A 57,671-nucleotide genomic window follows, 5' to 3' on the forward strand; every position below is an offset into this window, starting at 1 on the left:
GCTGGTGACCGTGAACTGATCCTGCACCTGCTGGCCGGCGATGAGCTCGTTGTGGGCACCGTTGCCGGTGTAGCTCCAGGCGCCGTTGGCATCGATCGTGAAGTCGCCATAGGTCCCGTGAACGTTCGATTGCGCCACGAGATGGGCTTCGCCCGTATCCGGGTCGGTGATGGTGAGTTGGCCTGAGGTGTTGAGTTCGGCGGCAGCATCACCCTCGGTGACGGACTTCGAGTCGGACGAGACCGTGGCCGCGTCATTGGTCCCGCTGATGGTCACGGTCACGATGCCGGAGGCGGTGCCGTCCTGGCTGGTCACCGTGAACTGGTCCTGGACCTGCTGCCCGGCGGTGAGCTCATTGTGGGCGCCGTTGCCGGCGTAGCTCCAGGCGCCGTTGGCATCGATCGTGAAGTCGCCGTAGGTCCCGTGGACGTTTGATTGCGCCACGACATGGGCTTCGCCGCTGTCGGGATCCACAATCGTCAGCTGGCCGCTCGTGTTCAGCGCCGCCGCGGTGTCGCCCTCGGTGACGGACTTCGAGTCCGACGAGACGGTGGCCGCGTCGTTGCTGCCGGTGATGGTCACCGTCACGATGCCGCTCGCGGTGCCATCCTGGCTGGTGACCGTGAACTGGTCCTGCACCTGCTGGCCGGCGGTGAGCTCGTCATGCGCGCCGTTGCCGGTGTAGCTCCAGGCGCCGTTGGCATCGATGCTGAAGTCGCCGTAGGTCCCGTGCGCGTTCGTCTGCGCGACGACATGGGCTTCGCCAGTGTCGGGATCCACAATCGTCAGCTGGCCGCCGGTATTGAGCGCCGCCGCGGTGTCGCCCTCGCTGACGGACTTCGAGTCCGACGAGACCGTCGCCACGTCGTTGCTGCCGGTGATGGTCACCGTCACCGTGCCGCTCGCGGTGCCGTCCTGGCTGGTGACCGTGAACTGGTCCTGCACCTGCTGCCCGGCGATGAGCTCGTCATGCGCGCCGTTGCCGGTATAGCTCCAGGCTCCGCTGGCATCGATCGTGAAGTCGCCATAGGTCCCGTGAGCATTGGTTTGGGCGACGACATGGGCTTCGCCGCTGTCGGGATCCACAATCGTCAGCTGGCCGCTGGTATTGAGCGCCGCCGCGGTGTCGCCCTCGGTGACGGACTTCGAGTCCGACGAGACCGTCGCCGCGTCATTCGTGCCGGTGATGGTGACCGTCACGATGCCGCTCGCGGTGCCGTCCTGGCTGGTGACCGTGAACTGGTCCTGCACCTGCTGCCCGGCGGTGAGCTCATCGTGGGCGCCGTTGCCGGTGTAGCTCCAGGCGCCGTTGGCATCGATCGTGAAGTCGCCGTAGGTCCCGTGGACGTTTGATTGCGCCACGACATGGGCTTCGCCGCTGTCGGGATCGGTGATGGTGAGCTGGCCTGAGGTGTTGAGTGCGGCGGCCGTGTCGCCTTCGGTTACCGACTTCGAGTCCGACGAGACCGTGGCCGCATCGTTGCTGCCGGTGATGGTCACCGTGACGATGCCGGTGGCGGTGCCGTCCTGGCTGGTCACCGTGAACTGATCCTGCACCTGCTGGCCGGCGATGAGCTCATCGTGGGCGCCGTTACCGGTATAGCTCCAGGCGCCGTTGGCATCGATCGTGAAGTCGCCATAGGTCCCGTGCGCGTTCGTCTGCGCCACGACATGGGCTTCGCCAGTGTCGGGATCCACAATCGTCAATAGGCCGCTGGTGTTCAGCGCCGCCGCGGTGTCGCCCTCGCTGACGGACTTCGAGTCCGACGAGACCGTCGCCACGTCGTTGCTGCCGGTGATGGTGACCGTCACGATGCCGCTCGCGGTGCCGTCCTGGCTGGTGACCGTGAACTGGTCCTGCACCTGCTGGCCCGCCGTGAGCTCGTCATGCGCGCCGTTGCCGGTATAGCTCCAGGCTCCGCTGGCATCGATCGTGAAGTCGCCGTAGATCCCGTGGACGTTCGATTGCGCGACGACATGGGCTTCGCCCGTATCCGGGTCGGTGACGGTGAGCTGGCCGCTGGTGTTCAGCGCCGCCGCGGTATCACCCTCGGTGACGGACTTCGAGTCGGAAGAGGCCGTAGCCGCGTCGTTGCTGCCGGTGATGGTCACTGTCACCGTGCCGCTCGCGGTGCCGTCCTGGCTGGTGACCGTGAACTGGTCCTGCACCTGCTGGCCCGCCGTGAGCTCGTCATGCGCGCCGTTGCCGGCGTAGCTCCAGGCGCCGTTCGCGTCGATGCTGAAGTTGCCATAGATCCCGTGGACGTTTGATTGCGCGACAACATGGGCTTCACCGCTGTCGGGATCCACAATCGTGAGTTGGCCGCCGGTATCGAGCGCCGCCGCGGTGTCGCCCTCGCTGACGGACTTCGAGTCCGACGAGACCGTGGCCGCGTCATTCGTGCCGGTGATGGTGACCGTCACCGTGCCGCTCGCCGTCCCGTCCTGGCTGGTGACCGTGAACTGGTCCTGGACCTGCTGGCCCGCGGTGAGCTCATCGTGGGCGCCGTTGCCGGTGTAGCTCCAGGCGCCGTTGGCATCGATCGTGAAGTCGCCATAGGTCCCGTGAACGTTCGATTGCGCCACGAGATGGGCTTCGCCCGTATCCGGGTCAGTGATGCTGAGCTGGCCGCTGGCGTTCAGCGCCGCCGCCGTGTCACCCTCGGTGACGGACTTCGAATCCGATGAGACTGTCGCCGCATCATTGCTGCCGGTGATGGTCACCGTCACCGTGCCGCTCGCGGTGCCGTCCTGGCTGGTGACCGTGAACTGGTCCTGGACCTGCTGGCCCGCAGTGAGCTCGTCATGGGCGCCGTTGCCGGTGTAGCTCCAGGCGCCGCTGGCATCGATCGTGAAGTCGCCGTAGGTCCCGTGGACATTCGATTGCGCGACGACGTGGGCTTCGCCGCTGTCGGGATCGGTGATGGTGAGCTGGCCTGAGGTGTTAAGTGCGGCGGCCGTGTCGCCTTCGGTGACAGACTTCGAGTCCGATGAGACTGTGGCCGCATCGTTGCTGCCGGTGATGGTCACTGTCACCGTGCCGCTCGCGGTGCCGTCCTGGCTGGCGACCGTGAACTGGTCCTGGACCTGCTGGCCTGCGATGAGCTCGTCATGCGCGCCGTTGCCGGTGTAGCTCCAGGCGCCGTTGGCATCGATGCTGAAGTCGCCGTAGGTGCCGTGGACGTTCGATTGCGCCACGACATGGGCTTCGCCGCTGTCGGGATCCACAATCGTGAGCTGGCCCGAGGTGTTGAGCGCCGCCGGGGTGTCGCCCTCGGTGGCGGACTTCGAGTCCGAGCTGACGGTCGCCGCGTCATTCGTGCCGGTGATGGTGACCGTCACCGTTCCGGAGGCGGTCCCGTCCTGGCTGGTCACCGTGAAGTGATCCTGGACCTGTTGGCCCGCAGTGAGCTCGTCATGGGCGCCGTTGCCGGTGAAGCTCCAGGCGCCGCTGGCATCGATCGTGAAGTCGCCGTAGGTCCCGTGGACATTCGATTGCGCGACGACGTGGGCTTCGCCCGTATCCGGGTCGGTGATGCTGAGCTGGCCGCTGGTGCTCAGCGCCGCCGCCGTGCCACCCCCCCCCCCCCCCCCCCCCCCCCCCCCCCCCCCCCCCCCCCCCCCCCCCCCCCCCCCCCCCCCCCCCCCCCCCCCCCCCCCCCCCCCCCCCCCCCCCCCCCCCCCCCCCCCCCCCCCCCCCCCCCCCCCCCCCCCCCCCCCCCCCCCCCCCCCCCCCCCCCCCCCCCCCCCCCCCCCCCCCCCCCCCCCCCCCCCCCCCCCCCACCGTGGCCGCATCGTTGCTGCCGGTGATGGTCACCGTCACCGTGCCGGTGGCGGTGCCGTCCTGGCTGGTGACCATGAACTGGTCCTGGACCTGCTGGCCGGCGGTGAGCTCGTCATGCGCGCCGTTGCCGGTGTAGCTCCAGGCGCCGTTGGCATCGATCGTGAAGTCGCCATAGGTCCCGTGCGCGTTCGTCTGCGCCCCCCCCCCCCCCCCCCCCCCCCCCCCCCCCCCCCCCCCCCCCCCCCCCCCCCCCCCCCCCCCCCCCCCCCCCCCCCCCCCCCCCCCCCCCCCCCCCCCCCCCCCCCCCCCCCCCCCCCCCCGTCAGCTGGCCGCTGGCATTGAGCGCGGAGGCGGCATTGCCCTCGCTGACGGACTTCGAGTCCGACGAGACCGTCGCCGCATCATTGCTGCCGGTGATGGTGACCGTCACGATGCCGCTCGCGGTGCCGTCCTGGCTGGTCACCGTGAACTGATCCTGCACCTGCTGGCCGGCGGTGAGCTCGTCATGCGCGCCGTTGCCGGTGTAGCTCCAGGCGCCGTTGGCATCGATGCTGAAGTCGCCGTAGGTCCCGTGGACGTTCGATTGCGCCACGACATGGGCCTGGCCAGTATCCGGGTCGATGATGCTGAGTTGGCCGCTCGTGTTGAGGGCGGCGGCGGCATCACCCTCGGTGACGGACTTCGCCTCGGAAGAGACCGTAGCTGAATCGTTTGTGCCTGTGATCGTGACCGTCACCGTCTGGGTAGCTGTCGAGCCGTGGCCGTCATTGATCGTCACCACGAAGCTCTCGGTGATCGTCTGGCCCGCAGCGAGGTATTGCGCGGCGGCGTTGTTCAGATTGTAATGCCATTGCACCGAGCCGTTGGCGGCATTGGCCGTCTCGTTGACAGAATCAAGCGAGAAGGCGCCGAGCGACGTGGTGTTGGAAGAGGCTGCCGCGAACGAGGCCGAATGCGTGTCGCCGAGATCGGCATCGTTGAAACTGATGGTGCCCGCCGCGCTCTCCGAATCCGAGATATTCGGCGTGGTGTTCGCGTCTTCTACCACCGAGCCGCTCTGCGGACTCGATGTGATGATGACCGAGTCGTTTGCGCCGTTGAACTGGAGTGTCACGGTCGCCCAACTGAGCGTGCCATTGCCCAGCTGGATAGCGTAGGTGAATGTGTCAGTCAGCGTTTGCCCGGTCGCCAGCGCCTGAAGCTGAACGTTGATGTCGCCCTTGTCGTAATGAACGGTGCCGTCCGCTTCAATCCAGATGCGTGCACCGAGGGCGCTGCGGTCACCGGTTGCAGCCATTCCGGCGGCATCACTGCTGTACGCCACATCTTTGACCAGCAGATCTGCAGGTGCGTAGTTCTTGGTGGACGCGGAGGCGCTCGTTCCATTGTCCAGGGAGAACAGCGTCTTGGCCGCGCCCCCAAGGTCATTTGCCAGCACATTCAAGATGAGAATGTTGCTGGCGTCTTCCGTAAACGAGAAAATGTCCGTGTTGGCTTGCGGAGTATTGCCGAACGAAACCGTGCTGCCGCCGCCCGTTGTCTGCGTCGCCATAGCTTAAATCCTCTGGATGATGCGCCTTCCGCATTCACGGACCGGCACAAATTGCACAATGGCGCGGGGATGATCGGCCGTTGCCTTGCCTATGCTGCTGAAGAAAAATGCCGAGCTGCTCAGCATGCCTGCCGTCATGCTCAGCGCTTCGAAAAGGTGTAAACAGAACACGTGCCGCTCAAGCCTGTTTGGGGCTGGAGTCGATCCGGGCTCGCGATCGGATGTCGTGCGCACGGTCGCGCGCCTGACAGCCGCCATGTTCGCAAACCGCAAACTTGGCTGGATCGGAAGATCGCAAATTGACGAAGAATTCGAACTTGCCCGAGCCCAGCCGAACATTGCTACAAAATGCGTGCACGTCATTCGCAACCCTCGTCTGCCAATGCAGAGCAGAGAGCGTCGCCGCAAATCAATTCACGCAATTGGTAGCGCTCGCTCGGACGGCGATAGGTCCGCCAGCCAGCGACAGTCCATCAGACTGCTGCCAAGTTACTCGAAAAGATCTAGAGCGGTATCCCCCTGCCCAACGTGGCCGGTGCTTAGCCGCCCACGTTTTGGCAATTATTTGATCTTGCAATATTCGCGGCTCCAGAAGCGACGACCGTGATCGAGAAGCGCCACGGCCGCCCGCCCCTAATTAAATAAGCCTATTTTAAATTAAAGCATCAGTCCATTTATTTATTTACGCGATCGATTTAATAATTAATACATCGAAATCAATAACAAAGAGGCTCTTGCGTCCCTCCTTGCGAGGCGACACCGGAATTTTACGGCTTGCCTCCCGGATGCACTCGGTTCGCGAGATGATCTTTGCCTCGCGCAGATCGGCAACTCGCAGGGAGCAATTGGAGCCGAAACTCAGCCCCATTCACGAAGACGAGGCATGAAAGCAGCAGTCTCGCAATACTTTGCACCAACCTGTGCTTATTAATTTGCGCATCCGACGATCCAGGCCCACCGTGAAGCGGCGGACGAGGCCTTCAATGTGTTGCTGGTCATCCCATCGGGTCAATGTAGCCGTCCTTGTCGCCCGGGCGTACGTTCCAGAGCGTGAGACCATCGCGGGGGATCCGATGGTGGTGCGCTCTAAGAGCGAGACGCGTAGCCAGAGCGCTGATGCTATCCAATGGCTGGGTTATGGCTCGGTAGCCGGCGCATGTGTCCTGGGGTGCGGCGAGAAGAGTCCTCGATGCTCTCGCACGAAGCTTCGCATCTCCTGTTGCTGTCCCGCACGTCTCTCGTTCGCTTTAACGCGCAACAGGGCCTCGGCAAGCCGCGTTCGAAATCCATGTGAAGCTAAAACCGAAACCAGTTCCCGGTTGACGCGCGAACGCGGCCAAATCGACCGCCATTAAATGATATATTTGATTATTGTGTATAATCATGATGACTCCATCGCAAAATTGAAAAATATGTTGGGGAAAAGAAAACATGGGAGGTTGAAATGGAAGCTGCCCGCCGCTTTCGCGCAATGGCGTTACTTTGCCGACAGACTGCCGCACTCCAACCTGAGAGAAGCTGGAAACTGCTTGCAGAGGCAGAGTATTGGGAACATCTGGCGGCTGCGGCCTTAGCTCATTGAGCTTCGTCGAGCGTTCTTTGTCTTTCGCTTTTCGTCGACTTCTTACTTCAAGTCATTTTCTGAGGCATGTGATGTCGAGTACGCGTCAGATCTTTTCTAGTGCTGTTCTGAGCGAACGGCACCAGGCGCTTCTGGAGGAGCTTAGAGAGGTGGAGAAGCTTCGAAGTAAGCTCCGACATGTAGAGGCAAAAACAATCGGCAGAAGACGGCGTACCAAAGCGAGCGGCAGAGCAAGAGCCGTTTAAAGACCCGCCGGGTCCGAAGGTTGACCGGCGTTGGCTCACTCGCGCGGTTCGATGCACGGATGCCCGCGCTCCTCGCATCTGCCACTACTTTGAGAGGGGACTGGGCGCCTTCATCCCCACAGTAGCGAGCCTCCGCGATGACGTCGCTGCGACATGTCGCCAACCAGCCAGGCCGGGGTGTGAACTAAACTCGGCGGCGAGACCGGCCAGCTATTCAGGATCGCGCGTTAGCTCCGACTTTCATTCGACGTTGCACTTCGGAACACTGCAACGAGTCGATCGCCTTCCCAAAGCTCAACGTCGTGCTCGTCATGCATTTGCTCGGCTCGTCGTCTCGCCGCCTGCTCGTCAATGCAGTCGAGCTTTGCAGCGCAGATCACTTGCCGGCTGCCGTCCACCACGAACACCTTGTACCGCATGATGCAGTCCGATCCAAAAGGGTGACCACCATCGTACCCGATTGTCCGTCTGAGGCAGTGCCAAACCAGCGACGCACCGAACCTTTGTACGTGTAGCAGTTCGGCCGTGCCTGCTCGTTCAATCCCTCGGCCGCGCGGCGGCAGCACCTTATATGTCGCTACCTCAGTGGCGTAATCTCACTGCGTGCCGAAGCGTGCGGCTCGAGCTCAAGAGCGAGAGGCCACCAAGCGTCATCAGCAGCACACCGAACCAGGCCGTCCAGCTGCGCGCTTCGTCGTGCGCCTCTGCCATGCGCGCGCCCAGCGGCATATCTTGAGGTGGGTTGGCGGGCGCGGCGGCGAGAAGCTGCCCAGCGTCGACTTGGCCCGGCACGGAGTGTTCGGGCGTGAGCTGGTTGCTGGGAATATCTACGATGGCGGCCGCCGACATGAGGGTAGAGCCCGTGCCGAGATCGGGAGCGGCATCTGCTACCTGCATTTCGGGTACAGTCGTCCGAGATCGCTCGGGCGGCGCGGAGCGCAGCAACTCCGCGCGCGCATCAACGACCGCGCTCCGCCTGGCCTGCGTGGTCCCGTTTCCGTCCAAACTGGCGCTGCGGTCTTTGGCCACGCGAGCCCGAATGGGCTTCTTCACCGTCGCGATGCCCTCGACCAGGAACCAGCATTTGCGGCGACCGTCCGTTCGGTAGACCCAATGCTGTCCGCCACTGGTCGAGGTACCGGGACGCGGCACGCATTCGGCTTGCGGCGGAGAGGTTACCGCCGGTTGGGACGTAGCAGTATTGAAGAAGTCGGCAACAGGATTGGAGGACGCGGGCGCCGCCGAAAAACCTCCGACAAGGACCAAACTGGCGAAATACAATCGCAATTGACCGGACATCGAAAACTCCCGGGTGCGCCCTACCCCCGCTTGAGCCTTAGCGGCGACAACGGCTCCCATACGGCTTAAATCGGGCGGCGCGATGAATTAATTGTCCTCTTGACCACCTAATTAATGTGCCGGCCCAGCACTCCAGGGGTGCAACACGAGGCAGCGCGATCGATTCATCGATCCATCTGAGTTGCGCCGGCCCTCGCTCCCGCCCACGATCTGCGCCGCGGCCGCCGGTCGATCGCCATCATTGCGCTCGTCGAAACACGAAAGCGCAACTCGCCGAGGAATGAGTCTGTGGATGTCACGAGACGTGGCTACCCCTCGCAGCGAATTAAATACTTCGCCACGATATTACCACTGTCGCGCCTTTCTCCCTGCCACCTCTCGCATTTAAATGTGGATTGCAGGATCAATATTTAACTGACGGCTTGTCTGCTCCCGGATTCCCGACTTGTCTGCCTGGGCCTTCTGCCCAAGATTCGGATGGAGCCATGAACACCGCGCATTTTAATTCGCTCTCCATTGACGAGCTCTGGATACTTCACCAAGAGGTCGCCGCCCAACTCGCTCAGAAAATGTTGGTGCAAAAAGCACATTTGGAGGAAAGGCTCCACAGGATTGCACTGGCCAACGAGGCCACACGGCTCAATCGTAAGCGCCGCCGTCCATACCCGCCTGTCCGTCCCAAATATCGCAATCCGAAGAACCCGGCGGAGACATGGTCGGGTCGCGGCAGGCAGCCGCGATGGCTGCGTCCGCAGCTTCGAAGCGGCCGAGATTTGGACGATTTCCTGATCGATGGGGCTTCAGCTCAAAAGCGGCAGACAAATTGAGCGCTGATTGCGGCATTTGAAATGGCGCCAGTTGCTACCTCCTGGGGCTCTGAGCTCTTCACATCATAGTTTGAACGCGGGGTCATAACCATGCTTGGAAGCATGGCCATAGCGAGCGCTTGCGATCTGTCTGATGGTCTAGCTGAATCGCTCGGGGGGCCCTCGGCGCAGTGAAGACATCGACGAGAATCTCAAGCGCGCGATGGTCCGCGTCTAGTCTGGGCGCCCTCTGAAGTGCCGCCTAGCCGCATTCCACGCTCGAAGGACTGGAAGGAGGAGGGCGACGAAAAAAACTCTGATTGCAACCGGCGTCATTCCGCGCCGCAGGAGTGGTGGGTCGTGATCGACCGAGCGGCCGGCCGTCGTGTTGATCGTCACCGGAGATGGGGTTCCTTCTCGCCGAGTAGGTGCCCGTCTGCGCGAGGGCAGGACAACTACAACGAACAGAACGTTCACCAGTAGCCATATTCCCACAATGAGAAGGAAAGTACGCACGAGAACGACCATCGTTGATCTAAAATCGCCGAGCTTACTCCTGCCTCATAACCCGGCGCGCAGCCGGCAACACTGCGTTCGCGGACGGAGCCGCTTCAGCGCAGCCGGCACATTTGGCGTGCCCCAAGGCCGTTGGGTCCTGAGCGCTTCGCAAGCGTCCAGGATGGCTCACAGCCTAGTCGGGCGCAACACTCGCGTCTGTGCGCTTTCGAACATTCATGGCCCTTCAGGTATGCTAATTCTATGCATCATCCGGCGAGAGCCGGACAGGGATGGCTCATCAGCCAGGACGGCCGTCCTCAGCCCGCAATCCCTGAACAGGGGCCGGGTCATGGAGCATGACCAAATTTCGCAGCACGATGAGCGGCGAATTTGGCGGTCCGCATAGAACCAAATTCGAGTTTCGGCAGTTGACTCCCGGTGGATCCGAACAAGCAAACTGATTGTTCGGGCCGAGGATAAGTTTAAAAGCTAAGCCGGCACACATGAAGGACCTCCGACGACGTTTGGAAAAGGTCCGCGCTGACGCCAGAGAGTTTACGCTGATGAGTCAGCAGGCGACGGACATGGAAAAGCGCGAGCTGTTTAAGCGCTTGGCGGATGAGCTCGCCTTCGAGGCTCTCGAGCTTGAGCTAACCGTGAAGAAAAATGAGCCACCTAATCCGTGCGGCCAGCACGAGGTCGTGGAGTTCAAGCCACCCTCTCAGCGAAAGCGCGGCTGACGCGGAAGAGCTAGATCGTGCGTGCACGACGGATCTTTGCGGCTCCGCCAGCGATCGCTGCGCCGCCCCACGCCCCCTCTTCGGGCCAGCTGTCCCGCAACGCCCCGCCTGTGGCATCCACCTGACTTTCAGAAGGTTCGCCGCCCTTTTCGCGGCTGAGACAATCCGTACGAGCGCTACGACAAGCACGTAATCGACTTATCCCATCGGATCTGTGCGCTTTATCGAATGGGTGACGATATAGAGACCAGGAAAAAGCCGAACGGCAATCTGGCCGTGTCCACCCCATACAAAGAACGTCGCACGAGACGTGCATTGTTCTGTCGAAGAGCTTAAAAAGGCTCTTGCGGGCCAATCTTTTAAAGGTGGTGGGCGCACCAGGGCTCGAACCTGGGACCCGCTGATTAAGAGTTCAAGACCATTGAACGGTATCCCGAAGCTCGATCGAATCGACTTGAACATCCTCGTCCAGCTGCAGAAGGACGGCAGGATGACCAACGCCAATCTGGCCGAGGCAGTCGGCCTTTCGGCGAGCCCGTGCCTGCAACGTGTCAAGCGGCTGGAAGCGACCGGGTACATAAGGGGCTATGGTGCGCAGATCAACCTTGCGAAGCTGACCGAGAGCATAACGGTCTTCACCGAAATCACCTTAGTCGATCACCGCAAGGAAGATTTCGTCAAGTTCGAGTCCTGTATGCGCAACGTCGACGAGCTGATGGAATGCCATCTTATCAGCGGCGGTTACGACTATTTGCTGCGCTTCGTGTGCCGCAACATCAACCACTATCAAGAGCGAATGGAAAACCTACTTGAACGCAACGTCGGCATCGAGAAATATTTCAGCTATATCGTGCTGAAATCTCCCATCGTGAAGCATGCCCTTCCGCTCAAGACACTGCTCGATCCTCAGTGGTCAGGCGACCAACTCGCTGCTGACGCTTCCGCATCACACCCCAGGCTGACTTGCGCTGTTGTTTAGCGGACGGCTTGCTCCAATACCTGCCCATCTCAAGCCTCGCGCATAGAACGCAATCAGCGCCAAGCGCGATCCGTACAAACATCGCACAAGATCGTAGGCTAGCGTGAGATCATACGCAAAGCAGCCGCGGAGCGCCTCGAACTCCGATCCCATTGTTCGCCTGCTCTGACTTACTGGTCGCAGCACCGGGCTTATCCGACCGAGAATGGTTTCGTCGCACGATCGCAGCCTTACCGGCGCGGCGAAACTCCGGAAGGCAGAGGCCAATGTTGAGTTGCTTAAAGGGGACAAGTGACTCACGCGCCTCGCAGGATGAAGTCGCTTGAGCACAATCGCGATGCGCTAATTGCACACCATCACGCGCCGGTATCGCCCGTAGACGTAGTGGCAGTCACTGTCCGAGGAATAGTCATCGCGCGAACGGCCATAGGTGTAGCCGGCAGAGGCTCCGGCAGCATAGGCGCCTGCAACATAGGCGGCGCGATGGCCGTATTGGTATCCGCCGTAGCGGCCGTGGTCTCCGAAGCGGTTGTAAGTGACCGATGTGCCGCGAACCGCACTCTCCACCGTCGGTCCGCCCCGACCAGCGGCGCCGACACGCCCAGCCGCCGCGAGATCACCGCGCGGTGCAGGTCCAGTACCGAGACGAGGCGCCGGGCCGCCAAGGCCGGCACGGGGGGCACCGCCAGGCCCTATCGGAGGACGAGCTGCGAAAGCCGGAGGACCTCCGGCTGCCAGCGGAGGCGGCCCGCCGGCCGCAATCGGCGGAGGCCCGGCCATGGGGGGCGGCGGAGGAAACTGCGCGAAGGCTGCATGTGGCGACAGCGTCACGGCTGCGAGCGTCGCAGTGAGGGACAGTATCAGGAGTGTCTTGCGGGACATGGTCTTTCCTCTTGTCAAAACTGCGTTTCGAGAACGGGCTCGGGTTTGAGTACGGATATCCGCTCCGACGCAGGCGCATCATCGTGAGAAGGCACCGCGGGCTCATGCGTGGACGAGTGATCGCTGTGATCAGGGTGAATGCGGAACCAGGCCACATACAGCGCAGGCAGGAACAGCAGCGTCAGCAGCGTGCCGACAATGATGCCGCCCATCATCGCGTAAGCCATCGGGCCCCAGAAGATCTCGCGCGCGATCGGAATCAGCGCGAGACTTGCCGCGGCCGCGGTCAGCAGGATCGGTCGCATGCGATGCTCGGTCGCTTCCACAACGGCATCCCAGGCCGGGCGCCCCTCCTTCCTCAAATCCTCGATCTGGACGATCAGGATCACGGAGTTGCGCACCAGGATGCCGATCAGGGCGAGCACGCCGAGGATAGCCACGAAGCCAAGCGGGGCGCCGCTCGGCAGGAGCGCCATGACCACGCCGATGACGGCGAGCGGCGCAACGGCGAACACCAGAAACAAGCGATGGAAGCTCTGCAACTGGATCATCAGCACCGTGGCCATGACGAAGAGCATGAGCGGAACGACGGCCATGATCGGCGCCTGGCTCTTGGCGCTCTCCTCCACGGAGCCGCCGATCATCACCGAATAGCCGGCCGGTAGCGCTTTGCTGAACTCCGCCACCTTCGGCGCGAGCTGGTCCACGATCGTCTTGGGCTGCACGTTGCCGACGATGCCGGCCTTCAACGTGATGGTGGGGATCCGTGCGCGCCGCCAGATCGTCGGCTGCTCGAGCTCGTACCGCAGATTGGCGACGGCTCCGAGCGGCACGGATTGACCGCCGAGCCCCGTCAACTGCAAATCGCGCAGCGTGTTGATGGAAGCACGTTCCGGCGCGGTTGCACGTCCGGTGACATTGACGAGATAGATGCTGTCGCGCACCTGCGTGATCGGCGTGCCCTCGAGCACGGAATTCAAGGTCGTGGCAATGTCCTCCGAGGTCACGCCGAGCTGGCGCGCCTTGTCCTGGAGAACGTCGACCTTGACGACGCGGGCCGGCTCCATCCAGTCGAACACGACATTGCCGAGATCGGGATTGCTTCGCACGATGCCGGCAAGCTTTTGCGAGAGATCTCGCACCTTCGCGATGTCGGGCCCACTCAAGCGATACTGCACGGGACGACCCACCGGCGGCCCGACTTCGAGCAGCTTGACGTAGGTGTCGGTCCCGGGGAACGTCTTCTTCAGGTAATGCTCGAACTGTGCCTTGACCTGGTCGCGCGCCTTGATGCCGCCCTTGGTCACGACCACCATCTGGCCGAACCAGGTGTTGGCGGTCTGCACGTCGAAGGACAGGACGAAACGCGGCGAGCCGGTGCCGACATAGGTTGACCAGTGATCGACCGAATTGTTGCCCTGAAGCTGTTCGCGTTCGAAGCGCGCCATCTGCGCATTGGAGTCGGCGATCGACGCGTTCTGCGGCAGGTTCCAGTCGATCACCAGCTCGGCGCGATCGGACGACGGGAAGAACTGCTGCTGCACGAAGTTCATGCCGAACAGCGCCAGCAGAAAGGCCGCAACCGTGACGCCGATCGTCATCCAGCGATAATGCATGCAGAAGAGCAAGAGACGCGCGAACAGCTGCGCTACGCGCCCCTTCTCTTCATGATGGCCCTTTATTTTTGCGGGCAGGATGGTGACGCCGAGCAACGGCGTGAACAGCACTGCCACGATCCAGGAGACGATCAGGGAAACCGCGATGACAACGAACAGCGTGAAGGTAAACTCACCCGCATTGCTGTTATTGAGCCCGATCGGAATAAAGCCGGCGACGGTCACCAGCGTGCCCGTCAGCATGGGAAAGGCGGTCGAGGTATAGACGTGGGTTGCCGCCTTTTCCAGGGGATCGCCGACCTCGAGCCGCGCGACCATCATTTCGACCGCTATCATGGCGTCATCGACCAGGAGGCCGAGCGCGATGATCAAGGCACCAAGCGAGATTCGCTGCAGCGAAATGCCGGCATAGGCCATCACGACGAAGGTGATGGCGAGAACCAGCGGAATCGCAATCGCGACGACGAGTCCGGCGCGCATGCCCAGGCTGAGAAAGCTGATGCCGAGGACGATGATCACGGCCTCGAACAGCGCCTCGGTGAAGCCGGACACGGCATGCTCGACCACGATGGGTTGATCGGCGACGAGTTGAACGCCGACCCCGACCGGCAAGTCGGCCGTGATTTTCGACATCTCCTCCTTCAGCGCCTCGCCGAAGTGCAGCAGATTTGCGCCGGACTTCATGCCGATGGCAAGCGCGATCGCCGGCTCGCCATTGTACCTGAACAACGTCCTGGCCGGGTCGGCATATCCGCGCGTGATGGTTGCGACGTCGGTCAGGGGGAAGAAGCGATCGTTGATGCGCAGATTGACTGCCTTCAGGCTTGCCTCTGACGTGAACTGGCCGTTCACTCGCACACTGATCCGCTCGGGTCCTTCCTGGAACACGCCGGACGGCGTGACCGCGTTCTGCCCCTGCAGAGACGCCATGATGGAGTGGACGTCGAGACCGAGGGCTGCGATCTTGCGGGTGGAGAATTCGAGATAAATGACCTCGTCCTGCGCGCCCAGGATGTCGACCTTGCCGACATCGGGCACGGTCAGGACCTTGGCTCGGATGTCCTCGACCTCATCGCGCAGCTGTCGTTGGCTCAACCCGTCGCTGGTGAACGCATAGATGTTGCCGAACACATCGCCGAAGCGGTCGTTGAAGCCGGGCCCGATCACTCCTTGCGGGAAGTCGCCCTTGATATCCGCGATCATGTTGCGGACGCGAACCCATGTCGGCTTGACGTCGGCTGCCTTGTGGTGTCGCGCAGATAAACGAAGACGGTGGTCTGGCCCGCAACCGTCACGCTCTTGGTGTAGTCGAGCGATTCGAGCTCCTCCAGCTTCTTCTCGATCCGGTCGGTGACCTGGCGTGTCATCTCTTCAGGCGAGGCGCCCGGCCACTGCGCCTGGATCACCATGGTTTTGATGGTGAAGTCAGGATCTTCCTGCCGTCCCAGCTGAAGGTACGCAAAAAGGCCCGCGGCCATGAAGGCGATCATGAAATACCAGACGAGCGAACGATGGCCGAGCGCCCAGTCGGAAAGGTTGAACGGTTTCATGGCATTTCATCCTGTGCAATGCGGACTTGCTGTCCTTGCTTGAGGCTGTGGATCCCCGCGGTGACGACGCGTGTGCCGGGAGCGAGCCCGCCGGTGACGCGCGCGCCGGTTTGGTCTGCGGCCACATCGATCCTGTGCAGCGAGACCGTGTTGGCGGGCTGATCGACGATCCAGACAAAATTTGCGCCGTCCTTGGCGAGCAGCGCCGAGCTGGGCAGACGCAATATCCCGCCTTGGCTCTTGTCAAGTTTCGCGGTGACAGTCGCGCCGAGGCGGAATCCTTCGGGCGGATTACTGAGCGCAATGCGGACCCGCCTCAATCGCGTCACCGGATCGGCTTGCGGCGCGATCTCGCGAACGCTCCCTTGCACCTGAACGGAGGGCAAGAGCTGCAGGCTGACCGTGAATGGCAGGCCGACCTCCAGCGGCAACGGAAAGTCCTGTCCGATGTCGACGACAGCTTCGCGAATATCGGGTCTTGCGATCGTCACCACGCTTTGGCCGGGAGATACCACCTGGCCAACTTCAGCCCCCACTGCGGTGACCACACCGGCGAAATCGGCCTTGATCTGCGAATAGCCGAGCTGCTCGATCGCCTTGGTCAGATTTGCCTGTTCGCGAGCTACCGTTGCTTCGGCGCCGGCACGCGCCTGCTCGGCGTTATCCAACGTCTGCTTTGTGGTCGCGTCGGTCGTGATGAGCGTTCGCTGCCGTTCTTCCGTCGCTCTCATGGTCGCGAACTGCGCCTCGGCCTTGGCAAGCTGCCCTTTGGCCGCGCGAACGGCGAGCTCAAGGACCGTGGGGTCGACGACGCCCACCGTCTGTCCTTCATTCACGAGATCACCGACATAGACAGGTCGCGTGGTCAGGCGTCCCAGTACGCGGAAACCGAGATTTGTCTTGTAGCGTGGCTCGACGACGCCCACCGCCACCGCATCGTCTGCGCGGTCCGCTTCGAGAAGCACCGATTGGACTGGCCGCACGGGCTCGGGCGCCTTTGTCTCCTGCTGACATCCGGCAAGTGCCAACGCACATGCAAGTGGGCCCGCCACGATCATTGCGCGGCTCGTCATGACCGGTCTCCTTCATAAGTCACGGACTGGCCCACGCTCAAAAGCTTGCCGCCGTCGACGACGACGCGCTCGCCCGGCTCGAGGCCCGCTTTGATCAATACTTCTCCGGCCTCGTAGCCGCTCACTGTTACCGGCTTCAGCGAGGCTGTCCGCGTCGCCGGATCGACGGTCCAGACCGCGGGCCTGGTATCGGCCGCCATCAATGCACGCCAGGGCAATGCGATCTGCCGCTCGGCCTTTACTTTCACAGTTCCCGCGACGGGGCTTCCAAGCGTCATTGCGGCAGGCGGATCCTCGATGGCAACCTTGACCCGAATGGTCGAACTCTTGGCGTCGACGGCCGGCGAAACCTCCCGAACTTGGCCGCCTGCGGTCACGCCCGCATCGGAGACGAGCGCCAACGAAACGTCGCGGCTATCGGCATTGCTGAGGAAAATGGACTCATAAACGTCAAAGACGGCGTCTCGCTCCCCATCCTGCGCCAGCTAAAATACGGGTTGCGCAGCCTGTACGACTTGACCCGTTTCCAGATTGCGCGCGGTGACGACGCCGTCCGCTCCGGCTCGCAGCGCGGTATAGCCGAGGGCGTCCTTTGAGGTTCCAAGCTGCGCTGTTGCCGCTTCGAGCGCGCCTTCCGCGGTGCGCAATCCCTCCTGCGCCTGGTCGTAGGCCGTGCGCGTGGTGAAGCCGCTTGCGATCAGCGCCTTCTGCCGATCGAAAGTCGCCTTTGCCACACGCAGCTGCGATTCTGCGGCGAGAACAGCGGCGGTCGCGGCATCGACATCGGCCTCCTGTTCGGCCGGGTCGAGAAGCGCCAGCACTTCGCCGGCCTTCACGTGGGTCCCGACATCGGCATAACGCGCGAGGACACGCCCGCTGACGCGGAACGAGAGATCCGCCCGAAAGCGGGCCTGCACCTCGCCGGTCAAAGTGATCAAGGACTGCCGATCCCTGGGCTGCACGATTTCCGTGCGCACGAACGCGGCGCGCGCGGGGGGCATGGCGGCGTGATCATCGCAGCCGCCGAGCGCGCCGGCGACAAGCGCGAGCGCCAAGGCGCCGAGAGGCCTCAGACCGATCTTGGATTGGTTGAAATAGCGCGGTTTCATAGCGCGGCCATTCGGGGAGAGGGTGACAGCAGCCCGCCCAAGACGTCCGAGGCCCCGCTGAGCGAGACCGGTTCGCTCGGATGCGCTCGCAATAGATTTGGATCCGTTCGCATGGCGGCCGGACGCTCGATCTGATCCGATAGGCCGGAGCTAGGGCCAGGCGCCACGGACGACCTGGCCTTCAGCCGACGTGGCGACCTCATGCGGCGCGTCGCCATCGACCAGCTCGCCTGCTGCTCCCGCTCGCTCAGGTGAAATGAGAAAATGACGGACGTGAACTCGGCGGCTATGCCGTGCTCGATCCGTCCGCCGAGCCCCTTGGCAAGATCATTGCTGATCTGGAGCTCCCGGCCCGGGGCCGCCCGCCCCGGCCGCGAGCCGTTATCCAGCACGACGCAGTTCGCGACCGAGCCAATGCGCGTCAGCTTGACTTTGATCTCGCCGGCGCGCGCGCCGAAATACGCATGCTTCGCTGCGTTTACAATCAGATCGTGGACGATCAGGCCAAGCCGCCCGCACCGCTCTGATTGAAGCGGGAGAGCCTCAGTTGCGAATGCCAGCCGGATCCCCATTCGATCCAACAAGGATTGGCGCATGGCGCAGCCCAGTCTGCGAACGTATGTCGCGGCGTCATTGAGGGCATCGCCCTGTGGCACCGCAAGCGCCCGATGCAACTCCGCATGTCCGTGGAGCAGCTCGACCACATCGCTCAAAGCGGCCTTTGCTTCCGCCCCGTCGGCCCGGATGGCCGCAGCCGCGACCAGATTGATCGCCGAGGCGATCCCTTTATCGACCCTGTGATGCAATTCGCGCAGCAGGATGCCGTCTTGTGGGCGGTACGGGTCCGGGCTCAACATGGTCACTGTGATCTCCTGAGGTGGACCGGACGATCGCGAGGCCAACGCACCTTGCGGCTTCGACCATCCGGGAGCCGTCGCAGGTCTTTGCCGACCCAGCGACGATTAAATAAACTATACCGTATATTTTCTTTTTCTTGCCTTTTCCCGCCGGGCGTGTCAAGTGCGATCTGCGTGCGCACAGACTCGTGATTGGGAGACCGACGGATGACAAAAAAGAGCAGCCCGAAACGGGGCAGACCAACGAAAGACCTGGCCGGCGACGTCCAGGCTCGGATCCTCGATGCAGCTCAGCAACTCTTTCTCGAGAAGGGCTACCGCAGCGCCAGCATCGATGACATCTCCGAGCTGGCGCCGGCGAGCAAACCAACCATCTATGCTCATTTCCCCGGCAAGGACGCACTGTTCGCGGCGGTGGTGGCCCGCACCATCACTGGGCTGACGGATTTCGAAGGCTTCGAGCCTGAGGGCCGCACCCTTCAGGACAAGCTCTCAAGTCTCGGCACCGCGGTCGTGGAGAAGGTCATCGAAGAATCGTTGGGCATGGTTCGCGCCACGATTGCCGAGGCGCAGCGTTTCCCCGAATTGAGCCGCAACGTCCACGATGCCGCGCGCGATCGCTCCGTCAACGCCGTTTCCCAACTCTTGAATGAAGCGACGCAGAAGCTGGCGCGCTCTCCAAAAGGTCCCTTCACCGGGAAGCGAAGCCTTGCCACCGCTCAGATCTTTCTGGATCTGATCCTGTTGCCGATGCTGTTTCGCTCGTTGGTGGGAGAAACACCGAAGGAGCTGAGACGGGAGTTGCCCTCTTTCGTGCGCGAACGGGTCGGCTTTTTCCTTGCGGCCTGTGAAGCGGACTGGACGCCGTGAGCCGGCAACCCGTCGAGCGCTAGGTTCGACAGGCGGGCTTGTAAAGCAAATCGACCCGGATGCCGGTCACTTGAGAGGACGCCGCGTTAACGGACGCTGCGTTGCTGAGCGCTTCGGCGCAAAAGCTCATCATCTCGCCGAAGGCCGGCCGAAGAGCATGCGCTTTGATGCGCGACGGATTGAGGTATGCATCCATCGCATCGAGCAGGCAGCAAGCGAGCACCATCGGGCTCCCTGCTCGAAATTCGCCGCTCGCCTGCCCAGCCGCGATGATCGACTGCACGAGACCGCGGACCCCGTCGGCGTGGGACAGGGCGATCGGCCAATTCGCCTGTCCTGCGGCAACCACCAATTCGTGCAGCCTGAGATCGTGTGTCAGCCTGTGTTCATGTCGCTGGGAGATCGTGATGAGAGTCGCGCTCAGGCGGTCCAGGCCGGAGCCGCCACGGCGAGGTGCACTTGCGGCTGCCGCCGACACCTCATCAAGCAATTCTGCCACCACTGCCTCTTCGAGCGCCTGGCGGGAAGGATAGAACCGGTAGAGGTTTGCCGGGGACATGGACGCGCCGCGGGCGACGTCGGCAACCGTCGTCTTCCGATAGCCGATGGCCCGGTACAGCCGAATGGCAGCCTGCACAATTCTTTCGTGGGTGCACGACGATCCAACCTGACGGGTAGTCTGTGCCTGGAGCACGTTCGGCCTCAACGTGACGGGGACGCCTGCATTTCACGCCGGCAGGCCTCGCCGAACTCGCGCAACGGGTCCATCTCCTCCAAGAAGCCCGGCAGGTCGACGAACGATGTGTTCGGCGCAAGGTAGGTCTCGATGATCAGCCGCCCTGCCCGCTCCGCAGCATGGACAACCTCATCATTGGACAGGATCCGCATGCGCCCGATCAGCGCATACAAATTCACCAATGCCGGGATCTCGGATTTGTCGCTGGTCAGCGCGTCCGCATAAAGCCGGGACGCCTCCTCGATGAAGCATCGATACAGCTTTTCACGCTTGGAGACCGCGTGGGCATGATGGCGCTCACGGACCCTGCGGCGACGGGTCACCCATCCCGTCACGATCGTGGAAATCGCTCCGAAGGCAGAGCCCCCGAACGCGGCGAAAGCGGGAAAATAGATCGTGTTCATGCGATCATTCCTCATCTTTTGTGCCACGATACCGGTGCGACCCCACGGTCTTGACCGAAGCAGCGGCCGCTGCGTGCTCGAAGACAGCTCCGCAAGCTTCGCTCAGCTCTGACTTTTTTTGCCTGAGACAGGCTTCCACATTCGTGGCGTCGGGGATGTAGCCGGCGCACAGGCGAAACGCGTCAGGCGCGCATGCCGCCCTCTGCTCGGCTGTGCCGCGGTCCTCCTGCGCGAAAGCAGCCTCGGCGCCCAGCGCAACGAACACCAGGACTGCGAGCACCAGTCGGTTCTTGAACATATCGAATCCCTTCTCAAGTTGAGGCACTGCTGTCCGAAAGGGGAATCCGGGCCTCATTCCGAAGTCCCCATCGTCCAACCAGGACGAACACGGGCTTGTGAGTCTCAGCTCTTGACACATCCCGCGATCCGCGCTGTATATGAAATATACGGTGTAGTTTATTTAGGAGGTCGAGGATGTCAAGCCTGTTCTTGGCGCTGGTACGGGAAAATCCCTGGCCGGGGATTGCCGTCGCGTCGCTCAATCTGATCGTGGCCGTGTCGCTCGTGGGCGTGAGCCTGCTGCTGGGTCTCACCATCTCGGTGCTCGCCTGGGTGCACGCGCTCGCCGATCGCGAGCCCGCCCCGGTACGGCACGCGGCCAGCCCACGGAGCTTCGCATGACCGCGGCACTGCTGCTCGCTCGCGGTTGCATCATCTATTCGGTCAACGTCTGGCTCGCGCCAGTCGAATGCATGTTCGACATGATCGAATTGGAACTCGTCCGCAGAGGCATCGCGCTTGAAGGGGTCGAGCACCCTTCCCCCTCCGCCGCCTGAGCATCCTGGAATTTCGACATGCTCAACTTCATCGAAGTGTTCGACATCATGCACGTGGAGCCGGCCACCGGCGCTTCAGTGTGGACCGGACTCACCGGCACGCGAACGGCCCTCGAACGCGACGGGCACCTGATCGACCCGAAGGCGATGGCCTATTGCCCGGCCGACTGGATCGACGAGCGCGGCTATCTCGATGCCGAACTCGCGCGCCGGCATCCCCGCCCCTGGGGCATCTGACGGTGAGACGAAATCAGTCCATGTCCAGGAGCCGGCTGCCGTGAGCAGGAAATCTGCGCTGTCGAGACACGCGAACAGTCTTGTCGAACCCGAGCTTCCGTTGCGGGCCTATTTTCTGTCGGTTGGAGGAGCGCTGCTCCTGCTGCTGCTGGCCGCCGATTGGGTGCTGCCCGCACCTTTGCCGAGCCGGCTCACGGACTCGCATTCTGCGCTGCCGCCGATCCGCATCCACACAGAGCTGAAAGGACCGGAAGCGGTCATCATCGATACCATCGGGTTCGGACTGCTCCCGATGCCCCCTGAACACGATATCGCTGTGGCTCCATCGCAGCTGCTGGAACCTGAGGTCGCCAACGCCGCTGTGATTATCAGTGACAGTAGCCCAGCGCCGACGACTGATCTGCGCCTCCGCGAAAGCCTGGCACGGTTGCAGTCCCCCGTTCACGATCAAGCAAGCAAAGCCACGAGGCCACGTGATGTCGCGGCACGACAGCGCACCCTCGCTCAGGCACGCCCCGGAAAGCGGCGGCGATCCGCTCGACATCCGGGTTTCGAAACCAGCCGCGGCGGCTGCGTTTCATTGAGTCGCGAGCACGGTCCTTGCCGATACGCTCTCGTGCCGAACTAGGTCACTGTTCATGTTTTTGGATGAAAACCACAGGATTCACGCGATGTCCAAGAAGCACCTGTTTGCCCTGATCGTTTTTTCGGCTGCCCTTGCTGGCACGGGAGCTATGGCCGATGTCACGCAGGCTCCTGCCGATGCAGAACAGCACACCGCGGCCGCGCAGGGTAATGCCGACGAAGCAGCTATTCGCCGTGTGCTCGAACAATTCAGCACCACGAAGGTACCACTCGGCCAGGCAATGGCGATCGCGGAGCGGCTGCATGACGGCTCGAGGACCGCAGACGTCAGTTTCGAGATATCGGGCCCGCCGGTCTATCGCGTGCGCACGGTCAAGAATGAGCGGATCTTTGAAAATGTCATAGATGCGAACACCGGAAGCGTATCGCAAGCGGAAATTGCGTCATCGCTGAAGGAACTCGATCGAGAGGACCTGGCCAACATCATCGCCCTGAAGTGGATCAAGCAGGAACTGTCGGACGCGGTGCGGGTCGCCGAAAAGGCCGCGGCGGGAAACGCACTCGCCGGTGGGCTGGTGAAGCAGGACGGCAAACTCAACTTCGTGGTCGTCGTCGCCAGTGGTGATCGCTTGAAGGAAGTGATGCTCGAGCCGCCCAAGGTCGGACAGCGATCAACTCAGCACTAACCGACAACTGGCTGATCTGCCGCTGAAGCACGATCTCGTGAGTTGCTTGATCGATGCGCACGTATATACACTATACCGTATAGTTTCTTTTTATCGAGGCCTTCGCACGACGTCAGCCTCGATCGACACACACCCGAGAGCAAGCCAAGTCATGAACTTCCAGCCTCGCCCCCATCTGCCCGCCGCCCAACGGCGGCTACCATTCGATTGCATTGCCCTGCTGCTGCAGGGCGGCGGCGCTCTGGGGGCCTACCAGGCGGGCGTCTATGAGGCGCTCGCCGAAGCCGGCATCCATCCAGATTGGGTGGCCGGCATTTCGATCGGCGCAATCAACGCCGCGATCATCGCAGGCAACCCGCCGGAGTCCCGTGTTGACCGGCTCCGCGATTTCTGGACGCAAGTGACTTCCACTGCGCCCTGGGATTGGTCCGGAAATCCACTTCTCGATCGGCGCAACGACAATGCACGCAATGTCCTCAACCAGATGAGCGCCGGCCTTGCCGCGGCATGCGGCGCAAACGGATTTTTCTCGGCGCGCCCCCTCATGCCCTGGTTACATTCCGGCGGAACGACCGAGGCGACCAGCTTCTACGACACAAGTGTGTTGAAGAGCACGCTGGAGCGCCTGGTCGACTTCGATCGTCTCAACGAGGGAATGACGCGCTTCAGTGCAGGTGCGGTCAACGTAAGAACGGGCAATTTCGTCTATTTCGACAACAGCACCCATACGATCCTGCCGGAGCACATCATGGCGAGCGGCGCGCTGCCGCCGGGCTTTCCCGCGGTGGAGATCGAGGGCGAGCATTACTGGGACGGCGGCCTGGTGTCCAATACGCCGCTGCAATGGGTGATCGACTGGGGTGCGCCGCAGGACATGCTGGCCTTTCAGGTCGATCTCTGGAGCGCGAAAGGTCAGCTCCCGGGCAACATGGCCGAGGTCGTCACGCGTCAAAAGGAGGTTCAATATTCGAGCCGCACGCGCGCAAGCACCGATCAGTTCAAGCGTGTGCAGCGCCTGCGACGTGCGCTCACCGCCCTGTTGGGCCGGCTTCCGGAAGAGCTTCAGGAACATGACGACGTGAAGCTCCTCAGCACCGCGGTCTCTCACAACGTCTACAACATCGTCCACCTGATTTATCGCGCACGCAATCACGAAGGGCACTCGAAGGACTACGAGTTCTCCCGGCTTTCGATGCAGGATCACTGGCGCGCCGGTTACCACGATGCACTCCGCACGCTGCGACATCCCGAGGTGCTCACACGCCCCGCCAGCGCGGACGGCGTTTTTACATTCGACCTGGAGAACGATGGTCGCGAATAGGTCCGGCCGTCATGGCCGCTGCAGGGAGAACCAAATGCGTGAGAGTGAAGTACGAAAGCGTGCCTTTGCAATGCCGCTTACCAGCCCGGCCTATACGCCAGGACCGTATCGGTTTGTGGACCGCGAATACCTGATCATCACCTATCGCACCGACCCGGCAAAGCTGCGCGCCGTGGTGCCTGAACCACTGGAGCTCGATGCACGCGAAGCGCTCGTCAAATATGAATTCATCCGCATGCCGGATTCGAACGGCTTTGGCGACTACACCGAAAGTGGCCAGGTCATCCCGGTCTCCTTCCGAGGGCGCAAGGGCGGGTACACGCACTGCATGTTCCTCAACGACGAAGGCCCGATTGCAGGCGGGCGCGAACTCTGGGGCTTTCCGAAAAAGCTGGCCCAGCCGACATTACGAACCGAAATCGACACCCTGATCGGCACGCTGGACTACGGCCCCTTGCGGGTTGCAACGGGTACGATGGGCTACAAGCACCGGGAGGCCGACCTTTGCCAGGTCAAGGCCGCGCTGGGCGAGCCGAATTTCCTGCTCAAGATCATCCCGCATGTCGACGGCAGCCCGCGGATCTGCGAGCTCGTCGAATACCATCTTGAGCAGATTGCGCTGAAGGGGGCCTGGACCGGGCCCGCAGCCCTATCGCTGACGCCGCATGCCTTGGCACCGGTGGCCGATCTGCCGGTGCTCGAAATCGTCTCCGCAACTCACATCCGTGCGGATCTCACGCTCGGCCTCGGCAGAGTGGCCCATGACTATCTGCAGGAACCAAGCCGACGTGCGTTCCGGGCCTCGGAGCGAAGTCTGGTCACCTGACCAAGCTCCACGCAACCAAGCACCCCCGTGAGCTTTAACCCAACATACAGAACAAGCGAATTGAGATGAGTATTCTGAAAGGCAAAACGGCAGTCGTGACCGGCTCGACCAGCGGCATAGGCCTTGCGTGCGCGCGTGCGTTCGCAGGCGCCGGCGCCAACATCGTGCTCAACGGCATGGGCGCTCCGGCCGACGTCGAGACGGAGCGCTCCGCAATCGAGAGCGAATTTTCGGTCCAGGCGATCTATTCGCCCGCGGACATGGCGAAGCCGAAAGAAGTAGTCGACCTGATCGCGCTCGGCGAAAGCACCTTCGGCAGTGTTGACGTTCTCATCAACAACGCCGGCATCCAGCACGTCTCTCCCATTGAAGAATTTCCGGTCGAGAAGTGGGATGCGATCATCGCGATCAACCTGTCCGCCGCATTCCACGCCATCCGAGCAGCGGTGCCCGGCATGAAGAGGCGCGGCTGGGGCCGCATCATCACCACGGCCTCGGCTCATTCGCAGGTCGCCTCCCCCTTCAAGTCGGCCTATGTCGCTGCCAAGCATGGCATCGCGGGCCTCACAAAGACGGCAGCGCTGGAGCTTGCCCGGTCGAAGATCACCTGCAACTGCATCAGCCCGGGTTACGTCTGGACCCCGCTGGTGGAGAGGCAGATCCCGAACACGATGAAGGCGCGCAACTTGAGGAGAGATGAGGTCATCAGTGACATCCTGCTCGCAGCACAGCCCACGAAAGAGTTCGTCACGGCCGAGCAGGTCGCCTCGCTCGCACTGTTCCTGTGTAGCGACGACGCCGCGCAGATCACCGGCGCAAATCTCGCCATCGATGGCGGCTGGACGGCCGCATAGGGCTGCCTGTCCTGCATCGGAGGCCGCCAACCTGAAGCCAGCACCAGCGGCCGCTCGTCCCCGCACCCGTAGCTCCCGCGCCCTGGCGAGTCGTTTCTCGCGCACGTCGGCCAAGTTCACGTGCCCTGCTCCGCTTCTGAGCGTCTGCTAACACTGGCTCTCGCAAGCTTTTTCTTGATCTCCCGGTGCACACGTCGTGCACGCGCCGCGTCCTAACCAATTGAAACACTTGAACTCTCGCTCCAGTCCATCATTGGACACATCGCGGCGCCTTCCCGGTCGCCATCTCTTGAGGCCGGGGCTCGGGCCGCAAGACCGTTTTTTGCTGCGACGGTAGCAATTCAGGCGGGCGAACTGCCTAATCTATGGAGCGAGGCCGCGCCCCACAGCATCGAGTGCTGGTGGGTCACATTTTCCAAAAGGACCGTTTGAAAAATCAGTTGCTCAAACGGTCTTGCTGGCTAAGTCGTTGATTTGGTGGGCGCACCAGGGCTCGAACCTGGGACCCGCTGATTAAGAGACAGCCCCGGAGTGAGAACAGTCAAGGACTTACTCGTCGCACCACTGGAGTTTTCCGCCCGAAGATGGGCATTCGTCGTACGGTTTTGCCAGGCCATCATCCGAGCGCAAGCTCCAGCTTCCCATCAAACTTCTATCGCACCAGCAATGGCAATCGCATTTTCGACTGGCGTAAAGATGTCCACATTCGACCCCGGCGCCCTGATCGTCACGATCAGCGCATAGCGCGCAGTGCTGTCGAAGCGCTCCAAGTAGGGCTTTTCCTTCCACCAGCCCCCGACCGGAAAGACGCCAATGGCATCACGTTCCGCAAGGTCAGCTGCGCTTCCGGACCAAAAATCGGAATGCACCGATCCATTGTCGCGAAACGTGCCGAGGAGCCAATCCTCCCACCGCCGGGAGGCGACCCCTCCTCCTCGCCCCGTGCCGCCTGATTGATGCGGGCTCTGAACTCGTCGACAGTCTCCGTCGCGGACTTCACACGGAAGCGAAGACCGTGCGAAGCGTACCGATGTCGCCTCGACCAACCGCGCAACAAACCACAGAGTGCTGATGCAACGCCTTTCGCCGCGTAGGATACCTGAGAATCGATCATGACCAGTCACCCGAGCAAGAAAGAAAGCTAGCCCTGGACTGCGCAAGCCCGGGAGCAATTGACGATCTTCGAGCGCTTGCCGAGGCATCGGTTCGTGAGAACCTCGGGAAAGGTCCGCTACAATCGTTTCTCCAGCACACGGCGGCCCCTGCAACTTTCTACAACAGAAAGGATTTGTAATGGGCATTGCCGCAGGTCTCTTCTACAACTCCGATGACAAGGAGAATTGTCTCGATTGGCGGGTGCGCCCATCGAACGACCAGTATGACACTCAGAAGGAGCGTTGGAACGACCTCGCAGAGCATTTGAAGGAGGATCTCGCCAAACGCTCCGATTGCCGAATGTCCTCTTGGCTCCAGGGATCGTACAAGTTCGGCACTCAGGTTCGACCTGCGAGCCTAAATGAAGAGTTCGACATCGATCTCGGTGTCTATTTCATATGGTCCGGTCAGCCGGAAGACGGCGACCACAATCCGACCGACCTCAAAAGCTTCGTCCACGACAGCCTTGCTGATTATGTTGAGGACGACACCAACGATGCGAGCGGCATCGATGAACCACGAGCGAAATGTAGCCGCGTCCATTTTGATGAGAATTTTCATATCGACGTGCCGGCCTATCATCTTGATGACGGCCGGGACGCTCGATCGCTCGCAACATCTGAGAACAATTGGGAAAATAGCGATCCGAAGGCAATCTACGCTTGGTGGAAAGTGATCACGGGACAAGCCGACAGGGCTAGGTGCCGGCGGGTGGTTCGTTACCTTAAGATGTGGGCTGCCCTAAAAATCGATGCCGATGGGCGTCCATCATCGATCTTGATTACAGTGCTTACAGCAGACGCTTTTAATGATCTGGAACGTGATAAATTCAGTGGCGACGACGAGTTTCTGCGCGAGATAGTATCCAAGATCGCTTCTCGACTAAGCGAGGACGCGGAAGTTCAAAACCCAGCCAACACGAAAGAAAATCTAAATCGCTTGAAGGGCGAAAAAACGACCGCGCTCGTCGAAAAGCTCGATGAATTGCTGTCGATCGCTGATCGAGCTTTGGCTGCGTCAACGAAGGCTGCAAGCGCTGAGATCTGGTCTGAGGCGTTTGATCACTTTTTTCCGGTGCCGGAAGACGATGACGACGAGGAGGCTGTTCTGAAGGAGCACAGCCGAGCGCTTGCGACCATCCAGTTCAATCCTGTTGTCTCGGTTCAGGCCTCAACTGGCCGTCACACCTACCGAGCGATCGATCGCATTGGACCTATCCCCAAGGGTTGCGAAATTACATTCACGTTGGCAAATGCGCATCAACTCCCTCCGGGAGCGATGGTCAGCTGGATGGTCCGAAACTCAGGCAAGGAGGCCGAACTTCAAAACGACCTCGGTCATAGGTCGGAGGCTCACCGTATCGCGCGACTCAGAGTATCGCGGCACTCACCACATGGACGTCGCGGTTCATTTGAATGGCCTGCTCATCGGGAGAAAGCGCATCCCTGTCGAAATCACCGGGATGGGCGTCCCCAAGCGTAATCCTCCTCGGCCAACATGGACTAAGTTTCGGCGATCAGGGGTAAGACTCGCCCTAGTGCACCCGCCGCGTTTGGGCCTCGCCCACCCTATGCCGCGCGATCTCAGCACCGGAGGCATCGACCACGATTACGACCGTGCCCGCATCACGGTCGCAATCTGGATCGCTGGCGATATCCCGAGCGACACGGGCGCCGTATTGGACCGCCAACTCAGCGGAGCGAAATAGCTCCCCCACGTCGTCCGGCTGTGTCTCACTGTTGTGGAAAATCGGGAAGTAGTAACGTCGCATAGCCGCGGACCTCGTCCTTTAGCCGCGACCATGCGCACATCTCGCGACGGCCCGAACCTGTCGAAAACGACAGGGTCCGTGCGACAGCGACTTCGCGCAACGGATCGGCTACGTGCTTTGTTGCGCTGCGCCTTGCACTCTCGCTTTGGTTGCGGTTGAATTCGGGCGGACGGATGGGGGAATCACAATGAGGTCGATAATTGCAGCCAGCTTGATGGCGCTCTTGCTGTCGGCTACTTGGGCGCGGCCGGCTGAAGCTCAGTTCGAACCGTTGGCATTCGCGGTGTGCAAGAAGATCCCGAGCGACGCAGACAGATTAAAGTGCTTCGACACGATCGGGAAAAAAGGCGAAGATCAAGACTCAAGCAGCGAGCCCACTCCAGTAAAGGGCAAGTGGACCTTTCGAGAGAGCAAATCGCCGATCGATGACAGCGATCAACTCGTTGCAATGCTCCAGGGCGAAAATGGGGAAGCGTTCCTGATCCTCAGATGTTGGGAGAACAAGTCCGAGGCCGTGTTTATCCCGCCCGACTTCGTTATTTCTGGCACCGGAAACCGCTACGACCTTCTAATCCGGATCAATGGCGAGACACCAGCGAGTGTGGCTGGTATCGGCAGCACGAATGGAAGGGCGATCTTTATTCCTAACGCCCGAGACTTTATGAAATTGCTCCCGGACCAAGGCAAGCTGTTCATCAGAGCGACTGGTTTTCAAGGCAGATCAAGCGACGGCGCGTTTCTCCTGAATGACGTCACAGCCGCAAGGAATCGGATCGCAGAGACCTGCCGTTGGACCACATCTAAGTCGAGCTCAATGAAGGCGGGCAAATGAGCTCGCTGACGGTTTTTTGAGGGGGCCTCATGAAAGCATGGCTATCTGTTCTGGCCGCGATCGTTGCGCTGATCATCGGCGCACAATTCATATCCATCTTTGTCGTACAACCGATCGGTGCGCTTCCGGAAGGTCGCACGGTCATTTTGCTCCGTTATCCTTGGAAGAGCGCAAAGGGGCTGGCCTTTATCGATAGCGCGGACGCGTTCTGCGCAAGAAATAGTGGAGGTGTTACGCTACTGTGCCGAGGGATCACAGCGGGAGTGATAGCGAAGAACGCGACAATCCTCGCTCGACTTCCTTACTCAGCCACCCTCTACGGCATCAGTACGGGCGGCCGCACCTATGAGCGGTAGCGTTGTCTCTTGAGCCTTAATTCGCCTCACTTTCCGAGAGCGACTATGCGCCTGGAAATAGCGGCGCCTATCGCCGATCCGAGAATCTATTCGTTGGGCTCGGCCGGCAATTGGCCCTACGCATGGTTCGCCAAGCTCCTCGGATCAACTCCCGGTTTTCAACGACTTCGCGGCGTCCAGGTGCTTTTGCAACGTATCTATCTGGCCGGAAGCATATTCTCCTGCAGCATCCTTACTGTTCGATGCCTTCTTGTACTCGGCGATATCCTTCTGGTGGTCTGCGACCATGTGGGTAGCGAACATCTTGTCGAAGCCTGCGCCGGACATTTTTGACATCTTGTCATACTGGGCTTTTTGCTTCGCATTCGGTCCGACAGGTGGGTTCATTCCCATTGCCTGGGCAGCATCTAAAGCCTTCTGATTAGCGGCGGCGTGATCTGTGGAAAGCATTCGGCCATACGATTTGACGCCATCGCTTTGACCGTTCTGCTGCGCCAGCTCTCCCATGCTCACTTCAGCGAAATTGCCTTCGATGGCCTTCTTGAGGAACGTTTCGCTTTCTTTATCTTTCGCAGGTGCGCTGGCAATTGAGATCGCCATCAAGGTTGCTGTCCCGAGCGACAAAAGCATTCTGTTCATCGGCGACTCCTGTGGGGTGTTTGTCGATGAACACGCCAATAGCAGTAGAGGTTCCAATTAAGGACGAGGGGGCCGCTTAGGGTGCTGGCGGACGCCGCTAGAGGTCCGGGCGCAGGTACTGAGATCGTTGCGTAAGTGTGCGGCTTGCACACGCCGCGCGGTGTTGTTAGATCGTGCCTTCAAGATCAAAGGAGTGATTTTGGCTAGAAAGAAGAAAGTAATTCGCCGCGAGTGGACGAAGGACGACATCAAGGAGCTAAAAGCCCACTCGAGGGCGCGGACGCCGTCAACTTTTCCAAGGCGACCAAGCGCACCATTGGCGCGCTACGTCAGAAGGCGCTCAATCTCGGAATAGGGCTCGGGCATCAGCGATAGTTAAAAACTGAGTGGATCACATCCATTCACCAAACTTCGATATCGATTGACATCAATCTGACGAGATCGGGCGCAGACTGTTACTGGTTACGAGGGTGGAGGGCTCGTTTTAGCCAGCCCCGGCGAGCCCTCCCTCTTGTTCGTCAGTAGGACTGACGTAAACGTTTCTTCTGAAGTGTGACATAGACAACATTGCGGTGCAGCGTCGCGGCGATAGATTGGGCTCGCCGGGGCTGGACGCCATATTTCACTCATCAATTTTAACCCGGCACCAGGCCCGCAGTGGTCCGCCGCTGCGGGCCTTTTTGTTGGGGCGCAGGATCACCCGATCCGCAGATTTTCCGCCGAGTCTTTTCCCCGATTGTTCACAACGTCGAAGCTAACCTTGGCTCCCTCTGCGAGGGAAGTGAAACCAGCCTTCTCGACTGCCGAGATGTGAACAAACACGTCCTTGCCGCCCGAATCCGGTTGAATGAACCCGTAGCCCTTTGTCGGGTTGAACCACTTAACAGTACCCATCGCCACTTTGAATTCTCCATTCTTCAAAAAGCAAAACTAGTGCTCGAATTTCGCCGAAAGAAAGGCTGATCGCAACCCGCCTTCACGCGGGGGCGCCGGCAATCGACGAATTCGTCTTCCGGCTCCTCTTCAACAATTCCGCCCTCAACTCCAGCACCACCTCGACAGGACGCGGTCGCAGCCGATCAACGACCGGGGCTCAATATCCAACGGATTGGCAGAGAACTTGCCGCGGCCAAGTGCTGCGGCCAGAGCGATCCTCAGGTCCCGCAACTGGGCCGGGTCGCTGGTGGCGAGGCCCCGCCGAAATAACGCGACGGCTTCAAGGGAGATGTTGGCGTGCTTGCGGCGTCTATTCTTCCGCGTCCGAAGCGGCATCAGCGCGGTTGTCCAAACTCGGTCAAAGCCCACGGTCTCCCGTAGCGGCCCGGGCGGTTCGGGTTGCGGATGGCATGCTCCTCAAGAAACGCGCGCCCAAACCGCTGCCAGGCAGCGCGTGCCTCCTCGCGATCAGGGTAGCCATTTTCGTCCACCCAGACGCCAGCGCACTTCAGATCGGAAAAACCGTCGTATCCGGTCTCGAATACCTCTTCCCAATCCTCAGGGGCAGCAATGGCGCGATGCTTATTCTTTTTGGGCCGTGCCGGCATCAGCGGCGCGCCCCAATGTTAGATCCCTATGCATTCGCGGCCCGTCGCCCGGCTCAACGTCCAAGCCGAGTTCACGGCAAAGAATCCGGAATCGGTTCTGCGCTTTATGCTCGATGTCGCACCATGGTGAGGATTTTTGGCGGCCGAAGCGGTCGAGCACGACATGGCCATGCTCTGCCTGCGGCGCGGGCCTTTTCCGCCTCGTCCAGGCTTCGCAGGCCAAACGCAGCAGGTGTCGGTGATGGTCGTCTAATTCGAAGTCGGCGTACACCTGTCGCCACCACGTTCTGGCGGCGCGCGACAGGTGATCCGGCGGTTTTGGTGTGCTCATGTCATACCCATAATATTTTAAACTCTGGGGCAGCCCGCGCGATTGTTGATCTTGGGCGCCGGTAAGCAGCGCGCATTTTGGGAGAACGGTCGAATACCCCTCCCCGGCTCACGTCAGCGGGATTCCGGCTTTCGCATCTTTGCTTCGATGCGCCGACGAGCTGCATCGCTGTTGCTGGAGCGGAATGCGGCGGTTGTGGTTGGATAGGCAGGGAATGCCGTCAATGTCAGTTCAAACAAATCTAGATCTGTAATCGTTCTCAGCGGCAATCGATCGCCACCATCTTCCCATTTCTCGGCACGCACTCGAAATCCGAAGCTGCAGCCGCGAACATCTTGCCGGCCAACCGTTCCGAGCGCTGTCAGTCCTTCTGGCGTCGTCGGATCGACGATCAGGGAGAAGTACAAACCAGCACTATTCTCTTGCAGAAAGAGCGAGCGCGCGGCCGTCCGCCCCAATACGCGCCCGCTGTCATGATCGAGCAGCATGACGACGTCAGGTCGCTCCTTCAGCGTTCTGGTGAACGCTCCCCTCGCGATGAACTCACGGAACTCGCCCGAAATCACCGTTTGGTCGCCGAACACCACCGCGAATCCTGTGATCACGTTATCAGCCACGCGCCCTTGCCCCCGCCGCAGCAAGCCTCGCTTCGCGCTTTCCCAGCTTGGATTTCGCCCGCAGCTAGCGTGCGATCTCTACCGGATCCGTGTTGGCGTAAACCTCGGCCTTTCCGGGATTTTAATGCGGCGCGATAGCTTGCTGGCCCGCGTCCGTTTTGAGGTGGCTTTCTCAAACATTGTGACCGGCCTCCGCGCATTCCCTCAAGAAATAAGCGACCCTTTCCGTGAAGTGTGCGCGGACCGGTCCCAAGTAACGGAGACGCACGTCCTCTCGCTCCAGATCGTCCAGAAGCGCATCATGCTCCTCGCGGGCGGCCTCCAGCGCACGAGCGGCCTCGCACACTGCAGCCAGACGCGTTGATATTCTTGGCGTACGGTGGCGCATGCGGTTTTACTGGCTATGTCGCGTGCCTCAGCAGTGCGTCGGAATAGTACCTCGCGGGCGTCCTCGATGTTTGCCATTTCGGTCGCGACTTCACGCAGCTGGCGCGACAGCTCCGCGATGCTGGTGCCTTCCTGAGGGTCACCAAGCAATTATGCGACGGCGGGCGCAATGAATTTGCCACCAGCCACCTTAGCCGCTGCGATTTCACTGAGTCGCTTCGACCGCTGGGTGTTGAGCTCGCAATATCTCTGCTCCAACTCCATCCGTTTTGCGAGCAAGTCAGCGTAGGCGCCGTCCGCCTCTGCGAGGCTGGGCACGCGGTATTCGTCGGCGGGTTTCTTTTTAAATGGAGCCATCAGGCAACAACCTTTCCAAACAAACTGTCCAAAATATCCGCGATTACACGCACCGGCACGGTCGTGGCCGTGCGGTGTCCGCACCGCGCCCAATGTCCGGCGTTAGACCCGGCAACTACAAAATGGCGGATCCAGACGCTGGGGTAGCGATTTAGGACGATCTCAGGCCAGCTGCGCACGAATTCGATCGTTGAGAGTCGCGCATCTATATCGCCACCACGAGCGGTCTCAACTAACAACTCGATTGCGTCGAAAGCCGTTCGCGGAATAGAATGTGGCGTATCCTCGTGGAAGACATGCCGAAAGGGACAAGGCCCGCGTACACATCGTGGTCGTGATCTGCGAGTCTGATTTTGCTAGTGACTGCAATAGCCAAGATCAAACGCAGCGCGTCGGTGTCGTTCAGATTCGGTGACTGGGCTGGGCCACCAGCCGGGATCACGCCCGCATCTCTCAGTCGTGTTGCCACCACCTTCGAACGCCCCGGGTCAAAGCCGAGCGCATCAATGGCCGACAACACATCGGCAAGTTTCGCCATTGTGTTCCCTACTCAATAGAAAGAGTGTTGTTGAAGGTGAATAAAAAGCCGCCAAGCGGCCTCACGGCTCTAAGGCCGAAAAAGATGGCGACGCCGCTAGTGGGCCCGGCGCGCGCCGAAGGGTGCATGTCACGTCGGGATGAGCACATCCCTACGTGTCAATACGGTCCCACCTGCGCGCGGGGACGCTTGTCTACGAAAAAATCAGGTCGCTAGCTCAGAAATTTCACGCCGAGACGGCGCTCGTCGCGCCAAATTACCGAGCAGCCAATGTCTACACCGGCACTTGGAACACGCAGGCTGAAGGCTGCGGGCACGAAAGGCGCGTTATCGATTTGGACTATGGCAGAGGAATCGGTGAGGTGGCGGACCTTGCACCGGACAGGACTGCCGTCGACAAATATCTGTCCAGCATAGACATTGCGTCGCCGCTCGTTCGCCACGTCTTGAAGACTCCCCCGCTATAGCGCGGAGGGATATTCTTCGAAGATTCCGGTCTCAAATGAGGCTAGACCATGGTTTCATTGCTAGACTGCGATCTTCTCCAGCACGACCAGTGCTGAGTCCTGCAGTGCCACGCCCTTGCGCTCGCCTGCCTTGCCGGTGCCCCAGCCCCGTTTTGCGCCAATCTCGCGCGCGTTCAGACCGTCTAAGCTGGCTTACAATACCGCTAGGTGATCGCCCAACGCAGCTTGAACGCGTGGCGCGTCCGTGTCGGCCACGATGGCATTCTCAGCCGCGTCTGGCGCACCGACGAAGCTGTCCTTCGCTGCGGTCGGATTGCTGTGCACGCGATAGGCTAGGAACTCAGCACCGTGCGCAACGGCAGTTGGGCACCGTTCTGCTGGCGCAAGGCCGGCATTGGTACGGGCTTCGGCGAATGTGGCGCGCGAACCTAGAGCCGTGCGGTCTATCTCCATCCCTCGATTGTCATTGCATGCGCACAGACTCTGCGTCCAATGGGCTGAGCGCATGCGTCGATAATCCTCACCCTCGGAGCCACGCTCACGATAGGTCGACAGCATCGGAAACCCGCCGCTACCACGAATAGAAAGGTGCCACTGATTGTCGGCCTGCCGCTCTTCATCGCTTATGCGCCGGCCGCCCTTCGCTTGCCTGAATAGCTCAGCGGCTTCGTGCCAACGGTTGTCCGAGCCGCGCCATTTTACAACGCGCCCGTTCTCAACCTTGATGTAGCTCCTAGCAGCTGCGTCCAGTTCCGCGGGGGTAATCGGGCCGTAGCCGCCGCGGATCCCAATGGCGCCTTTCACGGCAATCCGCACTATCTCGTCGGGACTCGGCCGGATCTGCACGATCCTATCAACTTGTGTGCTGCCGACCTCGTTATCGTTGGCTGCGAACCATGCCGAAGGCGCGAGCGGAGCGGCACGCAAATCTGAACGCCTGCCTGCACGGGCAAGGCGACGTAGGATATTCATTGTCTCAATTCCCATTCCAATCTAGATGACGCGCCGCTTGGCCCGATCGCCTACATCCTGCGGGCTCGCGTCAAGCTGTTGCGGGACCTGCACGCCGCAGGGCCGGCGCATGTACGAGTTTGGGCGCCGCGATGTCAGGCAACCTCTCAGACCTCGTTAACGCCTACAACTTCGCCAAGCGACTCAAAGCTCTCAAAGGCCTCACACCGTTCGAGTTCATCTGCAGTGTCCGGCCCGCACCAGGCCTTGCTTTTTCGTCCACCGACCTCCCGCGCATTGCCGCCTGGCTAGTCGGTTGCGGATGTGCTCCGTCAAGCAGCTAACAAGCTGGCGGATTATCTGCGAAGCGAAGCCATCACCCATGCTACGCTGCCTCAAGCCTTGGTTTTAGGAAAAGCTGGAAGGTTTGGAATCGCAGCCTCTCATTCTTGCTGGAGAGCTGCCGAAGGCTGAACTCATCCGACGCCGGCCTACAACATTTATTGTCAACACCTATGGACGCCTACCGATCTTCGCCCACGTAGTTGCTTGTTTCGGTGATCGTCCTTGTCGTCGGTGTTGTTGTTTGAGCTCTGTCTGGTTCACCACATCGATGCCTCAAGTCGAACAGTAAAACTCCTCTATCACGGCTATAAGCGCGTCGTTCTTTGAGGAACTCTCGCGCAACATCGTTGGCACGTCGGTTGCTTAAGATGCGTAGAACTCTGTGACAATCATCTCGTTTCGGTTCGGATTAGACGTTCGCAATCGGTCCAAATGTAGAAGCGATGGCGTTGTCGCAATCAGGTGCTTGGAGGTGTCGTCTAACCGCTCGGGCTTATCGGCGGGCTCTCTCTCCTTGAAATCACCCCGACGTTGCGGGTGGCGACAGGCACGGAGGATGTTGATGTTTGGTTCGGCGGCTCAGATGGTCGGCCCGTGGATGCGCGGGCACTCGCGAGGAATTCCGGCATGGATCTAGGCCACCGCCTCCGGAACTTAAGCGAAGCTGAGGCGAGAAGCACAGCAGCTGCCCATGAATTGTTGACATCTCGTGAAGAGTTCTGGCGACAGCGACTAGAGCAGTTCAACGTACTTCAGCTTCCGTTTTCGTCGGTAGAAGGCAAGGCTCCGGGGACATGGCAGTCGAGCGGTTGGCTCGTGCCGAGTGCGTTGGCTGAGCTATCTCCCAGTGATCGCGCGGAATTCTTGCTAACTGCTTGGCTGGTCTATCTCGCCCGAATCACGGGGGATTCAGAGCTTCAATTGGGATGGACTCCCGTGCCGAGTAGATCGCGAGCCGGCGTGAAAGCGCTCTAGGTGCTTGTCGCGTCTGTCGTGCCGATGGCAATTACTATCGACCTCGATAATGATTTCGCACAGGCGCGGGCGGCGGTCGCGGCCGAATTCGCTCAGCTGAACGAGCAGGATACCTTTGCGCGGGATCTTATTGCGCGATGCCCGACGTTGCGCGGGGTGGAGGCGCTACGATTGCGCCGGCCCTGGCCGGTTGGCGTTACGCTTACCGGAGAGAGCTGTTCTGCTGCTGAAGAGTCGGCTTCGAGCTCCAGTTCTGAGGTAGCTCGCTCCGGTGAGTTGCTAACGCTCGAGATTTGCGCTCTGGACGGGAACTTCCGATGGCACTTTGATGCAAGTCGCCTGGAGCCGAATCAGATCGAACGTATGACACAGCATTTGCAGAGCTTGTTGTTTGCTGTGAAGGCCGATGCGCAGCACCCAGTGTCGCGGGTTGAGCTGTTGTCATCCTCTGAGCGAGCGTATCTGCTGGAGGAGCTGAACCGGACGGCTGCGACCTATCCGTCGGACCGGTGCATCCATGAGCTGTTCGAGACCCAGGTGCGCCAGGTGCCGGATGCGGTGGCGGTGGTCTATCGGGACCAGCGCGTAAGCTATGGCGAACTCAATGCGCGGGCCAACCGCCTGGCGCATCATCTGATCGCAATTGGAGTGAAGCCGGACCAGCCGGTGGCGATTTGCCTGCAGCGCAGTCCGATGATGGTGGTGGGGCTGTTAGCGATCCTCAAGGCGGGTGGGGCCTATGTGCCGCTGGACCCGGCCTATCCGAGTGCGCGGCTGCACCAGGTGATCGAGGATGCCGCTCCGCAGTTGCTGCTGGCCGATGCGGCCGGCCGCGCCGCGCTCGGCGCTGAGGCGCTGGCCGATGTGACGGTGGTCGATCTGGCGGAGGCGACGCCGGAATGGGCAAATCTGCCAGCCTCGGATCCGGACCCGCGCGCGCTTGGGCTGACCTCGCGCCATCTCGCCTATGTCATTTACACCTCGGGGTCGTCAGGCATGCCTAAGGGCGTGGAAATGCCCCACAGGTCGCTTATGAATTTGCTCTGGTCCTCGCCGGAGTGTGACGCGCCAAAACGACGTACCCTTCAGTTCACGACTTTGAATTTCGACGTCTCGTTCCAGGAATTGTTCAGTTGCTGGAGGGACGGCGGGCTGCTCGTGCTGGTGCGGGAAGAGATCCGTGCCGATTTCTCCGAGTTGTTGGACTTTGTCTGGAGAGAAGAGATCGAAAGGCTTTTCCTTCCATTCGTGGCCTTGAATCATTTTGCCGAAGTTTGGTGCGCTCGGGGGACCCTGCTGCCTTCTTTGAGGGAAGTCTATACAGCGGGTGAGGCATTACGAGCCACCCCCGAGATCAGATCGTTCTTCGAAACGCACCCGAGAGCAAGGTTGATAAATCAGTATGGGCCCACGGAAACCCACGTTGTTACTGAGCACCATCTCGCGGCTGATCCATCATGCTGGCCGCAATTGCCTCCGATTGGCCGTCCGATTGCGAACACGCGGGTGTACCTGCTGGACGGACACGGTGCGCCGGTTCCGTTTGGGGCCGCGGGTGAGCTTTACATTGGCGGAGCGGGGGTGGCGCGCGGCTATCTGAACCGGCCGGAGCTGACTGCGGAGCGGTTCATCGCCAGCCCGTTTGTCGATGGCGACCGGCTGTACCGCACTGGCGACCTGGCGCGCTATTTGCCGGACGGCAATCTTGAGTTTTTGGGCCGCAACGACGATCAGGTGAAGATCCGCGGCTTCCGGATTGAGCCGGGCGAGATTGCGGCGCGGCTCATCGAGCATGCCTGGGTGCGCGATGCGGTGGTGGTGGCGCAGCAGGATGGCACCGGCGAGAAGCGGCTGGTGGCCTATGTGGTGTGTGCGCCTGAAGCTCGATCGGATGAGCGGGATGTAACTGGAGCTGAGCTGGCCGCCACGTTGCGGGCGCATGTGGGCGCGCATCTGCCAGACTACATGATGCCGGCGGCGTTTGTACGGCTGGCGGCCCTCCCGCTGACCGTGAATGGCAAGCTCGATCGCAAGGCGCTGCCGGCGCCGGACGATGAGGCGTATGCGCATAGCGCCTATGAGCCGCCCCAAGGCGAGATCGAGGGGGCGCTGGCACAGATCTGGGCCGAGCTTCTCGGTGTGGAGCGGGTCGGACGCCACGACCACTTCTTCGAACTGGGCGGCCACTCGCTCTTGGCGGTGCAGCTGCTGGAGCGGCTGCGGCGGCGGTCGCTGGGGGTCGAGGTGCGGACCTTGTTTGCAAAGCCCGTGCTGGCGGATCTTGCCGCGAGCCTCGGCAGTCATCACGAGGTGGCGGTCCCGGCCAACCTGATCAGCGAACAGAGTCCGGCGATCACGCCAGAGATGCTGCCGCTGATTGAGCTGACGCAGGGCGAGATCGAGCGGATCGTCGCCACAGTGCCCGGTGGCGTCGGCAACATCCAGGACATTTATGGCTTGTCGCCGCTGCAGGACGGCATCCTGTTCCATTATCTGTTGGCGACAAAGGGCGATCCGTACCTGCTGGTATCGCAGATGGGGTTTGCCGATCGTGACCTGTTGGAGCGCTATCTTGTCGCGGTTCAGCGGGTGGTGGATCGGCACGATATCCTGAGGACGTCATTTGTCTGGGAAGGGCTGTCGCGCCCGGCCCAGGTGGTGTGGCGGAAGGCGCGACTGGAGGTGATCGAGGTCCAGCTGGATGCCGCTCATGGCGGTGGAGCCGAGCAGCTTAAGGATCGGTTTGATCCGCGCCAGCACCGCATCGATCTTGGCCGAGCGCCCTTGTTGCGGTTTGTGATCGCGCGCGAGCCCGGCAGCGCGCGCTGGCTGCTGTTGCAGCTGCAGCATCACCTGATCGGGGATCACACCACGCTGGAGGTGATGCACGCCGAGGTCCGGGCCGTGCTGGCGGGATGCGAGCATGAGCTGGCAGCCCCGCAGCCGTTCCGTAACCTGGTGGCGGCGGCACGGCTGGGCGTTGGAGCAAAGGCGCATGAAGAGTTCTTCCGGACGATGGTGGGGGACATCGCTGAGCCGACCACGCCGTTTGGGCTGAGCGAGGTCCACGGCGACGGCCGCGGGGCTCATGAGGCGCAGCGGATGCTGCCGCAGGCGCTCAACGCGCGATTGCGCAGCCTGGCGCGGCGGCTTGGGGTGAGCCTGGCGAGCCTGTGCCATCTGGCGTGGGGGCAGGTGGTGGCGCGCAGCAGCGGTCGCGAGCAGGTGGTGTTCGGCACGGTGCTGTTCGGCCGCCTGCAGGGCAACGCCGGAGCCGACCGCGCCATGGGGCTGTTCATCAATACCCTGCCGCTGCGGCTTGATCTTGATGGGACCGCGGTCGAGGCGAGCGTGCGAACCACGCATGCCCGGTTGGCCGAGCTGCTGGCACATGAGCATGCTTCGCTGGCGCTGGCGCAGCGCTGCAGCGGCGTTGCGGCGCCGGCACCGCTGTTCAGCGCGCTGTTGAACTACCGCCACAACACGCCGGCGGCGATCTCCGCCTCCGCAGCCGATGAGGTGCTGTCCGGCGTGGAATGGCTGGGCGAGGAGGAGCGCACCAACTATCCGCTGACCTTGTCGGTGGAGGATTTTGGCGAGGCGCTCGGGCTGACGGCGCAGGTGACGGAGGGCGTCTCGGCGGATCGGATCTGCGGCTACATGCAGCGGGCGCTCGAGCAGCTGGCAGAGGCGCTGGAGCGGGCGCCGAACACGCCGGTGCGGGAGCTGGACATCCTGCCACCTGACGAGCGGGCGTATCTGTTGGAGGAGCTGAACCGGACGGCTGCGACCTATCCGTCGGACCGGTGCATCCATGAGCTGTTCGAGACCCAGGTGCGCCAGGTGCCGGATGCGGTGGCGCTGGTCTATCGGGACCAGCGCGTAAGCTATGGCGAACTCAATGCGCAGGCCAACCGCCTGGCGCATCATCTGATCGGGCTCGGAGTGAAGCCGGACCAGCCGGTGGCGATCTGCCTTGAGCGCAGCATCGCGATGGTGGTCGGGCTGCTGGCGATCCTCAAGGCGGGTGGGGCCTATCTGCCGCTGGACCCGGCCTATCCGAGTGCGCGGCTGCACCAGGTGATCGAGGATGCCGCTCCGCAGTTGCTGCTGGCCGATGCGGCCGGCCGCGCCGCGCTCGGCGCTGAGGCGCTGGCCGATGTGACGGTGGTCGATCTGGCGACGGCAACGCCGGAATGGACAAATCTGCCGGCGTCGGATCCGGACCCGCGCGCGCTTGGGCTGACCTCGCGCCATCTCGCCTATGTGATCTACACCTCGGGATCCACAGGTACGCCCAAAGGCGTCATGCTTGAGCATCGCGGCCTGGTGAATCATACGATCTGGCAGGTCGATCAATTCCAGTTCACGGCCCACGACATCTTCTTGCAGCGAACCTCCTTCGCTTTTGATGCTGCCGTATGGGAGCTATGGACAGCTTTGTCGATTGGAGCACGTTTGATCCTTCTTCCTCTCGACCGGCAATCAGACATTCGAACAATTTTAGATCTATTGCACAACTACCGAGTCACAGTTCTGCAAGTGGTTCCGTCGCTTCTTTCAGCATTGCTTACAGTCGCTGAGGTTGAGCAGCAGCAAATCGCTTCTTTGCGCTACCTATTCTGTGGTGGAGAGCTCCTCCGAAAAGAGTTAGTCAACAGATGGTTGCAACTGGGATCGCAGGTACTTGTCAATCTCTATGGGCCTACCGAGGCGACAATTGACGCGGCGGCTTGGCTTTGTCGCGCTAGGTTTGACGGGGCAGTTGTCCCAATTGGGTGCCCGATCGCGAACACGCGGATCTATCTGCTGGACGGTGATGGCGCGCCCGTTCCGTTTGGCGCGGTGGGGGAGCTCTACATTGGCGGGGCGGGGGTGGCACGCGGCTATTTGAACCGGCCCGAGCTGACGGCGGAGCGGTTCATCGCCAGTCCCTTTGTGGACGGCGACCGGCTGTACCGCACCGGCGACCTGGCGCGCTATCTGCCGGACGGCAATCTGGAGTTTTTGGGCCGCAACGACGACCAGGTGAAGATCCGCGGCTTCCGGATCGAGCCCGGTGAGATCGCGGCGCGGCTTGCCGAGCACCCGTTCGTACGCGAGGCGGTGGTGGTGGCCCACGAGGGCCCCGCCGGCGACAAGCACCTTGTCGCCTATGTGGTTGTGGCTGCTGAGCATGCGCTCGAAGCTGAGGGGCCTGACCTGGCCGGGGCCTTGCGCGCACACATAGGTGCGCACCTGCCGGACTACATGGTGCCATCGGCGTTCGTCCGGCTGGCGGCGCTGCCGCTGACGGTGAACGGCAAGCTCGACCGCAAGGGCCTGCCGGCGCCGGAGGATGAGGCGTATGCGCATCGCGCCTACGAGGCGCCGCAAGGCGAGATCGAGACCGCGCTGGCAAAGATCTGGGCCGAGCTTCTCGGGGTAGCGCGGGTCGGACGCCACGACCACTTCTTTGCGCTCGGCGGCCACTCGCTGTTGGCGGTGCAACTGCTCAGTCGAGCACTAGAAGCTGGGCTGACGTTTAGCGCTGCCGACCTCTTCCAAGCCCCTGTTCTGAGTGAGCTTGCATCGAAGATTCGTTTGAAGCGACAGCCCAGCAGTCCGCAAGTGATTTCCGTTCTGGAAACGGGATCACAGCCACCGCTCTTCTTTGTTCCCACAGGGTTGGGCGATTGTTCCTATGTCCTCCCCCTTGTGAAGGAAATGGACCTAGAGTGTCCGGTCTATGCTTTGCCATGGCCGCATTTCGACGACGTACATCCACCAACTCTTGAGGCAATAGCTGCGGAAGTAATGCTAGCAGTTAGAGAAATCCAGCCACATGGACCGTATCGCTTTGCTGGATACTCATCAGGGGCAATCTTGGCTTACGCAATTGCGCAGCAGTTGCTGAATCTGAATGAACCTGTGTCATTCATGGCCTTTATGGATGCTGCGTTACCTGCAAATCGACGAAGGTTATCGCTGACCCAAATGGCACAGGAAGTGCTACTGGATTCTATGGAATTCTTGGAAGATGAGAGCTTCCGATTCTTAGAACGTTTTGCTGCAAACAGCTCGATTGGCCAACTGATTCAAAAGGCACAGCAAATTGGGGCGATACCCCTGGATCGTGATCTAGAAAGCCTTGTTCTGACGTATGAAAAGGCCGCGCAGTTCCAAAGGGCACTGGAATTGTATGAAGTTCCACCTCTTGGAATCGAGATCAACCAGTTTTATGTCAACGCACCTGTCCGCAGCCGTCGTGCACGACGTTCAATAGGTCAGGAAGCAAGTTCGCCGTCGCGGGGGTGGGACAGGGTTTTGCGTCCCGAGGCCATTCACGCCGTGTCCGTTCCGGGTGACCACACGACGATGATGAACATCCCAGAAAACCGCCGAGTTCTGGCTCGATGCCTTTTGATGGCCTTGACCAACTCACCAGACCGTCGGCGGCAATCGCAGGTGCCGCAGCGCTAGTCTAGAAAAGGATACGGGCAACATTTCTCTGCACAGCAAGCATGACGAGTAGACCAACGACCAGAAATGGTCCGAACGGGTTCGACGTTCGTGCGGTGACGCCTTGCCCGACGACATGGCGGCAGAGTACTGTGGATCGGCGCGGCTTTTTGACCCCCGACCGGGGCCAACATTGCAAAAATGCGTAAGCGCCTGGATGCATTTTTTTGGCGCGAGAAGCCCGCCGATTCAAGATGCCTTTTGTGCAGCTGATTTGAGTAGGATCATGACGCTTCGTAGACTGCGACAATTCTGGTTGGATCTGCAGGAATTGTCTGAGCGAAAAGCCGAGTAGCAGGCAGACATGGCGCAGAATATTTAAGACGATCCCGATTTCTTCGCTGGCTACAGCCAGTTGCCCTGACAGGTGCATGGGCTGGACGGCGCCCCTGAATGGCCCGCGATCCGGGCTATGCTGCCCGATCTGGGTGGGAAACGTGTCGTCGATCTGGAATGTGCCTTCCGCTGGGCCTCGCGCTGGATGCGCGAGCAGGGTGCGGCTCGGTTCCGGGTCTGGATCTGTGGCAAAACATGATCGAGCGTTGCGGGAGAGACACGGCGGATAGGATATCGAGTATCGCATCGCCGATCTCGACACGCTGGACCTACCTTAGACGGCTTTCGACCTCGCCTACTGCGCGCTGACCCTTTCACTATGTTCAGGATTTTTGGCCGCCGCGTGCATGTCATCCGCAAAGCACTGGTTCCTGACGGGCATTTTTCCTTACGATAGAGCATCAAAACAGCGAGCGTGAACAGCAACCAGCAGCAAAAGCCGATGCCGACGAGGACAAGCATTGGTCCAAAGATGATCATGGTGCTGGTCTCGGTGAGATAAAAGTCTGACGGTCGCGCCTTCCATACGTGATCGGCTAGAATGGATAGTCAGTCGATGTGCGGTTGGGAGGCCGATCTGGCGGAAAGGGCGCACCAACCGCTCGCTGATCACCATGCTCGAGATTGCCGGATATGGTGCTGCTGCACGACGGAGGAACGGGCAACGAAGGCGAAGCCTGGCGCATCGTTCCGCGTTGCCTTGAGCAGCGCCTTCCGTTTGTTGCCGAGCAGGCGCAAGTAATTCGTTCTGCCACGTTCCACGAAACGCAAAAAATTTGCGTGATAAACAATCTGGCCGGCGTCGGTATCTTCAAAGTAGACACGGACCTGCATGTCGTGCCGTCCGTCTCGAACTTTGCCGTCAAGAGAGACTGTCACAGCGCGGTTCCTCTTATTGCGCGTACAGGGACCCTTGTCTCACACAGACGGGGGTTTTCTGAGCAAGCGCCAAAATCTTGAGCTTGGCTCGAGCCACCGGAAGCTGAGTCAGGGGCCTGAATGCGGCAGGCGTTACGCTGCTGACGTCGACTTCGGACGAATATATGCAAGATCTATAGTGAACGCGTATTGCGGGTATCCAACCACAGCGCGCACAAGAACGTAAGCGGAGTTCTGCTGCTGAAGCCGCATCTCTGGATTTCGCGATGAGCGATGGCAGCCCCTTTCATCGGCAATCCTTAGACCAACTATCCGCTTCCCAAGGACTCTATACCACTGCGTTTTACACGGTGAACAACGCATCGGGCGACGGTGTTGCGTCGGATCGGACCGCGGCATCGCGCGCACGCCGCCGCCTCCCGCGCGTTCAGGCCAGCGCACGTTAGCCTCCTCCCGCAGCGTCGCTGCGGTAGCGGCTGGTCGAGGTCTGGTAGTACTGCGCGCGGATGGCCGCCATGGTCTCGATCAACGGTGCCCAGGGCGCAGGAAAGCGTTCTTTCGCTATCACCCGCTCCAGCATGCGAGTATGCCCGGCCAGCTCGTCATTGAGGAACTCCACCACAGGCATAGCCGGATAGCGCTGCAGCAGCAGGATCGCCGCGTTGTCGGCCTCGCCGGCCGAGCTGTCCATGTCGCGTCCATGCAGATCGTTCTGCAGGCGCCCTATCGCGGAGATGAGCCGCAGGACCTGGCGAAACGCCGGACGCGCGCGCAAGGTCGCCATGTCCAGTCCCCACAGCAACGACAGGCAACAGAACACGTTCGCGTAGGCGATCGAATCGATGCCGTTGTGCAGGTACTCGGCGTAGGACCAGCGTCCCGCCCCTGCCGCCCGCGCGTGTCCTGCGCGCAGCGCCGCGCAGTAGCACCGGGTATCGTCGAGAAGCTGAGCATAGTCGCGAGGATCGTAGGCGAGCGCGGCCAGCGAAGCGCGCAGCACAGCGCAACCCTCGAATCCGGGGAACGCGCACGGCACGCCCTGCCCCAGTGCTTGCTCCACCGCGGCGAGCTGCTCCGGTGCGATCAGGCCAAGGTCGTTGCAATCGTCGAGCCAGAACAGCAGCGCCAGTTCGCGATAGAACGCCACGGTCAGCGTTTCGTCCTGCGGATCGCGGCCGGTGCGGGCGCTGATGTCGTGCAGGCTCGGGTGGATGCGCTGCAGGATGTACTGGCCGCCCCTGACCGCTTCCGCGGCGTGCTCATCGGCGAACCCGGTCAGGGAACGCCCCCACTCCAGCACCTGCTGCAGCGCTCGTTCGGTCTGAATCATGGCGCCGCTCCTGTTCCCTCGGCGAGGACGCGGCGCCCCCAACCAAGCGCCAGCCACAACCCGGCGAGTTCGGCCACGCGCACGACCCGGGTGGGGCAATAGAGTTCCTTGCCGATCCACAGCGGAGTCTGCGGCAATGTGTGCGCCGCATGGCGGGCGAGCATCCACTCCAGCGCACGCGCCACCGCCTGCGCAATGCACTGCCGCCCTGTCGGCTCTTCACTCCCGTCCATCACGTGCAACGCGAACAGCGCATAGGCAGTTTCCTCGAATGTGGACGCGCGACCGGCGCCCCAGCCGCCGTCGTCGCGCTGCGCCTGCAGCAGCGCCGCCAGCGCGCGCTCGTCGCGCCACCGGGGCTTGCCTTGCGCCAGCGCTGCGACCGCATGCGCGGTGGGATACAGCCATGAAACGTGCCATTTTTCGTTGTCCCAGAGACCGTGCGGGTTGCGATTGGCCTCGACGTAAGCGCTGGTGCCGACGGCGGGCTTTCCCAACAGTCGCAACGCATGCAGGGCATGGATGTTGGTCGACACCGAGGCATTGCGCTCGCCGGAGAAGGTGACGAACAGCTCGCCGATTTCGAAATGGCGCAACGCATCGACCGCCCGGTCGCGGCCTGCAAGGCGCAGGACGCACAACGCAACGGCGGTGTCGTCCGCATCTGCCGCGAAGTGCACGGCCGGACCCAGACCGCGCACGCCAAGGCGGGCGTCGAGCTGCGCGACGATCACGCGCACCGCTCCGGCGAGCGCGGGATGCGCAAACAGACCGGCCAGATGCAATGTGTACAGCGACCAGCATGGCTCGAACACATTGATCGGCCAGACGTTGGGAACGACACCTTCGATGCCGCTGCGCGTCGCTCGCGATGCCGCCTGCAGATACGCGTCGGCGCGCCCGACCTGCTGCGTGCTCCCCTGTGTCACGGCGTGCGCACGCCACGCGGCGGTGGCTGCCGGACTGATGCCGATGCTGCCGTCATCATCAGGCCATGCGGTGGTCGGCGACGTCCCCCAGGCTTCCCAGGAGTGCAGCAACGGATGGCCGCTCGGCAACGTCGCCACGGCTCCCAGCTTGACCCGCGCTTGCCGCAACGGCAGCAGCGCCTGGTGGCGCGGAAACGCCTCGCCGCCCGGCAGGGATGCGGCCTCATCGCAAAACCGCGGCAGGATCAGCTCCGCGCCGATCGGCGCGTCGTCCGGCACCGCATGCGCATAGGGATCGGGCTGGCGCTGGAGGAACCGCGTTGCAGCCTGGACAGCGTCGGCAGCGCCGGGAAGAGCGTCGACACGCTGCAATGCCAGCAACGCCGCCCACGTCGGCGCATGACGGAACAGCGGGAAGTCCGCGCTTCCCCATCCGCCATCGGCCTGTTGCTGCGCGATGAGCCACGCGTATGCGTCCTGGCGACCGGTGACGTTGCCGTGGAACTGCAGAGCTCGCGCCGTGTCGTAGACGGATGGACCGACGCTGCCGCCATCGCGCATCTCGCTCAGCAGGTGGCGCAATTCGGAAAGGATCTGTTCAGCCAGCGCGTTCACGCGGGATGTTCCTTCTGCAGACGGTTGACGGGAACCAGATCGGGCAGACGCCGCGCACGTCGCCGCAGGCCCGTCGCGGGCGTGCTGGGCACCGCTGCGATCGGCGCCGCGGACTCGGACACAGTGCAGCATGCACCGCTGCCGCCGGCCGATCGCAGCGGCACAGGGGCGACTCCATGCGGACGGGCGCGCTCATGCGCATGGCGCGTGCTTGAACAGATACGCGTTGGCCCGCTGCAGGATCTGCGCCAACCGCTCCGCACGCGGCCCCAACGGGGCGACGGCCTCCCCGGCGTCGCGCAACAGATCCGGCACGAACTGGCGCGCTGCCTGCAGCCCCATGATCGACGCGCAGGTCGGCTTCCGCGCCGCCGCGTCCTTGCCGGGGGTCTTGCCCAGCGTCGCGGTATCCGCTGTCGCGTCGAGAATGTCGTCGATCACCTGCAACGCCAGGCCGAAACAGGCGCTGTAGCGATCGAGCGCACAGTACAGCGCAGCGTGCGCGGCATCCTCCGAGATGGCGCATAGCGCGCCCATGCGAACGGATGCGCGCACTAGCGCTCCGCACTTCATCCGGTGCATCACCAGGATCCTGTCCAGCTCGACGTGCTTTCCAACCAGCGACAGATCCATGGCCTGCCCGCCCGCGGCACCCTCGGCGGACACCGCCTGCGCCAGTTCGCGCACGAGCGCGATGCGGTTGTCGCCCGGTGCATCCAGGCTCGCCAGGGTCAGGAAGGCGTGCGTCTGCAGCGCATCGCCGACCAGGATCGCGGTGGCTTCGCCGAACTTGACGTGCACGGTCGGAAGGCCGCGGCGAAGCACGTCGTCGTCCATCGCGGGCAGATCGTCGTGGACCAACGTACAGGCGTGCATCATCTCGATGGCGGCACCGACGTCGTCGAGCATGTGCGCCGGCGCGTCGGCCAGTGCGCCGGCAGCCAAACAGAGCAAGGCGCGGGTGCGCTTGCCGCCATGCAAGGTGGCGTAGCGCATCGCCGCCATCAGCTCGGTCTCACCGTCGTCTTCGGCGCAGAGAAGACGCGCCAACGCCTGTTCGACCCGCTTTGCGCCGTCCTGCATCCAGATCTCGGGCAGCAGCCTGCCGGATGCGCCGCGCGCCTGGGCGCCCAATCCGCCGTTGGCGGAAACGCCAGCTCGGTCGTCGTGTGGCGTGTAACCGGTCTGCATGTTGTTCATGTCCTTGTACCTGCCAGGAGATGCCCACGGCGAGCGGCGAGCCGCCGCGGTGTTGCGGGCCTCGCACCGAGCGCGCGCGCCGAGTGCAGCAATGCCGCGCGTCGCCGGCACCGCTGCCTCACCACAGGGGGCATGCGATGCCAGCTCATGAGAATCCGATGCGGATAGTCATGGACGGATGTGCGGTCGGGTAATAGCGCCGGCCTTTTTCGACGCCGCTCAGCAACCGCGGTCGCACCCCGGCCTCGTGCATGGTCAGCGCCAAGGCGATACAGAACTGCACCAGTTCCAGCCATGCCAGGTGGTAGCCCATGCAGACGTGTGGGCCGGTACCGAACTGCAGCATGTCCACCGGCCGGATGGGCTCGGTGCGTTGCAGCCACCGCGCCAGCCGAAACCGATCAGGCGCCTCGTGCAGCAGTGCCGAGGTTGAGAAATGTAGCAGCGGGATGCACAGATCGGTACCCGCAGGAATGCGCCGTTGGCCGAGTCGCAATTCACGCACTGCGCGACGCACTAGGAGCGGCGTCGGCGGATGCACGCGCAGCGTCTCGCGGAACAGCGCCTCGGCGACCGGACACTGCACCAGGTCCGCGTGCCGGGTCGGCACCGCGCCTACGCGTTGCGCCTCCTCGACCAGGGCGTCCCACAACCCAGGCTGCCGCGCTAGCTCGATCACCATCCAGGCCATCGTCGAGGCGGTGGTGTCGTGACCACCAAGCAGCAGCAACCGGATATTGGCGACCAGAACGTCATCGGAAAGCGCATCGTCGCTGCGATCGAAGGCGCTCACCATGTCGTTGATCAACCCGGTGCGCGAGGCATGTTCGCGCGCGGCGCGGACGAACTCGCGCAACCGCGCATCGATCCAGTCGCGGGCGGCACGGCCGCGCCGCAAGGGCAGTCCGGGCAGGTCGACCGGGGGCGCGACGATCAACTGCAGCAGTTGCCGGTACTTGCGATGCCATCCCGGCAGGTCCTGCGCGGGGATTCCCATGAGACTGAAGATAAGCTTGAGCATCAGATCGCCGGTTTCGCGCAGGATGGTGACGTCGCCCTGGTCGCGCCACCTCTGCACGCGCGCCCGGATGACAGGCGCGAACAGCGCGCCGATGCCGGCCTGTGTCAGCCCCTTGGGCAGAAGCGCCGCCTGGATCGCATCGCGCGCCTGCCGGTGCGCGATGCCATCCTGGGCGACCAACGTTCCGCCAAACAATTCGGGCGCGATGTCTTCGATCAGCGCCGAGGACACGTCCTTATGCCGGAGCAGTGCGAGAGCATCCGGATCCATGCAGGTCATCAGGTGGCCGATAGGGCCAAAATCCAGCCAGAACTGGCTACCCAGCGTCCGTTCCGCGCGCCGCAGCAGGCGCGGCAGGTCTCTGGCGATGGCGGGAAGATGCCCGACCAGCGGGAAAGCGCCGGGCACGACCGGGATGTCGTGCCGCAGCCGATGCCGACGGTTCAGCGGGTTGAGCAGCATGTCCATCAGCAGCGCGGCGCCGCGTCTGCTTCGGCGGTCTCGCCGGCAGGCCGCGCCGCGCGGCTGTTGCCACCGTCGGCGTATGTCGGCACATGCGCCAGCATGCCGCCATCGATGCACACGACCTGGCCGGTGATGAACGCAGCATCGTCGGAGAGCAGGAACGCCACCAGCGCGGCCACGTCCTCGGGGCGGCCGACGCGCGGCAGGAGCTGGTGGCGCCGCAGATGCCGTTGCATGCACGCGTCCAGCTTGGCGAGGAGTCGCTCGGTCATGATGAGACCCGGCGCAACCGCATTGCAGCGGATCTGCGCATGACCGTACTGGGTGGCGAGTGAGGCCGACAGCATGTTCATCGCCGCCTTCGACGCGGCGTAGGATGTCAGCGCGGTGTCACCGCTGAGCCCCTGGCACGACGACATGTTGACGATCGCGCCACCGCCGCGGGCGATCATCCGGGGGATGGCCTGCCGGCAGCAGAGCAGCGTGCCACGCAGATTGGTCGCCATGGTCTGATCCCAGACCGCTAGGTCCAGCTCAAGGATCGCGCGGTCACGCGGGGTCAGATGCATCGCGCTCGCGTTGTTCACCAGCAGGTCGACCCCACCGAAGTGCCGCTCCGCCGTCCCGAACAGCGCTGCCACCGCCTGCGCATCGGCGATGTCGATCGCCAGGGCGCGCGCGTGGCCCGCTTCGGCCGCGATCTGCGCGGTGCAGGCGATAGCCGCCGAGCCATCAATGTCGGCCACCACCACTTTGCCGCCCTCGCGCGCGATGGCGAGGGCGCATGCCTTGCCGATGCCGGCGCCGGCGCCGGTCACCACGGCCACTTTGCCTTCAAACCGTCCCATCATGTCATCCTAGATTGTGCTGGTCTTTCGCGGTATGTCGCTCGGCCTCCGCTGGAGAAGGCGCAGGGTCGGCGCTGGCGCGCTCGCCATGGCCAGCGTCGCTTTCGATGACCCGAATGGCGGCGACCGGGCACTGGCTGGCCGCGAGCCGCACGGCGGCGTGCAGCGCCTGCGGGACGGTCGCCACGCACACTTCGGCCACGCCGTCCGGTTCGCGCTGGCGAAAGGTGCCCGGCAGCGTCAGCACGCACTGCCCGCTGGTTCCGCACAGATCCTGGTCGACCGTGACGCGCATCTCAGCTCCCCTACGCATGCAGCCGCACCGGCAGCGCACGGAACGTCCGAAGGAACGCCGAGGGCTCCCGGGTCGGCTGCTCGGCCAATGCCAGCGTGGGGAAGCGGGCCTGGATCCGCGGCAGGCTCTCGGCCAACTGCACCCGGGCCAGTTGCGCACCGAGGCAGAAGTGAATGCCGTGGCCGAAGCTCAGCATGATCTTCCCGTCGGTCGACATGCCTGGACTGGTGCCGTAGAACCGCGCGGGATCGAAGCGATCGGGATCGGCGAAGGCGTCCGGGTCGCGATTGCCGGACGCGATCAGCACGCGCACGTCCGCGTTCTTCGGGATCACCACGCCGCCCAGTTCGATGTCGCGCTGGGCGATACGCGGAATGGAGCTGAACATCGCGGGCGCGTCGCATCGCAGGACTTCTTCGACGAATGCCTTCACCCCCGCGGCGTCTGCCTGCAGCCAGTGCCGCTGTTCGGAATACGCCAGCATCGCCAGGACCGCATGGTCGATGGTCGCAGCAGTGGTGGCGAAGCCGCCCAGCAGCATGCCCCACAACATGCTAATCAACTCGGCATCCGACAGCGTGTCGGCATCATCATCATGTGCGCCGACCAGCATCGACACGATGTCGTGGCGGGGATCGGTGCGCTTGCGCTGTATGAGGCAGCTGAAGTAGGCCTGCACTCTGGCACTGGCCGCGTCCGCCGCGGCGAGTTGGGGATCGCTGGCGTGCGGGCTCAGGCCTTCCAGAATGCCGCCGATGCCGGCGGCGAGCCCGAAAATGTCGTCCTGGGGCATGCCAAACAGTTCGGCGAAGACCAACATGGGCAAGGTCAGCGCGAATTCCCGATGCAGGTCCACCGCCTCCCCGCGCTCCAGCGCGGGCGCCATGCCCTCCAGTCGCGCAGCGACGATGCGCGCAATGCTCGGCCGCAGGTTGTCGATCTGGCGCATGGTGAAATCGCGCGAGATCAGCCGGCGCAGACGCGTATGCGTCGGTGGGTCCTTCATCGCAAGCGTGGACGCCAGCAGATTGAGCGACAGGCTTCTCGCCGCACGCGGGAAATAGCGCGCCAGTTCGCCAGGCGCCGGTCCCCGAAACGCATCGCCCGTGGCCTTGAACGCCCAGGAGATATCGGCGTGGCGGCTCAACAGAAAGAGGCCCGACGCCGCGCGATGCACCGGATCGTGCTCGCGCAACCACCGCATGAACGGATATGGGTCGTGGATGCAGGTTGGCGACGCCAGTTCGGCGAAGGCGTCCCGGCATGCCGCCGTGGTTTCTTGCACGTTGATGGTTACCTGTTGGCTGGCTGATCTGACCGGCGCGCGCGAGGCGCGCCGGCAGTTGCGGAGAAGATCGCGATCCGCGGCGTATCACCAGAGCACCGGGAACTCCTCGAACCCACCAGTGATGATCTCCTTGCGCAACTTCAGTTCTTCGGGCGCTACGGCTAAGCGCAGCTCGGGAAAGCGCTGGAAGATCGAACCGAACACCACCTTGAGTTCCAGCCTGGCCAGCGCCGCGCCGATGCAGGAGTGCGACCCGGAAGAGAACGCCAGGTGCGGCTCTCCCTCGCGTCCGATGTCGAAGATTTCCGGGTCGACGAAATGGCGCGTATCGAACGATGTCGCCGGCAGGCCGACCAGCACCTTGCTTTCCGGGGGAATATGCACGCCCGCGATGGTCACGTCGGTCCTCGGATAGCGCATGATGCCGTCCCAGCCCGCGCCCGGCGGGTACATACGCAGGATCTCCTCCACCGCCTTGTCGACCAGGGATGGATCGCGGACCAGGCGTTCGCGCTGTAGCGGATGGCGGAACATGGCCAGCAGGCCGAATTCGATCTGCGCGACGGTGCTCTCGTGGCCCGCCACCAGCATCCCCGCCGCCAGGCCGATCGCCTCTTCCTCGGTCGCCTTGCCCTGGTCAACCGCCGCGAGCAGATCCGTCAGCAGATTGTCGCCCGGATCCTGGCGCTTGTCCTGCATCTTACCGCGAATGTAGGCGCGTAGTTTTTCCCAAGCCAGGCGCGAAGCGCTGCGCGGGCCGCTTTCATGCTGGTGCGTCATCACCTCGTCGGACAGCCCGGCGAAAAAGGCGTGGTCCTCGTAGAGCACGCCCATCAGCGCGCTGATGACCATGGCCGGAAGGGGAAATGAGAGGTGGTGCCGCAGGTCGGCGGGCTGGGGCTGGGCCGCCAACGTCTCGAACAACCGCGCGGCGATAGCCTCGACCTGCTGGGCGAGCAGCTTCACCCTGTGGCTGCTGAAGGACGGCGCCACGATCGCGTGTAACCGGGCATGTTCGTCCCCCTCGTGCGAGACCAGCCAGCCCGGCGAACCGAGAATCACCGAATCTGGGGTGAATCCCGCCGGCGGCATTCCCGCGGGCCGGAACGCCGCGTCACACAGCACCGCCTTGGCCTCGTCGTAGCCTGTCACCCACCAGCCTTCGTGCCCGGACGGGAAGCGCACGCGGTGGATCGGACCCTTAGCGCATAGCACCAACATCTCGGGCGAGGGCTCGATGTGATCGACGCGCCACATCGGCAGCGTCGGCAAGGGTTGCTCGGACATGGTGGCACTTCACTCTCTGAGCGATGGAAGGGCGGAAGGTGACCGGCGGGCGCTGCGGGCAGCGAATGACGTAAAACGGCATGTAGACGACGTCCTCCGCGGCGATGATCAGCGCTAGATCCTGCAGTCGCACGAACAGTGCGGGGAAGGCGCATCAATTGCAGGCGGGCCAGCGCAGCGCCCAAGCAGAAACGCGGCCCGTGGCCAATCGACAGGTGCGGGTTGTGCCGGGTGACATCGAACCTGTCGGCATCGCCATGAATCGACTGACCGCAGGGATTGGTGAAGGAGGTTCGACCGTAACCTGTCCGCCTATATAGCCCCCGGACCAATCCCGCACCGCCGGTGGCAGTTTCACTCCTGGCTCAAGGTTCGCCGTTTTGGTTGCGCCGCTCGCGACGGGCGCAATTGTTGCGGCTCCCAAAAGAAGCATTCTAGACCGCATCCAACACTTGCCTGCATTTTCTCAGTCAACAACCGAGCGCCAAGTCACTGCCACAGCAAACCGTCGGAGGGGACCAGACGCGAACGCGGCGGTCGGTCCCCGAAGACCATCGCAGTGCGATTGGCGACGATGCCGTGAACAGAGCAAATCGCGTGCCGAAGTGAATTCGCAGGCTCAGCAGACACTTCGTAGCGGCGCGTAGTGTCAGGTTTCTGGCATTGAGTCTTAATGTCGACAACCGGCCCAGCAAGTGCCCGACAAAGGCCTGCTCTCGCGCTGAGATGCGGGGCAGCCCTTGCGCGAATTTCAAGCATGCGGATTGGCTGCAGCAGGTGTGGTTCGTCGGAAGCCACTCCGATGTCGGCGCTAGCTACTACGGAAAACAAAGCCCACCTCTCCTAGCGGTAACGGTTGCGCTGCGCCGGCCCTCGGGATCCTTCTGGCCGTAGGCCGCTCCGGTCTGGCCTTGCACTTCCAGCTCCATCAGTAACTGGGCGGCAAGCCGATCATCTCCCGCCGCAGATCCGCATCAGGGTCTTCTCCACGAGCGTCCGAGGTTCATCATCTCGTCGGTCATCGGTAGTTCCTCGAATCAGGTTGGTGTCAACAACCCGACCCTAACGGCGAATCGCCGGACCACTGGCCAGCGCGGACCTTTGGTCCCTTCGCCGGACGCCGAGCGGTGCCAGGCCTTCTTGGGAAGGCTCTGCGCGATCGCGGAGGTGGTGCCGGCGACAGGCTGCTGCTTGCCCCGGGAACGGAACACGTGATTGTAAGAACCCCCAGAACATAGCCTTTTCCCGCCTTGCGCAGCAGGTTTCGATCTCACCTGAGCCATACACGCTGTCCGCCGCCGCGAACGAGAACGGCGCCTTTGCGGCGACGGCGCGAGCGACCATTCGACGCGCGATCTTCGGCTTCGTCGCAAAGCCCATATCGCTCGGGAACATGCGCCGCTTTCAGGCGAGCGGGGTCGTCCGTCCATTCCTTTGGCGGATAGAGCGCCCGGACTCGTTGTTGCCGGTCGTCTTGAAGGTGCCGATGGTCGCCATGGTAGTCCTCCTTGGTCTCTGTTTTCCGAGCCCGCACTTTGCGGCCTCGATGGTGATCGACAGGCCGGAGGCGATCGACGGCGCACCCCGCAGGGGCTCGACAGCAAAGGAGTAACTTTCTTGTTTCTCGAGGAATGACGGCGCAGGCGGCAGGGGATGAACGTTGTGACGCCTCTGTTGCGCCATACGCGATTGAGGCTTCTAAGCCGGCCTTCGGTCAGATCCACCGATCGAAGAAGCCACTTCGTGCGTCCGAAACAGAGTTGACATCAACGAGATCGTGGATTCTCGCGTCCCGCAAAGACCGGCGCGAAACCGGATCTCGGCCGGATGGCTACGACGAATCAAAACCTCCGCGACCGCACTCGAGCAATACGCCCGCCAAGTCGAGTCGGCCGTACTTGTGATCCGCCGCTATTCGGTCGATCGCTCACGACATTCACCACGTATCTGCCTCACTGCGGTCGAGCCGCGGCGCTGCACTGCCCTTAATGCCACCTCAAAAGACGATGACGGCGTGCGCTCCGGCTGCGTGATCACGTCAACCTCACGCGACGGAACGTTATTAGCTTATCGGCCAAGCCTTGCCCGCCTGGTCCGGGCGCGGTCAGTCGCCGCCTCTGCATGGGGCAAATCCGTCCAGAGCGCCCCTCCCTCCGCGCGAGGATGTTGAGCCCAGTTGCACGCATCATTGAATTTCGTAGCGCAGCCTTTCCGGCAGACGCTCGTTATAAGACCGCCGATCGCGGCGATCGGCGATCAATTCGGAGACCCGGAGAGTGGCAAAGAGCAACAAGCGAGTCGCCGTCACCGGCGGCCACGGCAAGATTGGCAAGACTTTGGTCCCGTATCTACGCGAGCGGGGCTACGACGTGTTCGTTATCGATCGCGACGGACCACAGAGTCCTGATGAGCCGGTGATGGTGGCTGACCTTACGGACTTCGGTCAGGCACTTGACGCACTGTCGTCTGTCGGCAAGGACGTTTACGCACGCCCTGAACGCCGGGCCTTCGACGTGGTCGTTCATCTTGCAAGCATGCCTCACCCCCGCATGATCCCGGACGGCGATGAATTCCGGCTGAACATGATGGCCACCTTCAACGTGTTCGAGGCTTGCCGACAACAAGGTATCAAAGACATCGTGTGGACGGCCAGCGAAGTCGGGACCGGCGTGCCTTACGACAAAACCGACGCGCCATACGTTCCTGTTGACGAAGACTACCCGATGCGAGGCTACAACATCTATTCACTGACCAAGGTGCTGGGGGAGGAGATGGCGCGGCAGTTCTGCCTGAACGATCCGGAACTGCGCATCACATGCCTGCGCCTGAGCAACGTGATGGAACCTGAAGAGTACCCGGGGTTTGAACGTTGGCAGGACGATCCAACCCAGCGCCTCTGGAATTTCTGGACCTACGTCGACAATCGGGACGTTGCGCAGGCGATCGCCCAATCCATTGAATACGATGTCCGCGGGAAGGACGCGTTCTTCATCACGAATGACGAGACGGTGATGCGGACCCCGACGGAAGAACTACTCGACAGGTACTTCCCAAATATCGAGCGCCGGAGGAGATTTCGGGGCAACGAGGTGGTGCTGTCGAACGAGAAAGCGAAGCGCATCTTAGGTTACAAGCCGGAGTATCGCTGGACGAACAAGGAGTGACCACGAGAGATGCGGCCGAAGCCGCTCACATCGAGCCCTGCATCAAACCAGTATGCTTCGTGGAGCGGCACTCCAACTACGCCTTAGCGTGCTTGAGCTGGGCGGCAGGCGCCTGAGATTAGAGGAAACATCGTCCACTTCACGGTTCGCGTGAGGCGGGATGGCCGAATTGACGGCGTGACCAAAGTGAGCGGCGAGATCTCCGTTCGGATATCTCGGCTAGTTCCCCAGAGCGGGGATGTCTTAGCCATCATCGGCAGTCTGACTGCCATCGCAGAGAGAAGAGAGTTGCGACTGCAATGAGCCATAAAGTAATCACTT

The 57,671-nt window shown here is 62.1% G+C and carries 43 protein-coding genes, 1 tRNA gene and 8 pseudogenes (1 of these 52 cut by a window edge); 19 read left to right on the forward strand and 33 right to left on the reverse strand.

The features are described from left to right. From XH81_RS02700 to XH81_RS02720, 5 genes and pseudogenes are all read right to left on the reverse strand, one after another. Nucleotides 1-3,795, reverse strand: a 3,795-nt coding sequence (locus XH81_RS02700) for a beta strand repeat-containing protein (RefSeq protein ID WP_271595662.1), incomplete at its 3' end; no start/stop codon positions are given. Nucleotides 3,796-3,835: 40 nt separating this feature from the next. After that, nucleotides 3,836-3,943, reverse strand: a pseudogene (locus tag XH81_RS38635) (VCBS domain-containing protein); the annotation flags it as partial. Continuing rightward, the gene (locus XH81_RS02710; protein WP_271595664.1) at nucleotides 3,897-5,336 is read right to left on the reverse strand and encodes a VCBS domain-containing protein; all 1,440 of its coding nucleotides are present in this window, start codon (nucleotides 5,334-5,336) and stop codon (nucleotides 3,897-3,899) included. The gene XH81_RS02710 and the pseudogene XH81_RS38635, both read right to left, overlap by 47 nt. A 2,054-nt stretch (nucleotides 5,337-7,390) precedes the next feature. Next, a complete protein-coding gene (locus XH81_RS02715; RefSeq protein WP_028144438.1) occupies nucleotides 7,391-7,582 on the reverse strand; it encodes a hypothetical protein in 192 nt (63 codons plus the stop codon). A 163-nt stretch (nucleotides 7,583-7,745) separates the two neighbouring features. After that, the gene (locus XH81_RS02720) at nucleotides 7,746-8,462 is read right to left on the reverse strand and encodes a hypothetical protein (protein ID WP_097669182.1); all 717 of its coding nucleotides are present in this window, start codon (nucleotides 8,460-8,462) and stop codon (nucleotides 7,746-7,748) included. A 485-nt stretch (nucleotides 8,463-8,947) separates the two neighbouring features. On the opposite strand from XH81_RS02720, the gene XH81_RS02725 reads away from it, so the two are divergent. From XH81_RS02725 to XH81_RS02735, 3 genes and pseudogenes are all read left to right on the forward strand, one after another. Next, nucleotides 8,948-9,289: an H-NS histone family protein gene (locus XH81_RS02725; RefSeq protein WP_083859405.1), complete on the forward strand. Its 342-nt coding sequence runs from the start codon at nucleotides 8,948-8,950 to the stop codon at nucleotides 9,287-9,289. 980 nt (nucleotides 9,290-10,269) lie between these two features. After that, nucleotides 10,270-10,506 (forward strand): hypothetical protein, encoded by a 237-nt coding sequence (locus tag XH81_RS02730; protein WP_097669179.1) that lies wholly within the window; start codon nucleotides 10,270-10,272, stop codon nucleotides 10,504-10,506. A 421-nt stretch (nucleotides 10,507-10,927) separates the two neighbouring features. Continuing rightward, nucleotides 10,928-11,404, forward strand: a pseudogene (locus XH81_RS02735) (Lrp/AsnC family transcriptional regulator); the annotation flags it as partial. Between the two features lie 423 nt (nucleotides 11,405-11,827). On the opposite strand, the gene XH81_RS02740 reads toward XH81_RS02735, so the two are convergent. The 5 genes and pseudogenes from XH81_RS02740 to XH81_RS02760 all read right to left on the reverse strand — a co-directional run bounded on the left by XH81_RS02740 (nucleotide 11,828) and on the right by XH81_RS02760 (nucleotide 18,572). Next, nucleotides 11,828-12,052 carry a hypothetical protein gene (locus XH81_RS02740; RefSeq protein ID WP_193374900.1) on the reverse strand — a complete coding sequence of 75 codons (225 nt, stop codon included), beginning with the start codon at nucleotides 12,050-12,052 and terminating at the stop codon, nucleotides 11,828-11,830. Nucleotides 12,053-12,381: 329 nt separating this feature from the next. Beyond that, nucleotides 12,382-15,533: pseudogene (locus tag XH81_RS02745) on the reverse strand (efflux RND transporter permease subunit). Continuing rightward, complete coding sequence (locus tag XH81_RS02750) at nucleotides 15,530-16,606, reverse strand: efflux RND transporter periplasmic adaptor subunit (RefSeq protein WP_097669176.1); 1,077 nt, start codon at nucleotides 16,604-16,606, stop codon at nucleotides 15,530-15,532. The pseudogene XH81_RS02745 and the gene XH81_RS02750 overlap by 4 nt, the downstream one beginning before the upstream one ends. Then, nucleotides 16,603-17,715, reverse strand: a pseudogene (locus tag XH81_RS02755) (efflux RND transporter periplasmic adaptor subunit). The gene XH81_RS02750 and the pseudogene XH81_RS02755 overlap by 4 nt, the downstream one beginning before the upstream one ends. Next, complete coding sequence (locus XH81_RS02760) at nucleotides 17,712-18,572, reverse strand: sensor histidine kinase (protein WP_097669175.1); 861 nt, start codon at nucleotides 18,570-18,572, stop codon at nucleotides 17,712-17,714. The pseudogene XH81_RS02755 and the gene XH81_RS02760 overlap by 4 nt, the downstream one beginning before the upstream one ends. Nucleotides 18,573-18,779: 207 nt before the next feature. Between XH81_RS02760 and XH81_RS02765 the strand changes: the two genes are divergently transcribed. Then, nucleotides 18,780-19,442 carry a TetR/AcrR family transcriptional regulator gene (locus XH81_RS02765; RefSeq protein ID WP_038951224.1) on the forward strand — a complete coding sequence of 221 codons (663 nt, stop codon included), beginning with the start codon at nucleotides 18,780-18,782 and terminating at the stop codon, nucleotides 19,440-19,442. Between the two features lie 19 nt (nucleotides 19,443-19,461). Here the strand turns inward: XH81_RS02765 and XH81_RS02770 are convergent, their stop codons facing one another. The 3 genes from XH81_RS02770 to XH81_RS02780 form a co-directional block, all read right to left on the reverse strand. After that, nucleotides 19,462-20,079, reverse strand: coding sequence for a TetR/AcrR family transcriptional regulator (locus XH81_RS02770; RefSeq protein ID WP_245448875.1), 618 nt, complete (start codon nucleotides 20,077-20,079; stop codon nucleotides 19,462-19,464). A gap of 65 nt (nucleotides 20,080-20,144) precedes the next feature. Next, a complete protein-coding gene (locus tag XH81_RS02775; RefSeq protein WP_050995754.1) occupies nucleotides 20,145-20,582 on the reverse strand; it encodes a hypothetical protein in 438 nt (145 codons plus the stop codon). A gap of 4 nt (nucleotides 20,583-20,586) precedes the next feature. Continuing rightward, on the reverse strand, nucleotides 20,587-20,880 hold the full coding sequence (locus XH81_RS02780) for a hypothetical protein (protein ID WP_038973600.1): 294 nt from the start codon (nucleotides 20,878-20,880) through the stop codon (nucleotides 20,587-20,589). A gap of 176 nt (nucleotides 20,881-21,056) precedes the next feature. On the opposite strand from XH81_RS02780, the gene XH81_RS02785 reads away from it, so the two are divergent. The 8 genes from XH81_RS02785 to XH81_RS02820 all read left to right on the forward strand — a co-directional run bounded on the left by XH81_RS02785 (nucleotide 21,057) and on the right by XH81_RS02820 (nucleotide 25,927). Further along, on the forward strand, nucleotides 21,057-21,263 hold the full coding sequence (locus XH81_RS02785) for a hypothetical protein (RefSeq protein ID WP_038951219.1): 207 nt from the start codon (nucleotides 21,057-21,059) through the stop codon (nucleotides 21,261-21,263). After that, nucleotides 21,260-21,418 (forward strand): hypothetical protein, encoded by a 159-nt coding sequence (locus tag XH81_RS02790; RefSeq protein WP_167456562.1) that lies wholly within the window; start codon nucleotides 21,260-21,262, stop codon nucleotides 21,416-21,418. The genes XH81_RS02785 and XH81_RS02790 overlap by 4 nt, the downstream gene beginning before the upstream one ends. Before the next feature lie 18 nt (nucleotides 21,419-21,436). Then, complete coding sequence (locus XH81_RS02795) at nucleotides 21,437-21,655, forward strand: hypothetical protein (protein ID WP_038951218.1); 219 nt, start codon at nucleotides 21,437-21,439, stop codon at nucleotides 21,653-21,655. Nucleotides 21,656-21,695: 40 nt separating this feature from the next. Next, nucleotides 21,696-22,283 (forward strand): hypothetical protein, encoded by a 588-nt coding sequence (locus XH81_RS02800; RefSeq protein ID WP_143279329.1) that lies wholly within the window; start codon nucleotides 21,696-21,698, stop codon nucleotides 22,281-22,283. A 43-nt stretch (nucleotides 22,284-22,326) separates the two neighbouring features. Beyond that, nucleotides 22,327-22,926 carry a PepSY domain-containing protein gene (locus tag XH81_RS02805; RefSeq protein WP_095425546.1) on the forward strand — a complete coding sequence of 200 codons (600 nt, stop codon included), beginning with the start codon at nucleotides 22,327-22,329 and terminating at the stop codon, nucleotides 22,924-22,926. Nucleotides 22,927-23,077: 151 nt separating this feature from the next. Next, a complete protein-coding gene (locus tag XH81_RS02810; protein WP_038973597.1) occupies nucleotides 23,078-24,247 on the forward strand; it encodes a DUF3734 domain-containing protein in 1,170 nt (389 codons plus the stop codon). A 34-nt stretch (nucleotides 24,248-24,281) separates the two neighbouring features. Then, complete coding sequence (locus XH81_RS02815) at nucleotides 24,282-25,073, forward strand: acetoacetate decarboxylase (protein WP_095425547.1); 792 nt, start codon at nucleotides 24,282-24,284, stop codon at nucleotides 25,071-25,073. Nucleotides 25,074-25,138: 65 nt separating this feature from the next. Further along, on the forward strand, nucleotides 25,139-25,927 hold the full coding sequence (locus XH81_RS02820) for a 3-hydroxybutyrate dehydrogenase (protein WP_038973595.1): 789 nt from the start codon (nucleotides 25,139-25,141) through the stop codon (nucleotides 25,925-25,927). 475 nt (nucleotides 25,928-26,402) lie between these two features. On the opposite strand, the gene XH81_RS02825 is transcribed toward XH81_RS02820, so the two are convergent. Both XH81_RS02825 and XH81_RS38640 read right to left on the reverse strand, forming a co-directional pair. Continuing rightward, nucleotides 26,403-26,507 (reverse strand) — tRNA-OTHER (locus XH81_RS02825). Between the two features lie 64 nt (nucleotides 26,508-26,571). Continuing rightward, nucleotides 26,572-26,978, reverse strand: a pseudogene (locus XH81_RS38640) (hypothetical protein); the annotation flags it as partial. A 242-nt stretch (nucleotides 26,979-27,220) separates the two neighbouring features. Between XH81_RS38640 and XH81_RS02835 the strand changes: the two are divergent. Then, nucleotides 27,221-28,564 (forward strand): CBASS cGAMP synthase, encoded by a 1,344-nt coding sequence (locus tag XH81_RS02835; RefSeq protein WP_271595666.1) that lies wholly within the window; start codon nucleotides 27,221-27,223, stop codon nucleotides 28,562-28,564. A 52-nt stretch (nucleotides 28,565-28,616) separates the two neighbouring features. Here the strand turns inward: XH81_RS02835 and XH81_RS38645 are convergent, their stop codons facing one another. Then, nucleotides 28,617-28,853 (reverse strand): DUF6894 family protein, encoded by a 237-nt coding sequence (locus tag XH81_RS38645; protein WP_442868181.1) that lies wholly within the window; start codon nucleotides 28,851-28,853, stop codon nucleotides 28,617-28,619. A 187-nt stretch (nucleotides 28,854-29,040) separates the two neighbouring features. Between XH81_RS38645 and XH81_RS02840 the strand changes: the two genes are divergently transcribed. Together XH81_RS02840 and XH81_RS02845 are read left to right on the forward strand one after the other, a co-directional pair. Beyond that, nucleotides 29,041-29,685 carry a type VI secretion system-associated protein TagO gene (locus XH81_RS02840; protein WP_271595667.1) on the forward strand — a complete coding sequence of 215 codons (645 nt, stop codon included), beginning with the start codon at nucleotides 29,041-29,043 and terminating at the stop codon, nucleotides 29,683-29,685. A gap of 29 nt (nucleotides 29,686-29,714) precedes the next feature. After that, entirely contained in the window at nucleotides 29,715-30,041 is a 327-nt protein-coding gene (locus XH81_RS02845) for a hypothetical protein (RefSeq protein WP_271595668.1), read from the forward strand. Nucleotides 30,042-30,185: 144 nt separating this feature from the next. Here XH81_RS02845 and XH81_RS02850 read toward each other — a convergent pair whose 3' ends face one another. Then, entirely contained in the window at nucleotides 30,186-30,680 is a 495-nt protein-coding gene (locus XH81_RS02850) for a DUF4142 domain-containing protein (RefSeq protein ID WP_271595669.1), read from the reverse strand. A gap of 184 nt (nucleotides 30,681-30,864) precedes the next feature. Between XH81_RS02850 and XH81_RS02855 the strand changes: the two are divergent. Further along, nucleotides 30,865-31,055: pseudogene (locus XH81_RS02855) on the forward strand (hypothetical protein). A gap of 321 nt (nucleotides 31,056-31,376) precedes the next feature. Here the strand turns inward: XH81_RS02855 and XH81_RS02860 are convergent. The 6 genes from XH81_RS02860 to XH81_RS02885 form a co-directional block, all read right to left on the reverse strand. After that, entirely contained in the window at nucleotides 31,377-31,580 is a 204-nt protein-coding gene (locus XH81_RS02860) for a cold-shock protein (protein ID WP_028182460.1), read from the reverse strand. Nucleotides 31,581-31,951: 371 nt separating this feature from the next. Beyond that, nucleotides 31,952-32,224 carry a hypothetical protein gene (locus tag XH81_RS02865; RefSeq protein WP_271595670.1) on the reverse strand — a complete coding sequence of 91 codons (273 nt, stop codon included), beginning with the start codon at nucleotides 32,222-32,224 and terminating at the stop codon, nucleotides 31,952-31,954. Then, nucleotides 32,199-32,555, reverse strand: a complete 357-nt coding sequence (locus XH81_RS02870) for a hypothetical protein (protein ID WP_271595671.1) — start codon at nucleotides 32,553-32,555, stop codon at nucleotides 32,199-32,201. Before XH81_RS02870 ends, XH81_RS02865 begins: the two co-directional genes overlap by 26 nt. Before the next feature lie 113 nt (nucleotides 32,556-32,668). Next, nucleotides 32,669-33,172 (reverse strand): HK97 family phage prohead protease, encoded by a 504-nt coding sequence (locus tag XH81_RS02875; protein WP_271595672.1) that lies wholly within the window; start codon nucleotides 33,170-33,172, stop codon nucleotides 32,669-32,671. A 976-nt stretch (nucleotides 33,173-34,148) separates the two neighbouring features. Beyond that, on the reverse strand, nucleotides 34,149-34,454 hold the full coding sequence (locus XH81_RS02880) for a hypothetical protein (RefSeq protein WP_271595673.1): 306 nt from the start codon (nucleotides 34,452-34,454) through the stop codon (nucleotides 34,149-34,151). 659 nt (nucleotides 34,455-35,113) lie between these two features. After that, nucleotides 35,114-35,893: a hypothetical protein gene (locus XH81_RS02885; protein ID WP_271595674.1), complete on the reverse strand. Its 780-nt coding sequence runs from the start codon at nucleotides 35,891-35,893 to the stop codon at nucleotides 35,114-35,116. 1,323 nt (nucleotides 35,894-37,216) lie between these two features. Between XH81_RS02885 and XH81_RS02890 the strand changes: the two genes are divergently transcribed. Then, nucleotides 37,217-43,654 (forward strand): non-ribosomal peptide synthetase, encoded by a 6,438-nt coding sequence (locus XH81_RS02890; protein WP_271595981.1) that lies wholly within the window; start codon nucleotides 37,217-37,219, stop codon nucleotides 43,652-43,654. 1,020 nt (nucleotides 43,655-44,674) lie between these two features. Here the strand turns inward: XH81_RS02890 and XH81_RS02900 are convergent. The 10 genes and pseudogenes from XH81_RS02900 to XH81_RS02945 form a co-directional block, all read right to left on the reverse strand. Then, nucleotides 44,675-44,908 (reverse strand): annotated as a pseudogene (locus XH81_RS02900) (4-hydroxybenzoyl-CoA thioesterase); the annotation flags it as partial. Between the two features lie 442 nt (nucleotides 44,909-45,350). After that, nucleotides 45,351-46,238 (reverse strand): terpene synthase family protein, encoded by an 888-nt coding sequence (locus tag XH81_RS02905; RefSeq protein WP_271595675.1) that lies wholly within the window; start codon nucleotides 46,236-46,238, stop codon nucleotides 45,351-45,353. Further along, nucleotides 46,235-47,782 carry a hypothetical protein gene (locus tag XH81_RS02910; RefSeq protein ID WP_271595676.1) on the reverse strand — a complete coding sequence of 516 codons (1,548 nt, stop codon included), beginning with the start codon at nucleotides 47,780-47,782 and terminating at the stop codon, nucleotides 46,235-46,237. Before XH81_RS02910 ends, XH81_RS02905 begins: the two co-directional genes overlap by 4 nt. A 192-nt stretch (nucleotides 47,783-47,974) precedes the next feature. Continuing rightward, nucleotides 47,975-48,973, reverse strand: coding sequence for a polyprenyl synthetase family protein (locus tag XH81_RS02915; RefSeq protein ID WP_271595982.1), 999 nt, complete (start codon nucleotides 48,971-48,973; stop codon nucleotides 47,975-47,977). Nucleotides 48,974-49,127: 154 nt separating this feature from the next. Next, on the reverse strand, nucleotides 49,128-50,471 hold the full coding sequence (locus tag XH81_RS02920; protein WP_271595677.1) for a cytochrome P450: 1,344 nt from the start codon (nucleotides 50,469-50,471) through the stop codon (nucleotides 49,128-49,130). Continuing rightward, entirely contained in the window at nucleotides 50,471-51,316 is an 846-nt protein-coding gene (locus XH81_RS02925; protein ID WP_271595983.1) for an SDR family oxidoreductase, read from the reverse strand. Before XH81_RS02925 ends, XH81_RS02920 begins: the two co-directional genes overlap by 1 nt. Before the next feature lie 4 nt (nucleotides 51,317-51,320). Then, nucleotides 51,321-51,611: a ferredoxin gene (locus XH81_RS02930; protein WP_271595678.1), complete on the reverse strand. Its 291-nt coding sequence runs from the start codon at nucleotides 51,609-51,611 to the stop codon at nucleotides 51,321-51,323. Nucleotides 51,612-51,621: 10 nt separating this feature from the next. Beyond that, entirely contained in the window at nucleotides 51,622-52,902 is a 1,281-nt protein-coding gene (locus XH81_RS02935; RefSeq protein WP_271595984.1) for a cytochrome P450, read from the reverse strand. Between the two features lie 81 nt (nucleotides 52,903-52,983). Next, nucleotides 52,984-54,186, reverse strand: coding sequence for a cytochrome P450 (locus XH81_RS02940; protein WP_271595679.1), 1,203 nt, complete (start codon nucleotides 54,184-54,186; stop codon nucleotides 52,984-52,986). A gap of 1,091 nt (nucleotides 54,187-55,277) precedes the next feature. Continuing rightward, nucleotides 55,278-55,639 (reverse strand): annotated as a pseudogene (locus XH81_RS02945) (transposase); the annotation flags it as partial. 823 nt (nucleotides 55,640-56,462) lie between these two features. Between XH81_RS02945 and XH81_RS02950 the strand changes: the two are divergent. After that, complete coding sequence (locus XH81_RS02950) at nucleotides 56,463-57,350, forward strand: NAD-dependent epimerase/dehydratase family protein (protein WP_271595680.1); 888 nt, start codon at nucleotides 56,463-56,465, stop codon at nucleotides 57,348-57,350. Between the two features lie 299 nt (nucleotides 57,351-57,649). Beyond that, a protein-coding gene (locus tag XH81_RS02955) for an MFS transporter (RefSeq protein WP_271595681.1) crosses the window boundary here: on the forward strand, nucleotides 57,650-57,671 show its beginning. It continues 1,199 nt past the right edge of the window; only the first 22 of its 1,221 coding nucleotides appear in the window; the start codon lies at nucleotides 57,650-57,652; its stop codon lies beyond the right edge, outside the window.

The sequence above is a fragment of the Bradyrhizobium sp. CCBAU 25360 genome (assembly GCF_028128695.1).
In the GTDB taxonomy this organism is placed as follows: Bacteria; Pseudomonadota; Alphaproteobacteria; order Rhizobiales; family Xanthobacteraceae; genus Bradyrhizobium; species Bradyrhizobium ottawaense.

Bases quoted from the DNA above. Each gene is read 5' to 3' on its own strand.
- XH81_RS02915 (WP_271595982.1), bottom strand. From the start codon at position 48,973: ATGCAGACCGGTTACACGCCACACGACGACCGAGCTGGCGTTTCCGCC.
- XH81_RS02840 (WP_271595667.1), top strand. From the start codon at position 29,041: ATGAGGTCGATAATTGCAGCCAGCTTGATGGCGCTCTTGCTGTCGGCT.
- XH81_RS02885 (WP_271595674.1), bottom strand. From the start codon at position 35,893: ATGAATATCCTACGTCGCCTTGCCCGTGCAGGCAGGCGTTCAGATTTG.
- XH81_RS02765 (WP_038951224.1), top strand. From the start codon at position 18,780: ATGACAAAAAAGAGCAGCCCGAAACGGGGCAGACCAACGAAAGACCTG.
- XH81_RS02835 (WP_271595666.1), top strand. From the start codon at position 27,221: ATGGGCATTGCCGCAGGTCTCTTCTACAACTCCGATGACAAGGAGAAT.
- XH81_RS02795 (WP_038951218.1), top strand. From the start codon at position 21,437: ATGCTCAACTTCATCGAAGTGTTCGACATCATGCACGTGGAGCCGGCC.
- XH81_RS02820 (WP_038973595.1), top strand. From the start codon at position 25,139: ATGAGTATTCTGAAAGGCAAAACGGCAGTCGTGACCGGCTCGACCAGC.
- XH81_RS02725 (WP_083859405.1), top strand. From the start codon at position 8,948: ATGAACACCGCGCATTTTAATTCGCTCTCCATTGACGAGCTCTGGATA.
- XH81_RS02750 (WP_097669176.1), bottom strand. From the start codon at position 16,606: ATGACGAGCCGCGCAATGATCGTGGCGGGCCCACTTGCATGTGCGTTG.
- XH81_RS02890 (WP_271595981.1), top strand. From the start codon at position 37,217: ATGGCAATTACTATCGACCTCGATAATGATTTCGCACAGGCGCGGGCG.
- XH81_RS02905 (WP_271595675.1), bottom strand. From the start codon at position 46,238: ATGATTCAGACCGAACGAGCGCTGCAGCAGGTGCTGGAGTGGGGGCGT.
- XH81_RS02870 (WP_271595671.1), bottom strand. From the start codon at position 32,555: ATGAGCACACCAAAACCGCCGGATCACCTGTCGCGCGCCGCCAGAACG.
- XH81_RS02720 (WP_097669182.1), bottom strand. From the start codon at position 8,462: ATGTCCGGTCAATTGCGATTGTATTTCGCCAGTTTGGTCCTTGTCGGA.
- XH81_RS38645 (WP_442868181.1), bottom strand. From the start codon at position 28,853: ATGCGACGTTACTACTTCCCGATTTTCCACAACAGTGAGACACAGCCG.
- XH81_RS02785 (WP_038951219.1), top strand. From the start codon at position 21,057: ATGTCAAGCCTGTTCTTGGCGCTGGTACGGGAAAATCCCTGGCCGGGG.
- XH81_RS02930 (WP_271595678.1), bottom strand. From the start codon at position 51,611: ATGCGCGTCACGGTCGACCAGGATCTGTGCGGAACCAGCGGGCAGTGC.
- XH81_RS02880 (WP_271595673.1), bottom strand. From the start codon at position 34,454: ATGGCGAAACTTGCCGATGTGTTGTCGGCCATTGATGCGCTCGGCTTT.
- XH81_RS02810 (WP_038973597.1), top strand. From the start codon at position 23,078: ATGAACTTCCAGCCTCGCCCCCATCTGCCCGCCGCCCAACGGCGGCTA.
- XH81_RS02845 (WP_271595668.1), top strand. From the start codon at position 29,715: ATGAAAGCATGGCTATCTGTTCTGGCCGCGATCGTTGCGCTGATCATC.
- XH81_RS02780 (WP_038973600.1), bottom strand. From the start codon at position 20,880: ATGTTCAAGAACCGACTGGTGCTCGCAGTCCTGGTGTTCGTTGCGCTG.
- XH81_RS02775 (WP_050995754.1), bottom strand. From the start codon at position 20,582: ATGAACACGATCTATTTTCCCGCTTTCGCCGCGTTCGGGGGCTCTGCC.
- XH81_RS02815 (WP_095425547.1), top strand. From the start codon at position 24,282: ATGCGTGAGAGTGAAGTACGAAAGCGTGCCTTTGCAATGCCGCTTACC.
- XH81_RS02790 (WP_167456562.1), top strand. From the start codon at position 21,260: ATGACCGCGGCACTGCTGCTCGCTCGCGGTTGCATCATCTATTCGGTC.
- XH81_RS02850 (WP_271595669.1), bottom strand. From the start codon at position 30,680: ATGAACAGAATGCTTTTGTCGCTCGGGACAGCAACCTTGATGGCGATC.
- XH81_RS02805 (WP_095425546.1), top strand. From the start codon at position 22,327: ATGTCCAAGAAGCACCTGTTTGCCCTGATCGTTTTTTCGGCTGCCCTT.
- XH81_RS02865 (WP_271595670.1), bottom strand. From the start codon at position 32,224: ATGCCGGCACGGCCCAAAAAGAATAAGCATCGCGCCATTGCTGCCCCT.
- XH81_RS02715 (WP_028144438.1), bottom strand. From the start codon at position 7,582: ATGCGGTACAAGGTGTTCGTGGTGGACGGCAGCCGGCAAGTGATCTGC.
- XH81_RS02925 (WP_271595983.1), bottom strand. From the start codon at position 51,316: ATGGGACGGTTTGAAGGCAAAGTGGCCGTGGTGACCGGCGCCGGCGCC.
- XH81_RS02920 (WP_271595677.1), bottom strand. From the start codon at position 50,471: ATGGACATGCTGCTCAACCCGCTGAACCGTCGGCATCGGCTGCGGCAC.
- XH81_RS02710 (WP_271595664.1), bottom strand. From the start codon at position 5,336: ATGGCGACGCAGACAACGGGCGGCGGCAGCACGGTTTCGTTCGGCAAT.
- XH81_RS02730 (WP_097669179.1), top strand. From the start codon at position 10,270: ATGAAGGACCTCCGACGACGTTTGGAAAAGGTCCGCGCTGACGCCAGA.
- XH81_RS02760 (WP_097669175.1), bottom strand. From the start codon at position 18,572: ATGTTGAGCCCGGACCCGTACCGCCCACAAGACGGCATCCTGCTGCGC.
- XH81_RS02940 (WP_271595679.1), bottom strand. From the start codon at position 54,186: ATGTCCGAGCAACCCTTGCCGACGCTGCCGATGTGGCGCGTCGATCAC.